At 67.6% G+C, this 57,671-nt stretch carries 47 protein-coding genes (2 of these 47 cut by a window edge); 9 read left to right on the top strand and 38 right to left on the bottom strand.

Going from position 1 to position 57,671, the window contains the following annotated elements; genetic code table 11:
* From WC815_13630 to WC815_13655, 6 genes are all read right to left on the bottom strand, one after another.
* On the bottom strand, nucleotides 1–21 hold the 5' portion of the coding sequence (locus tag WC815_13630; protein MFA5909814.1) for an SDR family oxidoreductase. It extends 768 nt beyond the left edge of the window; only the first 21 of its 789 coding nucleotides appear in the window; it begins with the start codon at nucleotides 19–21; its stop codon lies off the left edge, out of view.
* A 27-nt stretch (nucleotides 22–48) separates the two neighbouring features.
* Entirely contained in the window at nucleotides 49–954 is a 906-nt protein-coding gene (locus tag WC815_13635; protein ID MFA5909815.1) for a dihydrodipicolinate synthase family protein, read from the bottom strand.
* Nucleotides 955–966: 12 nt separating this feature from the next.
* Entirely contained in the window at nucleotides 967–1,944 is a 978-nt protein-coding gene (locus WC815_13640; protein MFA5909816.1) for a hypothetical protein, read from the bottom strand.
* Between the two features lie 3 nt (nucleotides 1,945–1,947).
* Complete coding sequence (locus WC815_13645; protein MFA5909817.1) at nucleotides 1,948–3,552, bottom strand: hypothetical protein; 1,605 nt, start codon at nucleotides 3,550–3,552, stop codon at nucleotides 1,948–1,950.
* A gap of 135 nt (nucleotides 3,553–3,687) precedes the next feature.
* Nucleotides 3,688–6,174, bottom strand: coding sequence for an ABC transporter permease (locus tag WC815_13650; protein ID MFA5909818.1), 2,487 nt, complete (start codon nucleotides 6,172–6,174; stop codon nucleotides 3,688–3,690).
* Nucleotides 6,175–6,247: 73 nt separating this feature from the next.
* The gene (locus WC815_13655; protein ID MFA5909819.1) at nucleotides 6,248–7,057 is read right to left on the bottom strand and encodes an SDR family oxidoreductase; all 810 of its coding nucleotides are present in this window, start codon (nucleotides 7,055–7,057) and stop codon (nucleotides 6,248–6,250) included.
* 88 nt (nucleotides 7,058–7,145) lie between these two features.
* Here WC815_13655 and WC815_13660 point away from each other — a divergent pair, with 88 nt between their 5' ends.
* The gene (locus WC815_13660) at nucleotides 7,146–7,949 is read left to right on the top strand and encodes a hypothetical protein (GenBank protein MFA5909820.1); all 804 of its coding nucleotides are present in this window, start codon (nucleotides 7,146–7,148) and stop codon (nucleotides 7,947–7,949) included.
* A gap of 2 nt (nucleotides 7,950–7,951) precedes the next feature.
* Here the strand turns inward: WC815_13660 and WC815_13665 are convergent, their stop codons facing one another.
* The 8 genes from WC815_13665 to WC815_13700 all read right to left on the bottom strand — a co-directional run bounded on the left by WC815_13665 (nucleotide 7,952) and on the right by WC815_13700 (nucleotide 21,036).
* Nucleotides 7,952–11,248 (bottom strand): hypothetical protein, encoded by a 3,297-nt coding sequence (locus tag WC815_13665; GenBank protein ID MFA5909821.1) that lies wholly within the window; start codon nucleotides 11,246–11,248, stop codon nucleotides 7,952–7,954.
* Nucleotides 11,249–11,316: 68 nt separating this feature from the next.
* A complete protein-coding gene (locus WC815_13670; protein ID MFA5909822.1) occupies nucleotides 11,317–11,805 on the bottom strand; it encodes a hypothetical protein in 489 nt (162 codons plus the stop codon).
* Between the two features lie 45 nt (nucleotides 11,806–11,850).
* Nucleotides 11,851–13,578 carry a GspE/PulE family protein gene (locus WC815_13675; GenBank protein ID MFA5909823.1) on the bottom strand — a complete coding sequence of 576 codons (1,728 nt, stop codon included), beginning with the start codon at nucleotides 13,576–13,578 and terminating at the stop codon, nucleotides 11,851–11,853.
* On the bottom strand, nucleotides 13,578–13,979 hold the full coding sequence (locus WC815_13680) for a response regulator (GenBank protein MFA5909824.1): 402 nt from the start codon (nucleotides 13,977–13,979) through the stop codon (nucleotides 13,578–13,580). The genes WC815_13675 and WC815_13680 overlap by 1 nt, the downstream gene beginning before the upstream one ends.
* Nucleotides 13,972–16,125, bottom strand: a complete 2,154-nt coding sequence (locus WC815_13685; protein ID MFA5909825.1) for an ATP-binding protein — start codon at nucleotides 16,123–16,125, stop codon at nucleotides 13,972–13,974. Before WC815_13685 ends, WC815_13680 begins: the two co-directional genes overlap by 8 nt.
* Before the next feature lie 101 nt (nucleotides 16,126–16,226).
* Nucleotides 16,227–17,351 (bottom strand): PQQ-binding-like beta-propeller repeat protein, encoded by a 1,125-nt coding sequence (locus WC815_13690; GenBank protein MFA5909826.1) that lies wholly within the window; start codon nucleotides 17,349–17,351, stop codon nucleotides 16,227–16,229.
* A gap of 68 nt (nucleotides 17,352–17,419) precedes the next feature.
* The gene (locus WC815_13695) at nucleotides 17,420–18,841 is read right to left on the bottom strand and encodes a PQQ-binding-like beta-propeller repeat protein (protein ID MFA5909827.1); all 1,422 of its coding nucleotides are present in this window, start codon (nucleotides 18,839–18,841) and stop codon (nucleotides 17,420–17,422) included.
* The gene (locus tag WC815_13700; GenBank protein MFA5909828.1) at nucleotides 18,838–21,036 is read right to left on the bottom strand and encodes a PQQ-binding-like beta-propeller repeat protein; all 2,199 of its coding nucleotides are present in this window, start codon (nucleotides 21,034–21,036) and stop codon (nucleotides 18,838–18,840) included. Before WC815_13700 ends, WC815_13695 begins: the two co-directional genes overlap by 4 nt.
* A gap of 277 nt (nucleotides 21,037–21,313) precedes the next feature.
* Between WC815_13700 and WC815_13705 the strand changes: the two genes are divergently transcribed.
* From WC815_13705 to WC815_13740, 8 genes are all read left to right on the top strand, one after another.
* Nucleotides 21,314–21,904: an SdrD B-like domain-containing protein gene (locus WC815_13705; protein MFA5909829.1), complete on the top strand. Its 591-nt coding sequence runs from the start codon at nucleotides 21,314–21,316 to the stop codon at nucleotides 21,902–21,904.
* Nucleotides 21,905–21,909: 5 nt separating this feature from the next.
* On the top strand, nucleotides 21,910–24,168 hold the full coding sequence (locus tag WC815_13710) for a polysaccharide biosynthesis tyrosine autokinase (GenBank protein ID MFA5909830.1): 2,259 nt from the start codon (nucleotides 21,910–21,912) through the stop codon (nucleotides 24,166–24,168).
* A gap of 3 nt (nucleotides 24,169–24,171) precedes the next feature.
* The gene (locus tag WC815_13715) at nucleotides 24,172–25,614 is read left to right on the top strand and encodes an O-antigen ligase family protein (GenBank protein ID MFA5909831.1); all 1,443 of its coding nucleotides are present in this window, start codon (nucleotides 24,172–24,174) and stop codon (nucleotides 25,612–25,614) included.
* Complete coding sequence (locus tag WC815_13720; protein ID MFA5909832.1) at nucleotides 25,615–27,369, top strand: carbamoyltransferase C-terminal domain-containing protein; 1,755 nt, start codon at nucleotides 25,615–25,617, stop codon at nucleotides 27,367–27,369.
* Entirely contained in the window at nucleotides 27,366–28,589 is a 1,224-nt protein-coding gene (locus WC815_13725) for a glycosyltransferase family 4 protein (GenBank protein ID MFA5909833.1), read from the top strand. Before WC815_13720 ends, WC815_13725 begins: the two co-directional genes overlap by 4 nt.
* On the top strand, nucleotides 28,586–29,188 hold the full coding sequence (locus tag WC815_13730) for a sugar transferase (GenBank protein ID MFA5909834.1): 603 nt from the start codon (nucleotides 28,586–28,588) through the stop codon (nucleotides 29,186–29,188). Before WC815_13725 ends, WC815_13730 begins: the two co-directional genes overlap by 4 nt.
* A gap of 35 nt (nucleotides 29,189–29,223) precedes the next feature.
* Entirely contained in the window at nucleotides 29,224–30,384 is a 1,161-nt protein-coding gene (locus tag WC815_13735) for an NAD(P)/FAD-dependent oxidoreductase (protein MFA5909835.1), read from the top strand.
* Nucleotides 30,385–30,455: 71 nt separating this feature from the next.
* Entirely contained in the window at nucleotides 30,456–30,608 is a 153-nt protein-coding gene (locus tag WC815_13740; GenBank protein ID MFA5909836.1) for a hypothetical protein, read from the top strand.
* A 71-nt stretch (nucleotides 30,609–30,679) separates the two neighbouring features.
* On the opposite strand, the gene WC815_13745 is transcribed toward WC815_13740, so the two are convergent.
* The 24 genes from WC815_13745 to WC815_13860 form a co-directional block, all read right to left on the bottom strand.
* Complete coding sequence (locus WC815_13745) at nucleotides 30,680–33,112, bottom strand: hypothetical protein (protein MFA5909837.1); 2,433 nt, start codon at nucleotides 33,110–33,112, stop codon at nucleotides 30,680–30,682.
* Nucleotides 33,113–33,121: 9 nt separating this feature from the next.
* A complete protein-coding gene (locus tag WC815_13750) occupies nucleotides 33,122–33,937 on the bottom strand; it encodes a glycosyltransferase family 2 protein (GenBank protein ID MFA5909838.1) in 816 nt (271 codons plus the stop codon).
* Nucleotides 33,938–34,306, bottom strand: coding sequence for a hypothetical protein (locus WC815_13755; GenBank protein ID MFA5909839.1), 369 nt, complete (start codon nucleotides 34,304–34,306; stop codon nucleotides 33,938–33,940).
* A complete protein-coding gene (locus WC815_13760) occupies nucleotides 34,303–35,478 on the bottom strand; it encodes a glycosyltransferase (protein ID MFA5909840.1) in 1,176 nt (391 codons plus the stop codon). The genes WC815_13755 and WC815_13760 overlap by 4 nt, the downstream gene beginning before the upstream one ends.
* Nucleotides 35,475–36,854 (bottom strand): O-antigen polymerase, encoded by a 1,380-nt coding sequence (locus WC815_13765; protein ID MFA5909841.1) that lies wholly within the window; start codon nucleotides 36,852–36,854, stop codon nucleotides 35,475–35,477. Before WC815_13765 ends, WC815_13760 begins: the two co-directional genes overlap by 4 nt.
* Nucleotides 36,847–38,673 carry an asparagine synthase (glutamine-hydrolyzing) gene (gene asnB, locus WC815_13770; GenBank protein MFA5909842.1) on the bottom strand — a complete coding sequence of 609 codons (1,827 nt, stop codon included), beginning with the start codon at nucleotides 38,671–38,673 and terminating at the stop codon, nucleotides 36,847–36,849. Before asnB ends, WC815_13765 begins: the two co-directional genes overlap by 8 nt.
* On the bottom strand, nucleotides 38,619–39,959 hold the full coding sequence (locus WC815_13775) for a hypothetical protein (GenBank protein ID MFA5909843.1): 1,341 nt from the start codon (nucleotides 39,957–39,959) through the stop codon (nucleotides 38,619–38,621). The genes asnB and WC815_13775 overlap by 55 nt, the downstream gene beginning before the upstream one ends.
* Nucleotides 39,956–41,032: a glycosyltransferase family 4 protein gene (locus WC815_13780; protein MFA5909844.1), complete on the bottom strand. Its 1,077-nt coding sequence runs from the start codon at nucleotides 41,030–41,032 to the stop codon at nucleotides 39,956–39,958. The genes WC815_13775 and WC815_13780 overlap by 4 nt, the downstream gene beginning before the upstream one ends.
* Nucleotides 41,029–42,297, bottom strand: a complete 1,269-nt coding sequence (locus WC815_13785; protein ID MFA5909845.1) for a DUF362 domain-containing protein — start codon at nucleotides 42,295–42,297, stop codon at nucleotides 41,029–41,031. Before WC815_13785 ends, WC815_13780 begins: the two co-directional genes overlap by 4 nt.
* A gap of 77 nt (nucleotides 42,298–42,374) precedes the next feature.
* Nucleotides 42,375–43,484 (bottom strand): sugar-transfer associated ATP-grasp domain-containing protein, encoded by a 1,110-nt coding sequence (locus tag WC815_13790; GenBank protein MFA5909846.1) that lies wholly within the window; start codon nucleotides 43,482–43,484, stop codon nucleotides 42,375–42,377.
* 38 nt (nucleotides 43,485–43,522) lie between these two features.
* Nucleotides 43,523–44,566 (bottom strand): methyltransferase domain-containing protein, encoded by a 1,044-nt coding sequence (locus tag WC815_13795; protein ID MFA5909847.1) that lies wholly within the window; start codon nucleotides 44,564–44,566, stop codon nucleotides 43,523–43,525.
* A complete protein-coding gene (locus tag WC815_13800; protein ID MFA5909848.1) occupies nucleotides 44,563–45,789 on the bottom strand; it encodes a glycosyltransferase family 4 protein in 1,227 nt (408 codons plus the stop codon). Before WC815_13800 ends, WC815_13795 begins: the two co-directional genes overlap by 4 nt.
* Entirely contained in the window at nucleotides 45,786–46,958 is a 1,173-nt protein-coding gene (locus WC815_13805; GenBank protein MFA5909849.1) for an acyltransferase, read from the bottom strand. Before WC815_13805 ends, WC815_13800 begins: the two co-directional genes overlap by 4 nt.
* Nucleotides 46,949–47,854 carry a glycosyltransferase gene (locus WC815_13810; GenBank protein MFA5909850.1) on the bottom strand — a complete coding sequence of 302 codons (906 nt, stop codon included), beginning with the start codon at nucleotides 47,852–47,854 and terminating at the stop codon, nucleotides 46,949–46,951. The genes WC815_13805 and WC815_13810 overlap by 10 nt, the downstream gene beginning before the upstream one ends.
* Nucleotides 47,839–48,672 carry an FkbM family methyltransferase gene (locus tag WC815_13815; GenBank protein ID MFA5909851.1) on the bottom strand — a complete coding sequence of 278 codons (834 nt, stop codon included), beginning with the start codon at nucleotides 48,670–48,672 and terminating at the stop codon, nucleotides 47,839–47,841. Before WC815_13815 ends, WC815_13810 begins: the two co-directional genes overlap by 16 nt.
* Nucleotides 48,673–48,690: 18 nt before the next feature.
* The gene (wecB, locus tag WC815_13820) at nucleotides 48,691–49,812 is read right to left on the bottom strand and encodes a UDP-N-acetylglucosamine 2-epimerase (non-hydrolyzing) (protein ID MFA5909852.1); all 1,122 of its coding nucleotides are present in this window, start codon (nucleotides 49,810–49,812) and stop codon (nucleotides 48,691–48,693) included.
* Entirely contained in the window at nucleotides 49,809–50,882 is a 1,074-nt protein-coding gene (locus WC815_13825) for a polysaccharide biosynthesis protein (protein MFA5909853.1), read from the bottom strand. The genes wecB and WC815_13825 overlap by 4 nt, the downstream gene beginning before the upstream one ends.
* The gene (locus WC815_13830) at nucleotides 50,875–51,777 is read right to left on the bottom strand and encodes an SDR family oxidoreductase (GenBank protein MFA5909854.1); all 903 of its coding nucleotides are present in this window, start codon (nucleotides 51,775–51,777) and stop codon (nucleotides 50,875–50,877) included. Before WC815_13830 ends, WC815_13825 begins: the two co-directional genes overlap by 8 nt.
* A 4-nt stretch (nucleotides 51,778–51,781) precedes the next feature.
* Nucleotides 51,782–52,942 (bottom strand): hypothetical protein, encoded by a 1,161-nt coding sequence (locus WC815_13835; protein ID MFA5909855.1) that lies wholly within the window; start codon nucleotides 52,940–52,942, stop codon nucleotides 51,782–51,784.
* Nucleotides 52,923–54,119 (bottom strand): glycosyltransferase, encoded by a 1,197-nt coding sequence (locus WC815_13840; GenBank protein ID MFA5909856.1) that lies wholly within the window; start codon nucleotides 54,117–54,119, stop codon nucleotides 52,923–52,925. The genes WC815_13835 and WC815_13840 overlap by 20 nt, the downstream gene beginning before the upstream one ends.
* On the bottom strand, nucleotides 54,116–55,105 hold the full coding sequence (locus WC815_13845; GenBank protein MFA5909857.1) for a glycosyltransferase: 990 nt from the start codon (nucleotides 55,103–55,105) through the stop codon (nucleotides 54,116–54,118). The genes WC815_13840 and WC815_13845 overlap by 4 nt, the downstream gene beginning before the upstream one ends.
* On the bottom strand, nucleotides 55,102–56,055 hold the full coding sequence (locus WC815_13850; GenBank protein ID MFA5909858.1) for a glycosyltransferase: 954 nt from the start codon (nucleotides 56,053–56,055) through the stop codon (nucleotides 55,102–55,104). Before WC815_13850 ends, WC815_13845 begins: the two co-directional genes overlap by 4 nt.
* Nucleotides 56,056–56,057: 2 nt before the next feature.
* Nucleotides 56,058–57,242 carry a Gfo/Idh/MocA family oxidoreductase gene (locus WC815_13855; GenBank protein ID MFA5909859.1) on the bottom strand — a complete coding sequence of 395 codons (1,185 nt, stop codon included), beginning with the start codon at nucleotides 57,240–57,242 and terminating at the stop codon, nucleotides 56,058–56,060.
* On the bottom strand, nucleotides 57,239–57,671 hold the 3' end of the coding sequence (locus WC815_13860; protein MFA5909860.1) for a DegT/DnrJ/EryC1/StrS family aminotransferase. It continues 881 nt past the right edge of the window; the window shows 433 of its 1,314 coding nt (coding positions 882–1,314); the start codon falls outside the window, past its right edge; the stop codon is at nucleotides 57,239–57,241. Before WC815_13860 ends, WC815_13855 begins: the two co-directional genes overlap by 4 nt.

Genomic DNA, 57,671 nt, shown 5'->3' on the forward strand with positions numbered 1-57,671 from the left:
ACCCTTCAGTCCGAAGTCCATGTGTGTCCTTGAGTCAAAAGTCCAAAATTACGACGGCTTGCCGGTCAGCAGGTCCAGGCGCGCCAGGATGTCGTCGAGGTCCTTCAGCGTGTCGGCGTCGACCGGGGTAAACGGCGCGCGCACGCGCGAGTGCGTGATCACGCCGCGCAACTGGTAGATGTGCTTGCGCAGCGCGAGATTGATGCGCGGCTGGTTCTCGAAGCGGATGATCGGCAGGAAGTGGTAGAACACCTCGGTGGCGCCATCGACATCACCGGCGGTGAACCGCCTGTGGATGTCCACCAGGATCTCCGGGAACGCAAAGCCGGTCATGGTGCCGATGGCCCCGTGCCGGAGCTCTTCGAGGAACATCATGCCGCCGAGGCCGCCGAAGATCTTCACGTCCTTCGAGGCGGCACGGATCTGCGTGATCTTCATCGGCGCCGGCTCGTCTTCGAGCTTGAGGAACGCCAGGCGGGGCGAGGCGCCCAGCCTGGCGATCAGCTCAACGCTCATGGTGATGCCGCCCACCGACGGCGGGAAGTCCTGGACGACCACGGGGATGTCCACGGCGTCAGCCACGGCAAGGTAGTGGCGCTCGAGCGCGGCGTCGTTGGTGCGGGCCAGCTTCGGCGGCGCCACCATCACCGCCTTGGCGCCCAGTTCCTGCGCGCGGCGGCTGTAGGCGATGCAGCCGTCGGTGCCGGCGTGGGTCGTGCCGACGCAGATCGGGAAGCCGGCGCCGGCCGTCTCGATCACGATCGCGGTGACGCGGTCGCGTTCGGCCTCGGTGAGCTTGTCGGCCTCGCCGAGCACGCCGAGGATGGTCATGCCGTTGACGCCGGTGCCGCGCGTGAACTCGGTCAGCCGGCGCAGGCTCGGCTCGTCAAGCGAGCCATCAGGCTGAAACGGCGTGGGCGTGATGTTGTAAATGCCAGTCAGGTAGTCGAACATTCGCCTCGTACTCTACTTCGCGTCGGGGAAACGGGTGACGCGGTTGACGACGGGCGGCTGCGTCCGCAGGTAGGCGTAAATGGCCGCCAGGTCCTCGCGCGTCATCCCGGCGTAGGCGGTGAGCGGCATCACCGTGTTCTGGCGCCGTTCCGTCTCACTCAGCACCGCGTCCGACGGCGTTTCAAACGCCTTGAACTTGTCGATGAACTGCTGCTCGGTCCACGAGCCGATGCCGGTGTCGGCGTCGGGGGTGATGTTGGCCGCCCGCACGCGGTAGCCGGTCTCCAGGAATTCCATGCCGCCGGCGAAGTCCCTGCCCGGCAAGGGCTGCCCGCGATCGTCGATCGGCGTGTGGCAGTCAGCGCACAGCGCCGAGCGTGTCATGTAACGGCCGTACGCCACCTTGTCATCCGGCGAGGGCCGCGGTTGCGGAGCCCCGGGCGAGGGAATGGTCCGGACGATCAGGTTCATCGGGAAGTTCAAACTGCGCGCGGGCACCTGGTTCTCGAGCGCACGCCACGAGCGGATGTAGGCCAACACCGCGTGCATGTCGTCGGCGGCCATCGCCCCGAAGTGCGGGTACGGCATCAGCGGAAAGAGCGCCGTCCCGTCCTTCGAGACGCCGGCCGTCACGGCCCGCTGCAATTCCCCGTCAGTCCACGTTCCGATCGCCGCCGGGGTGATGTTCTTGCCGTACACGGTCCCGGCGCCGCCCAGCGGGAACTCCTGGCCACCGACGCCGATGCGGTCCGGCTTGACCGGGCCCGAGAACTTCGTCCAGTCACGCTCGCTGTGACAGGAGGTACACCCCGTGACATGGTCGCTCAAGTACTTGCCGCGCGCCAGCCGTTCCGGAGTCGGCTCCAGCGTCACCACCGCGGGTGGCGGCACCTTCGGGAACGCGAACATCAGGTAGCCGATCCCCGCCGCCGCCAGCACCACAACCAGAACGACGAGTCCGCCAACGATCTTGAAAATCAGTTTCATCATGATTTAGCGCTGCCCCGCGGTCGTGGCCGGTCGGCGCCTGGCGCGCTCGACCATGGCCGCGACGTCGGCCGCCAGCTTCTTCGCGTCGTAGACGATGCCGTCCTTGATGGTGTACTTGATGCCGCCGACGCGCTCGACCTTCCCGGTCTGGTCGTTCAGCTTCACCGCGCCCGTGGCGTAGAGGACCTTGAAGTTCTCGAGCGGGTTCTGATCCACCAGCACCATGTCGGCCAGCAGGCCCGGCCGGATGATGCCGAAGTCAATCGGCTTCCCCTTCGGTTCCGACAACGTCAGCGCGCCGTTCAGCGTCGCCGACCGGATTACCTCCAGCGGGTGAAACCCGGCCTCCTGCAGCATCTCGAACTCCAGGATGTAGCCGAAGCCGTAGGTCTGATAGATAAAGCCCGAATCCGATCCGGTCGTGACGCGGCCGCCGGCGTTCTTGAAGTCGTTGATGAACGACATCCACACCTGGTAGAAGCGCTTCCACTGGATCTCGTCCTCGGTGGTCCAGTTGAACCAGTAGGCACCGTGCGCGTTGCGGTTGGGCTGATAGAAATCCCACAGCGACGGCATGGTGTACTTCTCCTGCCAGTCGGCGTTGCGCATCCGCATCACGTCGCGGCCGGCCGAGTAGATGGTCATGGTCGGGTCGAGCACGAACTTGCCATCCACCCATTCCTTGATCAGCGCGTTCCACTGTTCGCTGCCGCGCGGGTGAATCTTGTCGTAGAGGCGCGCGACCTGGCCGAAGCGGTGCTGCTCGTCGTTGTAGTTCTGGTTCACCGGGAACGGCTGCACCGTGTAGTCCTTGAGCAGCGCCTCGAACAGGCCGTAGTAGTGGGTCAGCGTGCCAAGGCCGAGGCGCGAGGCATCGCGCGCGTTCATGCGGCTGACGCCCATCTGGTCGAGGTGCGCGGTCGAGCCGAGGTTGAACTTTTTGGCCTCGTCCAGCAGGGCCGCCATGATCTCGGGGTCCTGCGCGCCGAGCTTGAGGCCGTCGACGCCCTTCTTGGCGGCAAAGCGGACCCACTCGCGCGCGGTTTCCGGTGTTTGCGGACGCGTGCGATCCCAGCCTTCGCCGCTGAACGGGCGGTGGTACGAGAAGATGCGCGGCGCCACGATCTGGTTCTTCGCCGACAGCTCGCGCTGGTTGAGGTCCCAGTCCATCGACCCGCACGGCACGCCGCGCACGGTGGTCACGCCGTGCATCATCCACAGCTTGTAGACGTATTCCGGGTCGCGGGCCTGGCCGCCGCCGCAGTGCACGTGGGCGTCCACGAAGCCCGGCATCAGGAACATCCCGGTGCCGTCAATTTCCTTGGTGCCCTTGGCCGGGCGGTTCCGACCTGTGATCGGCACGCCGGGGAACCCGATGCTGGTCACTTCGGTGATGCGGTTGTCCTGCACCACGATGTCCATGGGCCCGCGCGGGGGCGCGCCGGTGCCGTCGATCACCGTGACCCCGCGGATCACCATGCGATCGAACGGACCCTCGCCGTCGCCCGGCTGGCGGGTCGGCGTCGGGCTCATCTGCTGGGCTGACAGCGATGCCGCGGCCACCACAAGGACCGCGCCAGTAAGAATTGAGCGCCACGTTCGCGACATTTCAGGCTCCTCCGGAAAGGCAAATTCTAACAGGAGAAGAGGAGGTCAGGAGAGTTCAATCTCGGCATGCCATGACACAATCGGCGCGCGTGCCCGGCTACATGATTGGGCAGAACAGGAAACGACGACGTGAGATCAGTCGGTGCGCAGCGCCGTCATCGGATCGATCCGCATGGCCCGTCGTGCGGGCACGAAGTTCGCCAGGCCGGCGGCAATGGCCATGGCCGTGAAGGCCAGGCCCCACGCGACCGGATCGAGCGGCTGCACCCCGTAGAGCAGGCCGCGGAGCGCGAACGCCACCACCGCGGCCAGGGCGCCGCCCACGATCAGCCCAATCGCCACAATCGAGAAGCCCTGGCGCATGACCATGCCCATGACCCGCTCCGGCCGGGCGCCAAGCGCCATGCGGACGCCGATCTCGCGGGTGCGCCGCGCCACCGAAAACGCGATCACACCGTAGAGCCCGATCGCCGCCAGCAGCGTGCCGAGGCCACCGAACGCCGTGGCCAGCATGGCGCCGACCCGCGCCGGCATCAGGCTGAGCCCCAGGTTCTGCTCCATGGTGTTCGCCGACGCGAACACCAGGCCCGGCTCCATCGACAGCAGCTCGCGCCGCAGGTCGTTGACCAGCGCCGTCGCGTCGCCATTGGTCCGCGCCAGCAGGAAGTTGTAGCGGCTCGCCCGCTGCGCCTCGGCGAAGTAGACGAACGGCGACGCCTGCTCGAGCACGCCGTGGCGCTTGTGATCGCGGCTGACGCCGACAATGCGGTAGGTGCGCTGGTTGGTCGGGTTCTGAAAGGTGTGCCCCACGGCCGACTCGTTCGGCCAGTACTTCCGCGCCATGGTCTCGTTGACCACGGCCACCTCCGGGCCGCCGGCGATGTCGGACGCCGCGACGTTGCGCCCCTCGATGACCGGCACGCCCAGCGTGGGCAGGTAGCCCGGAGACACCGCCACGTTCTCGATGATCTCGCCGCGCTGGCCTTCGGTGTAGGTGCGGTTGTCGATGCGCATTTCCTGCTGGTTGAAGTTGAACGTGAACGGCAGCGTCGGCGACACCAGCCCGGCCGACGTCACGCCCGGCATGGCGCCGACGCGCGCCAGCGCCTGGCGCCAGAACTCGAGGCCGCGCTCCGGCTCGTAGCGCACCATGTCGGTATCGACCGCAACGGCGGCCAGCCCTTTGGTCTCGAAGCCGACATCGGCGCGTTGTGAAGCGCCCAGGCTGCGCAGCAGCAGGCCGGCCACGACCAGCAGGACGGCGGTGAGCGCCACCTGCGTGACGACCAGCGCGTCGCGCAGCGCCCAGCGGCGGCCACCGACCTTGGTGGACGGGGCATCGCCCCGCAGGTCCGACACCAGGCTGGGCGACGACGCCTTGAGCGCCGGCAACAAGCCGGCCAGCAGGCCCGTGCCGACGGCGATGAGCAGCGAGAACGACAGCACGCGCGCGTCGATGCGGAGGTCGAAGGCGACGTTGACCGGCAGCGGCAACGGCATGGTCTGCATGCCCTGCACGAGCGCCCACGCGAGGCCGGTCGCGGCGACCGCGCCGAGGAGGCCCAGCAGCAAGCCCTCGACCAGCAGTTGCTGGATCAGCCGCGCGCGGCTGGCGCCAATCGCCAGCCGCACGCTGATCTCACGACGTCGCGCCGAGGCCCGGGCGAGCAGCATGCCGGCCACGTTCGCGCAGGCGATCAAGAGGACGAGCCCAACAATGCCCATCAGGCCCGCCGCGCCTGCCGAGAGCACGCCGCCGGCCTGCGGCACGAGCAGCCGCACGTCCTCGGTCGGCACCGCGGCCATCTTGCGGTCCTTGTTGGTCACCGGGTTGGCGGTCTCGAGCTGGGATCCGATCAACGCCACGTTGGCGTGTGCCTGCGCGACCGAAGTGCCGGGCTTCAGACGGCCCTTGATGAACATCCAGCGCATGCCGCGGCGCTCGAGGCGCCTCGTGCCGATCGGTGACGGCACCGAATCGGTGATGCCGGCGGGCTCCACTTCTTCCACGTGCTGCACGGGCAGCCACAGTTCAGGCGTCAGTAGCGGCACCACGCCCGTGAACGACGGCGGCGCCACGCCCGCAATGGTGTACGGCAGGCCGCGCAGCGTGAGGGACTTGCCGGCGATCGCCGGGTCGCCGCCGAACTCGCGCTGCCACATGTGATGGGAAATCACCACCACGCGCGCGGCCGACGGTGCATCGTCGGATGGCACGAGCAGCCGGCCGAGGAACGGCTGCACGCCGAGCAGCATGAAGTGATTGGAGGTGACCACCTGCCCGAGGGTGATGCGCGACCGGTCGCCCAGGCTGAGCGGCGCCATCATCGGGCTGTAGCCCATCATGTCGGTGAAGACCGTGTTCCGCGCCTTCAGGTCCTGGAAGTCGGCATACGACGAGGTCGCATACTCGTCACCGTCGCCGCCGGTGGTGAACACGTCCACCAGCGACCCCGGGTCGGTGACGGGCAAGGGACGAAACAGCAGGGAGTCCACCAGCGAGAACATCGCGGTGTTGACGCCCACGCCCAGGCCGAGCGACAGGATGGCGACCGCTGAGAAGCCGGGGCTCCTGGCCATCCACCGGAGCGCGTATCGAAGGTCCTTGAGGAGGGTTTCCACGTCTCCTTAGACGACGCCGGTGTACTGAAGTTCAGGTTTTGGTGCCAGAAGGCCGGCGCTTCAGTGCCGGCCCTCACGCCTTGCGATACCGCCGTCCCGCGCTGCCCGACATGCGCTTGACGATGCCCTTGGGGACGACGCCCATCAGCCAGAGCAAGAGCCTGTAAATGCGTCCGTTGACGAACACCGGGTCCCCGCGCATCACGGCCTCGTAACCCTCGCGGGCGACGTCGGCTGCGTTCAGCCACGCCATCTTCGGCACGCTGTGCATCTGCTGCCGGGTGCCGGTCACGTCATGGAATTCGCTGTAAGTGAAGCCGGGGCACACGGCCGTGACGTTCACGCCCTTCGACGCGTTCTCGGCGGCCAGCGCTTCCGAGAATCGGATCAGGAACGCCTTCGACGCGCCGTAGAGCGTATGCCCGGCCGGCGCCGGCACCAGGCCGGCCACCGAGGCGATGTTGATGACGCGGCCCCAGCCCCGCTCGATCATCGGCGGCAACAGGCGATACGTGAGGTCGCACACCGCGGTCATCATGATCTGCATGAATCGCTGGTGGTCTGCCCACGGCACGTTCACGTAGCTGCCCGGCACGCCGTAGCCGGCGTTGTTGATCAGGAAGTCGATCCGCAGTCCCTGGGCGCGCACGGCCTCGGCGATGCGCGCCGGGGCGTCCGGCTCCGCCAGGTCGGCGACGACAACGCAGGTGGGGATGCCGTGCCGTTGGGTCAGCTCTCGAGCGAGGTCGTCGAGCCTCTCCCGGCGCCGGGCAGTCAGCACCAGCCCGTAGCCCTTCGCCGCCAGCAACTCGGCGAACGCCTTGCCGATGCCCGCCGACGCGCCGGTCACCAGCGCGGTCTTGCCATCCCCTTCTCGTGCCATGCCCGAGTATAGAGGGGGTCCGGCTAAAGCCGGACGCAACATCGCCGCCGAAGGTTATGATGAGTGACCCCTGCCGGAGGAACCCAATATGCGCCTGACCCGTGTCCTGCTCGCCGTCGTCACTTCCGTCGCGTTGACGGGATGCATCAACAGCACCACCCTCATCAAGCTGAACGCCGACGGCAGTGGCACCGTGGAACAGACCACGCTGATGAACATGGGCGCGCTCAAGGCCATGGTGCCCGGCGCCGACAAGCAAATGGGCGGCGCCGTCGTCAACAGGGCCGACCTCGAACGCACCGCGGCCCGCATGGGCAAGGGCGTGCGGCTGGTATCGGCCGAACCGGCGAAGGGCGCGACCGGCTTCGAGGGCTCCAAGGCCATCTTCGCCTTCGACGACATCAACCAGGTCCAGGTGGCCCAGGGGCCCAGCATGAGCGGCGGCGTCGGCGGCAGCGTCCCGGCGGAGCCAAGCGCCAACGACCCGGTCAAGTTCAAGCTGACGCGATCGGGCGGCACCTCGACCCTGACGATTGCGTTCGTGGACAAGCCGGGCAACGTCAACGTGAACCAGGGCACCGACAGCGACATGCCCGACCTCACCAACCCGATGATGATGAACATGATCAAGAGCATGTTCGCGGGCTTCAAGATCAACATCGACCTCGAAGTGGCCGGCAAGATCGTGAAGACCAACGCCGAATACGTCACCGGGTCGCGCCTCACGCTCCTCGAAATGGACATGGAGGCGCTGCTCGCCGACGAAGCCAAGCTCAAGGCCCTGCAGGGCAAGCTGGGCGCCAACGCGTCGCTGTCGGCGGTGAAGCCCTACTTGAAGGACATCAAGGGCATCAAGATCGACGGTCCAACGATTAGCGTGGAATTCAAGTAGCGTTACTGTCCGGGCCAGCGGCCGGGCGTGTAAGCCACGCCCGCCGCTTCCATCTGCTGCTCGAACTTCTTCAACTCCGCTTCGAGCGCCCGGAGCTTCGTAATCTCGGCGGACAGCTCATCGAACGCAATGCCGTAGTTCAGCTGCTGCGTGCCGGTCGGCCCGCCCGACAGGCCGCGGGCGCCGGCCGCGGCGGAATTCACCCGTTGTTGAATGGATGACGGCGATCCGGATTCAAGGCCGCGCAGGGTCTCGTCACCGCGCAGCTTGCGCAGCACGGCCAGCACGCGCTGATCGAACCGCGCCGCTTCGTCCAGCATCTTCAGGTCGGCCGGCGAGTCCACCAGCGCGCGCCGAATCGCCGTGGTCCGCGTCCGCAGGTTGTTGGCCTGCTCGAGCGCGCCGGTGAACGACCGCTGGAGCTTCGCGACCTTGTCCTGGTAGTCGGTCGCGGCGGCACGGGCCGCGGGGGGGACCGCCGATGCGGGGTCGGCGGCCACCGTCAGCGTCTGCTCCGCGCCAAGCGAGGTCAACGCGCCACCCACGCGCCGCGAGAGCGACACTTTGTAGGTGCCCGGCGGCACAAACGCACCACCGCCGGTTCCGCCCTGAAACACCGGCGGGGCCTCGTCATCGTCGTTGCCACCACCACCACCACCACCGCCGCCACCGAAACCGCCACCGCCACCCGTGGTGGCCGGGACGCCGCGCAGGTTCCAGACGTACCGGTGAATGCCGCGCGTGCCGGGCACGGTGAGCCGGCGGACGACCTTGCCGGACGAGTCGGCGACGGTGAGGAAGGTCTGCGGCGCTTCTTCATCCGCTTCCGCGGTGAGGTCGGCCTGTGACGGATAGGGCGGCGTCTCCTTCTTCTGCTCCGCGGCGCGGGCCGCGTCCTGGCGGCGCTGGCGCAGCGTCTTCGGCGCGTCCTTCAGCCAGTAGGTCATCACGGCGCCTTCGGGCAGGTTCTCGCCCATCCACAACTGCTCGCCTTGCGAGCCACGGGCGCGGCCGCTCTCGGGAACCGCCAGCATCGCCGTCCTGGTCGTGAACAGGTGCGCGTCCTTCTGGAAGACCGCCGCATTGACCTGCCGCAGCGCCGAATAGTCGTCCAGCACGTAGAAGCCGCGGCCGAACGTGGCGAGCACGAGGTCGTTCTCGCGCTCCTGGATCGCCAGGTCGCGCACCGCGATGGTCGGCAGGTTGGTCTTCAGCCGGATCCATTTCTTGCCGCCGTCGGTCGTGACGAACAACCCGAACTCGGTGCCGCAGAACAGGAGGTCCGGGTTGACGTGGTCCTCGGCAAAGGCGAGGGCCGGACCGTTGGCGGGCAGGTCGCCGGCGATGTTGGTCCACGTCGCGCCCTTGTTCGCGCTCTTGTAGACGTAGGGCTTGAAGTCGCCGTTCTTGCTGTTCTCGTAGATCGCGTAGACGACGTTCTCGTCGATCTTCGAGGCGAAGATGCGCTGCACGTAGACGCCGTGCGTCTTGTAGTCGGGCAGGCCGGGCGGGTTCTCGCTCTTGCGCCAGGTGGCGCCGCCGTCGTAACTAAACTGGATCAGGCCGTCGTCGGTGCCGACATAGAGGAGGCCTTCCCGCTTCCGCGACTCGGCCAGCGTCGAGATGTTGCCCCACGTCGCGGTCGATTGATGCTGCGCGATCGCCTCCGGCGGCCACACCCGGCCCATCACCGGCAACAGGTTGCGGTCGGTCTGCCGCGTCACGTCGGGGCTGATCGCCTTCCAGTTGTTGCCGCGATCGTCGCTGCGGAACAACTTGTTGGCGCCGAAGTACAGGCGCGACGGGTTGTGCGGGCTGATGATGAAGGGCGATTCCCAGTTGAAGCGCAGCGGCGGCTCGCCCTTCCCTTCCACCGGCTTGATGTTGACGCGCTCGCTGGTGCGGCGATCGAGACGGACGATGCCGCCGTACTGCGACTCGGCATAGACGATGTTCGGGTCGGTGGGATCGACGCGGGCGACGAAGCCGTCGCCGCCGGTGACGATGAACCAGTCGTTGTTGGTCGGGCCCTGCGGACCGCGCGACCGCGAGGGGCCGCCCAGCGTGCTGTTGTCCTGGGTGCCGCCGTAGATGTTGTAGATGGGTGACGCGTTATCCACGTCGACGTTGTAGAACTGGGTCACCGACAGGTTGGTGAAGTGTCGCCACAGGCGGCCGCGGTCCCACGTCTCATACAACCCGCCGTCGCACCCTTCGAGCAGGTGATCGGTATTGTCGGGATCGATCCACACGTAATGGTTGTCAACGTGCTTGGCGCGCTCGCCCAACCCGCGGAAGGTCCGTCCGCCATCGTCCGACACCTGCGTCTGCACGGTCGGGACGTACAGGCGCTCGGGGTTCTTCGGGTCGGCGTGAATGTTCTTGTAGTACATCGGCTGCGCCGGCACGTCGCCGCGGCGCACCCAACTGTCGCCGGAGTCGAGCGAGGCGAAGATGGCGACCGACCCGGTGGCGGGCTCGACCTTGGCGTAGACGAGGCCTGGCTTCGCCGGCGAGAACGACAGCACGATGCGGCCGAGGTCGCCCCCGGGCAGGCCTTCGCGCACGCGACGCCACGTCTTGCCGCCGTCGGTGGACTTGTGCAGCCCGCTCTCGGGGCCGCCGTGGATCAGCGTCCAGGTGTGCCGGCGGCGTTGGTGGGCCACGGCCAGCAGCACGTCGGGATCGTTCGGATCCATGGCGACGTCGCTGATGCCGGTGTTCTCGCTGATTTCCAGGACCTTCGTCCAGTTCTTGCCGCCGTCGCTGGTCTTGTAGAGGCCGCGGTCGCCGCCCGCGGTCCACAGCGGGCCGTAGGCGGCCGCGAACACCACGTTCGAGTCGCGCGGGTCGATCACGATGCGGCCAATGTGCTCGGAGGCCTTGAGGCCGAGGTTGCGCCACGTGCGCCCGGCATCGTCACTGCGGTAGATGCCGTCGCCGTAGCCGACGCTGCGCTGGTTGTTGGCTTCGCCGCTGCCGACCCAGATGGTGCCGGGGTTCTTCTGGTCGATGACGACCGTGCCGACCGAGTAGGAGCCCTCGTTCTGGAACACCGGCGTCCAGGTGGTACCGGCGTTGGTGGTCTTCCACACGCCGCCGGAGGCCACGCCGACGTACCACGTCTGCTTGTCGCCGGGATGAACGGCGATGGCGCTGACGCGGCCCGACATCAGCGCGGGACCAACCGCGCGCAGGCGGAACCCGGCGAACGTCGCGGCTGAGAACGGATCCTGATCCTGGGCCAACAGGCCGAATGACGTGAACAGGAACACGACGACGAACAGGACTCTCTTCATCAGGGTGCCAATTCCAATCACCTCGAAGGTCGAGGGGCGCGACGTGGGGCGCGGTGCCGATGGCGCCGCTAGGCGATCGCGCCCCGCAAGTATCGGGCGACATCGCCGATGAAACGATGGACCGACGCCTCGGTGATCCGGTGCCCCACCAGCGCATCCACCGCGCTGCCGACCACGCCCAGCGGCGTATCGTAGCGGCCCATGAAGTCCAGCTGCGTTTCGGTTGCGGTGAGCGGGTAGATCGCGAGCACCGCGGTCATCAACGGAAACCAACGCGGATGCTTCGCGGCTTCCCACGACACCGGGATGCGAGTGACCGGCCCGCCGTGCGGCCCGGTGGTGTCAGTCTCGATGGCGCCGATACTGAAGACGATTTCGGCGGCGACGTCGAGGCCGCCGACCGTGACCCGCAGTTCTGCCGCCAGTTCCTGCGCCCGGCCGGCAGCGGCCCGCGTCGCGGCGGCGAAGATCGCGTTGGGATCGGCGACGAGCGCCTCCCGCACCCTGGCGTAGGGATGATTGACGTAGTCGTAGCTCCGAATTTCCTGGCGGGCCATAGCACCTCTTGGGTGGAATCCGGGCCATCATACTGCGCCGCCGCCTCAGGTGGTGACGCGCACCAGTTCCTCGATCGTCGTTTCCCCGAGCAGGACCTTCTCCAGCCCGTCCTCGAACATCGTGCGCATGCCATGGCCGATGGCAGTGGTGCGGAACAGCGAAGCGTCAGAGCGTGTGGAGATGAGCTGGCGAATCGCCGCGTCGATCTCGAACAGTTCGCAAATGACAATGCGTCCGCTGTACCCGGTTCCGCCGCACCGGCCGCACCCGCCGCCGCGGAAGAGCCTCAGGTTCTCCGTATTCTTGCCGGCTGCGGTGACGAGGCCCCGTTGTTGGAGCGCCGGCAGAGAGGCGGCGAACTCCGGCCGGCGCAGAACCGCCGCGGACAACGCCTCGTCGGGCGCGACGCTCTGGCGGCAGCTCGTGCAGATGCGGCGCACCAGGCGCTGCGCGACGACCAGCGTCAACGTGGAGGCGAGCAGGTAGGGCTCCACGCCGATGTCAATCAGGCGCGGAATCGCCGTCGTCGAATCGTTGGTGTGGAGCGTCGAAATCAGCAGACGGCCGACGAGCGCGGCCCGCACCGCGATTTCGGCCGTCTCGCGGTCTCGAATCTCGCCAACCATGATGATGTCGGGATCCTGACGCAGGAGCGCGCGGAGGCCGCCGGCGAAGTCGATGCCGGCCAGCGGGTTGACCGACACCTGGGTCACCCGCGACATCGAATGCTCCACGGGGTCTTCGATCGTCGAGATGTTGACCATGCTCATGCGCTCGGCGGCCAGGCGCGCCAGAACCGCGTACAGCGTGGTGCTCTTGCCGCATCCGGTGGGGCCGGTCACCAGCACCATGCCGAACGGCCGCAGGATGTTGCGGGAGACGATGGCCAGGTCGCGCTCGCTGAAGCCGAGCCCTTCGAGGTCGAGCGTCGCGCTGCTCTTGGGGAGCACGCGCATCACAATCTTCTCGCCCCACTGCGTCGGCAGCGACGACACTCTCAGGTCGAACCGCATCGAGCCAGCCGTCCCTTCGAAGCGGCCGTCCTGTGGCGACCGCCGGTCGTCGATGCGCATCCCGGACAGGGCCTTGATGCGGGCCGCCAGCGGTCCGATCGTGGCGGGCGGCGCGCTGATGACCTCCCGGAGGACGCCGTCGACACGGAAGCGGATGAGGGTTTCGTGCTCGTAGGGCTCGATGTGGACATCTGATGCCGCGGTGACCGCGGCGTATTCGAGGATGTGCGTCAAGAGCTCGATCGGCGTCGACTCGGCGCTCGTGGTCGCCGACGCATTCTCCGCCGTGGCGCGCTTGAGGAGGTCGAGCAGGTCGCCTCGATAGAGCAGCAGTGCCCGATCGATGCTGTCGGGCGACGCGAGATACGGCACCACGGCCCGGTGGCTCAGCTGTTCCAGCTCGGCGATCTGCCGCTTGTTGCGCGGATCGGCCATCGCCACCGCCAGCTTGTCGCCGACGACGTCGAAGGGGATCAGGTGATGGGATCGCGCGTACTCGCCGTTCACGAGGTGGAGGGCGTCGGGTTTGACGTCGGACACCCGCAGCTCGGTAAACTCCACGCCCCAGGTGTCGGCCAGCTGCTCGAGGATGAACCGGAGCGGTACGCGGCCCCGCTCGGCGAGTGCCTCTTCCAGGGGCACCCGCATCCGGGTGGCAATGCCCTGAGCGGCCGCGAACGCCTCGGCGCTGATCACCCCGAGCTGGTCGACCAGCAGCGCTCGGAATTCGTCCTCGGTGGCGCGCAGGCCGGCCGCCATCACGCCTTCGCGGCCAGGGCGCGATCGACCTCGGCCACGAGCTCCACCAGGGAAATGTTAGCCTTGACGAGGTGGGCGATCGCGCCCGCCGCCAGCGTCGCCTCGCGGTCGTGGTCCTGGCCGAGGTTGCTGAGGACAATCACCGGGATGGCCGCCGTGTCGGCGTCGGCCTTCAGCGTCCTCAGCACTTCGAAGCCCTGGATCTTGGGCATGATGAGATCGAGCAGGATGAGCTCCGGCTTTTCGGTGCGGACCAGCCGCAGCGCCTCCTCGCCGTCGGCGGCCGTCACGACATGATAGCCGCGGCGCGTCAGCGAGGTCTGGGCCGCTTTCCGAAGAAAGTGGTCGTCTTCCACGAGCAAGATTCGGCGTGCGGGCGTGGACGTCACGTTCTCACTCACGGGTAGCCTCCGGGGCAGTGGCGGGCGCCGGCGCGGCCGGCAGCACAAAGGTGAAGGTGGAGCCCCGGCCTTCCACCGACTCGCACCAGACGCGGCCGCCCGATCGTTCGAGGATAAGCCGCGCGAGGTAGAGCCCGAGACCGGTTCCTTCGGTGTTCATGACCGAGGCGTTTTCGGCGCGATAGAACTTCTCGAACAGGTGAGCCTGCGATGCGAGCGGGATGCCGATGCCGGTGTCGTGCACCGCCCACTGCACCAGGTCGCCGCTCGGTTGCATCGACACGGTGATCGTCCCATCGGGCGGCGTGTACTTGATGGCGTTCGACAACAGGTTCATGATCACCTCGCGCACCAGCTTCCGGTCGCCGTAGGCGAGGGGCGCCGCGGCGGCGCCGGGCACGGTGATCTGCTGGTTCTTCGCGCGGATGAGGGGGGTCACCTCGTCGACCACCTCCGTCGTCAGGCCGGCCAGATCCAGGGGTTCGGGGCGCACCACGAGCCGTCCGCCCTCGAGGCGTGAGACGGCCAGCAGGTCGTTGACGAGCGTGATGAGGCGTTCGGCCGCCGCGCGCGCGTCGGCGATGAACGAGGCCGTGTCATCCGACAACGTCTGGTCCTGTCCCGTCAACTCGAGCAGCCACCGGATGCCGGAAAGCGGCGTGCGGAGCTGGTGGGTCACGAAGGAGACAAAGTCGGCCTTCATCTGCTCCGCCCGCTTGCGCTCGGTGATGTCCTGGCCCTGAGCGATGGTGGCGATGACGGCGGTTCGGTCCCCGCTGCGGATCTCGGCCGAGTTCCAGAGCGCAATCCGGATCGTCCCGTCCTTTCGCAGAATCGGAATCTCCGGGGATTCAATGTCCTCGCTGCCCGCCGAGTGCACGATCTTGGCGATCGATTCTTCCCGGCCGCTGGCGGGAAAGAACAGTCCCAGCTCCTGGCCGATGGCCTCGGCGGCCGGGTAGCCCGTCAGCCGCTGGCAGGCGCGGTTGAACCTGGTGATCCGGCGTTCCGAATTCCACACGATGATCGGCGCGTTGGCGGACTCGAACAGGTTATCGAGGTAGTCTCCCGCCTCCCGCAACTGGTCGACCAGCCTCTCCTTTTCCCGGAGGTGTTTCGCCTTCTCCGCGATGACGACTTCCTGCCGCGAGTTCCGGTAGATCGAGAGAATCACGAAGCCGACCACCGTGCCGACGACACCAAATAGCGCCAGGGTCTTGATCGTGGTGGTCCGCATGAACCCCGTGATGTCGTCCCGTGGGACGTTCACCACGACAATCCACGAAGCGTTCTGAAAGTTCATCGGCGCAAAGGCCGCGACCCGGCTGTCTTGCGCTTCGATCTGATATTCCGAGGTGCCCATCTTCGTCGCCAGCATGTTCTGCGCATAGTCGAAGGAGACATGGCACTGGCGGCAGTCCTCGCTCGTGTCGCGGATGTTTTGCGCCACCATCTGCGGATGCTCGGATTGCAGGAGCAGCGTTCCGCCGTCATCCATTACCCAGATGCGCGACGGTTGATGGCCGATCGCAGGTGAGCCCCCGAGTGAGCCCTCGACGAGTCCCTGCAAGTCGACCGTCAGCACCAGTAACCCGGCGAAGGTCGCGCCGGATCCCGACCCACCGGCGGCGTCAGCTTCCCGATAGAAGGGAGCCGCGAGGAATAGCCCCATCGCTCCCGGCTCCGTTGCCGGCACGCCGCGGTTGCCTGGCGTCTCGACAACGACCCGGACCGCTCCCTTGTTGACCGGCTCCCTGGCCCAGGCCTGAACGTCGGCGCCAATCCGGGGCGACCCCGTGGCGCCGCCGGTTGTGGAATAGGCGACCCTCCCCAGTTCATCGAGGATGGAGATGTCCTGGACATACGCCGCCTTCAAGAGGCCAAAGGTTGCCTGGACGTCGGCGGGCATCGCCTTGACGTCGAGGTCGCGCATTGACGAGAGCGAGAAAAGGCGGCGAATGTCGAAGGTGCGGGCATCGAGATACGACTCGATTTGCCGGGCGGCCTGCCGGGCGATCAGGAGTTGAGACGCGTTGAACTGCGCGATGACCTGTGACTTGACGTCCTGTTGCAGGTAAAAGGCGAGGAGCGCACCGGCCAGCAGCATGCCGGCTACCAGGACCAGCGCGGAGAGGTGTCTCTTCATAAAGTCAACCGTCTCAGGCCGACCGCGTACGGGCCCACCCGCATGTTAGTCCCAAACCGCCGGCGGCGAGCACGGGGGCCCGGTTCGGGCCCGTGCTCTGCCTACGCGAAACAGAGCAGGCGGCCTTCGGTAGACCCGATTACGATGCGGCCGGCAGCAAGGGCGGGTGACGCACTGAGGGCAGCGCCTTCATCGTGTTCCCATGCGACCTTGCCGCTGGCCAGATCGAGCGCGTACAACCGGCCGTCGTTCGAGCCGACGTAGACGCGGCCGGCGGCGATCGCCGGCGACGAGTCGATGCGGGCGCGGGTCATGTGGGTCCAGCGGGCCTTCCCCGTTTTCGCGTCCAGCGCGTGCACCATGCGGTCCCGGCCGCCGAGGACCACCGTGCCATCCACGACCGCGGCGGATGAATAAAAGGGAAACTTGCGATCGGGATGCTCGTACCGCCACAGCACCTTGCGAGACGCGAGGTCGAGCGCGAGCACCTGGTTGTCGAACGTGCCGAAGTAGGCCACGCCATTGACCATGGCCACCGACGCGCCGGTGTACGCCGTGGCGGAGGTCGACACTCGTTCCTTGCCGGTCTTCACGTCGACCGCATGGAAGATCTCGTCACAGCCGGCAAAATGCGCCACGCCGTTGACGATGCACGGCGTGCCGTGGACGTAGTTCTCCGTGCCATACACCCAGACCTGCTTGCCGGTGGCGGCGTCGAGGCCGTACAGCTTGCCGTCGTACGATCCCATCAACAACAGCTCGCCGGCGACGACCGGCGACGACTTGATCTCGGATTGGGTCTTGAACGTCCACAGGGGCTTGCCGTCGGCGATGTTCACCGCGTGGACCACGCCAATCAGGTCACCGATGAAGACGCGGCCGCCCGCCACCGTCGGCGACGATTCGCCGATGGCCTCGCCGGCCTTGTACCGCCAGCGCAGCTTGCCGTCGGCCAGCCCCACCGCAATCAGCTCGCCGGTCGCCGTCCCGACGTAGACCACGCCGTCGACGATGGCCGCCGACGAATCGAACGCTTCCCCGCCCTCCCACGCCCACGCCAGTTTCGGGGCCGGGGCGATGGTCGTGGACGAGACGCCGGTGAGTGAGGGGGAACCGCGGAACTGGACCCAGCGATCCGCAGGAGAGATAGCGGGCGCCTGGGCCCGCAGTACACGGGGCGCTATGGTCAGCGCCCCGCAGGTGAGCAAGAAATCGCGGCGATTCACGGTGGTCTATGGACGCATGGTCCGGCTGACCACCTTCGCCAAGGCTACGGTGGTCAAGAAGCCGGACCCTACTTCTTGAGCTGCGCGCCTTCAGCCAGCGCGTAGAGCTGGTTGCGGTTCATGACGAACAGCGTGCCGTTGGCGGGCACCGGGGTGGCGTAGACCGAGCTCCCCATGTTCTGCTCCGACACCAGCTTGAACGTCTTGCCGTGCTCGACGACCGCGACGTCGCCGTCTTCGTCGCCGAGGTAGATCTTGTCGCCGATCAGCATCGGCGAACCCCAGATCGCCGCGAACATGTCGTGCGTCCAATACGGCTTGCCGGTCTTCAGGTCGAGGCAGTGCAGGAAGCCGCTGAAGTCGGCGAGGTAGATCAGTCCGTCCTTAATCGCCGCGGTCGAGATCGAACGGCGGATCTTGTCGAAGTGCCACAGCCGGCCCGACGTCGTAATGTCGCCGCGCTTGGTGCCGTCGATGGCATAGGCGTGGCCGACGCCTTCGCCGTGTTCCGGATCCTGGCCGTTCGAGATGTAGACGACGTTGTCGTAGATGACCGGCGTGCTGATCACTTCGTTGCGGGTCTTCGGCCACACCGAATCCTTCGGATTGGTGTCGAACTCCCAGAGCTTCTTGCCGGTTTGCGCCTCGTAGCCGCGCACCCAGCCGTCGCCCTGCGCGTGCACCACCTGGCGGACGCCACCGATGTCGCCGACCGAGGGGGTGGACCACTGGCCGTGCAGGATGCGATCGCCGACCGAGTTGTCTTCCCACGCCAGCTTGCCGGTGGTGCGATCAACGGCAATCAGCGACGGCGCCTTCGGCGACGGGATGTTGACGTGGCTTTCGTCCTGCCCGTTCGAGGTGCCGCAGAACAGGAGGTCGCCGTCGGGCACCGGCGAGCAGTTGGACAGGTTGTGCGGGAAGGCGCCGACCTCCTCCATCATGTCGAAGATCCAGATGATGTCGGGGTCGTTCTTGCCGGTGAGCTTCTCGTCCGTGAAGGGACCGTCGTTGTCGTTGTCGTGGAAGCCCTGCAGATCAACGGCCACGATCTGGCCCCGGTTCGAGGTGAAATAGCCGATGCCGCCGACGATCAGCGCGGAGCTGGCAATGCCCTGGAAGGGCCAGTCGTTGGCGCGGCCCGACGACAGCTTCTCGAAGGTCGCCTGCCACATGAACTCGCCGGTGGCTTCGCGGAACGCCATCAGCACGCCGCGGTCACCGGGCTGCTTCGGGTCCTTCATCGCCTCGTTGTTGGTGCCGATCATGACGACGCCGCCGCCGACGGTGGGGTTGCCGTACGACTGCGAGCCGAGCTCGGCGACCCACTTCACGTTCTTGCCGGTCTTGATGTCCCAGGTCGTGGGCAGGCCGGTCATCGGCGACACCATGTTACGGCTGGGCGTGCCGCCCCACATCGGCCAGTCCGCGGACAGGCCGGCGCCGGTGGCAACGAGGAACACGAGGACGAGCGACGCGCGTTTCATCATTGGCTCTTATAGACCTTGAGATTGTCGAAATAGACATCGGAAATGCCGTCGGCGTAGATGCCGGGGCTGCCCATGTGGTGCGGAATCCTGTCGATCTTCTCGACCGTCCAAGCCGCCGGCTCGGCATCCGCCGCCGGCCACACCTTGCCGCGGACGCGGGCCGTGCCGTCGGCCAGGTGATCGACGCGCAGCTTCATGCGGTACCACTTGTCGGCGTCCCACGCGAACGGCACTCGCACCGTCATTTCGTCCGCCGCCTGCCACGGGTGCAACTCGATCTTCTGGCCGTTCCCGAACAGCACCAGGCCATAGCGTTCGTTGATCAGGCCCACGTCCCCGCGCTGCCGCCGCTGCTCGCGGCCGCGCACGTCGGCTTCCACAGTGTAGCCCGCCAGCGTGGGCGCGCCGAAGAACACCTTGGCGCGGCGCCCGACGGTTTCATCACGGGGACGGACCAGCACCTTGCCGGCGCCCTCGACCGTGCGCTGAAAGACCTTGCCGGGCGCGCCGGTCCACCATGACGGCGGCGCTTCCGCCGTGGCCGTCTCGAAATCCCAGGCCCAAGGCAGCGGTTGGATCACGCGGACGCGGGCCGTGCCGCTCAGCGTCCCCACCGTCGCCTTGACGACCCCGGCCGTCGAGCCGGACGCCGCGGCGGTGTAGGTGCCCTTCGCGTCCACCGCGCCGCTTAACTGCTCGACGGTCCACTGCGCCGCCGGCTCCTCGCGAATGAAGTTGCCTTTGGCGTCGAACAGCCGGGCCTTGAGGTTCACGGTCTGCCCGGGTGACAGCAGTGATTCGTACGGGAACACCTGAACCACGGCCGGTGCCGCACCTGATGCACCTGACGCACCTGCCGCCCGCGATGCACCCGATGCGCGTCTCGGGACCCGCTTGCCGATGGCATACAGCGCGTCCATGCTCGTCACGTAGATGCGGCCATCCGCCACGATCGGCGAGGCCACGATCGGTTCCGGGGCCTGCGCCGTACCGAGCAGGTCCTCGTCCAGCACCTCGACCCCGGTGGCGCCGGGACGCAGGATGTAGAACTTGCCATTCTCAGTGCCGACATAGAGCTTGCCGTCGGCCAGGAGCGGTGAGCCCTTCTGCAGCGTGCCCAGCGTCTTCTCCCACAACCGCGCGCCGGTCTTGAGGTCGAACGCGCCGACAATGGCGCTGTTGTCCATGGTGTAGAGGCGCTCGGCGTCGGCCACCGGCGAGGCATAGCTCGGGAGGAAGCCGCGGGTCCGCCACTTGAACGCCTCGGGCGTGAGCACGCCGGTCTTCGTCGCATCGACCGCCGCAATCATCCCCATCTCGGTCGTGTCCATGTTCTCTTCGCCGTGGGTGACGTAGGCCACGTTGTCGCGGAAGAGTGGGCTGTTGAGGATGGCGCGCTTGCTAACCTCGATCGACCACAGGCGCTCGCCGGTATTGAGCTTCAACGCATGGTAGCCGCCGTCGGTGCCGCCGACGATGATCGCGCGCGTGCCGTCGATGGTGGCGACGGTCGGCGTCGAGTAGTTGGTGTCGTAGTGGCGCGTCTGCGGCGACGCGATCCACACCGTCTGGCCCGTCTTCTTGTCGAACGCGAAGTAGCGGTTGCCGGTGCGATTGAGATCGCCCCAGGCCAGGATCAGCGCGTTCAGGATGACTTTGTCGCCCTCGACGATGGGCGAGGTGGTGCGGCCACCGTGCGTGGTGACGGCGCCGTATTCATCCGGCAGCGACCGATCCCACAGGACCTTCCCGTCCGGCGCCACGCACACCAGCTGCGCGGCGACCGTGAACACGTAGATGTTGCCGGTTTCCGGATCCACGGCCGGCGACGCCCACGACGTGCGATGCTGCGGCACGTCGCTCAAGTACAGGCTGAACCGGCGCTCCCACACGATCTTCCCGGTTTCCGCATCGAGCGCGACCAGCCGCTCCTGCGTGTTGGCGGGGTCGCCGGTCGGGGTATTGAGGTAGATCCGATTGCCGAAGACGACCGGTGACGAGCGGCTGCCAATCGGGATGCGCCACGCCAGGTTGTCGCCGGCCGGGGACCACTTCGCCGGCAGGTTCGTCTCGACCGAGTGGCCATCGCGCGAGGGCCCGCGCCATTCCGGCCAGTCGGCGGCGCCGGTCACCGCAATCGTGCCGGCCACGAGCGCGGCCACCATCGCGACCCGCCGCAGAACTGACTGAATCAATGCGACATACATGATTTGCTTACGCATTCCTTTCACCGGCCGCTTACGCCAGCGGCATCCCGAAATGGTATCCGCGACTGGCGCCGAAAGCGTTGGCGGGACTCAAAATACCCGTGACGGCAGAAAAACCGGCATGGGCGCGCAGGTTTTGACAACGTGAGCGTTAATGTCATATACTGTCATATGGGCTGTGGCGACCGGCCGCACGTCCGATAAGTGAAGGTAGCTATAGTTGCACTGTGGGTTTCCCCCCCGCGCCATGGCTGAAGGAGTGTTCGTGCGAAACCACAAATTGATCAGTGGCTCCGGCCTGATCCTGGCGTTCTGCGTCAGTGTGGCTGCTGAACAGGGGGGCGTGGTGCGCCGGGAAGAACCGCCGCCATCGAGTCGTGAAATCGAGCGGTCCGCGGTGAACTTCGCGGCGCAATGGCGCCCGGACGGCCTCAACGGCAACACCCGGGTCATCGGCACGGTGATCGACATCCGGCAGGTTCCGGTGGCCAGTGTGCGTGTCCAGTTGCGCAACCTGAACACCGGCGCCGTCGAACAGGAAGTCGAATCGAATGCCGAGGGCGAATACCAGTTCGCCATCGAGGAGTCCGGGACCTACGTCGTCGAAATGGTCATGGTGGACGGCTATATCGTGGCCTTGAGCAACGCCGGTTCGCTGGCCCGCTTCGAAACGCTCCAGACCGTGGTGCAGTTGCCCGGCCGCTGGGATTTCGCGACCCGCGCCATGGTCATGGAACAGAACATGGCGAACTTCTTCGGCATGAGCGCCGAGACGACGATGACGGCGACGACGATCCAGATTGCGGTCGCCCAAGACATCAGGCCAGCCGACCCCGGCACGCCCGTTTCTCCATAGCGCGCATGTCATACGAAACCCCGCAGACGCCCCCACCCACTCCGGCACCTTCACAAGGGCCGGCACCAGCGGCGTCGGCCATGCCGATGGGGGCCGACACGCACCTCTTCGACCGCATTTCGGTACTCTACAAGTATCGATGGGCCAGCATCACCGTGTTCGTCCTGGTGGTCGGCTGGATGATGGTCGACAGCTACTCCCAGATTCCGGCCTACCGGTCCACGGCGCAGATTCTCATCGAGGATCCGAATGCCGACGTCGCCACTCCGACCGAGATCGCCCGCAACGTCGTGGTGGGCGACCCCGAGGTCTACATGCAGACGCAGTTGCGCATCATGCGGGGCCGCGATCTGGCGGGCCGGGTGGCGCAAGAGCTGAACCTGGAGCGCGTGCCGGAATTCAACGGCCAGGGGCCGAAGCCCACGCCGATGGCGCGGGGCATCGCCACCATCAAGCGCTACGCCTCGATTCCCTATCGCATGATCACGTCGGCGTCGAGCCCGGCGGCGGTGCTGACGGAACCGTCCCCGGCCGATGACTCGAGCCACGCCGACGCGTTGCTCAGCCGGCTGCAGGTCGAACAGGTTCGTGGCAGCCAGTTGGTTGACATGAGCTTCGACTCGTCGGACCCCGAGTTCGCCGCCCGCGCCGCGAACGCGATTGCCGAGAAATACGTCGAGGAGAACCTGTCGCTGAAGGTGACCAACCTCGAGAAGAGCGCGGAGTGGCTGACCGGCGAAGTCCAGAAGCAGGCGGACCTGGTCAAGCAGAGTGAGCTGGCGCTGGCGAAGTACAAGGAAACCCAGGATGCCGGGGCGCTCGACAGCGGCCAGAACATCGTCGTCTCACGGCTGAACCAGTTGAGCGACGCCGTCACCAAGGCGCGCACCGAGCGGATCACGAAAGAGGGCCAGTGGCGGCAGATCCAGGCCGCCGGCCAGGATGTCGATTCGATTTCGTCGGTCCTCAACAGCGGCGCCGTGCAGCAGTTGCGGGTCCAGGTCAACGCCCTGCAGCAGGACCGCTCCCGGGTGTCGGAACGCTACGGCGAAAAGCATCCTGAATACCAGAAGGTCTTGACCTCGCTCGCCAACGCCGAGCGGCAACTCGATACCGAAGTGCGCAAGGCGATCCAGAACGCCAAGAACGAGTTCGAGGCGGCGCAGACCCAGGAGCGCGTCCTCCAGGAGTCGGTCAACGAGGCGAAGGCCGCGGCCACCGCGCTCGGCCGCAAGGGCGTGGACTACGCCGTGCTGGCCCGCGAGGCGGAGTCGAACCGCACGATTTACAACCAGCTCCTGACCCGCGAGAAGGAACTGCGGGTGGTCGCCAACAGCCGCACGAACAACGTGCGCGTCGTCAACCGCGCCGAGACGCCGGGCGCCCCGTACAAGCCGAACCACCGGGCCGACTGGATGTATGCCCTGTTCATCGGCCTGGGCCTGGCGGCGGCGACCGCGTTCGGCATTGATTACCTGGATGACACCGTCAAGACGCCTGAGGATGTCACGCGCCGGCTGAAGCTCAAGTTCCTCGGGCTGGTGCCGATCGTCTCGGGCGATCGCCATCCGCTGATTTCGGGACCGGTTCCGCACGACTTTGGCGAGGCCTACCGCGCCATCCGCACGTCGCTGGCCGGGCAGCTGCCGGGACCCGGCCCGCGCGTGGTCGCCGTCGCCAGCTCGCAGCCGCTGGAGGGCAAGACGACCACGGCGGTGAACATCGCCATGGCGCTCGCCGTCGGCGGCGCGCGCGTGCTGCTGATCGACGCCGACATGCGCCGGCCGAGCGTGCACAAGGCGCTGCGCATGAGCAACGACCGCGGCCTCTCGCAACTGCTGGCGGGCCAGGCGCGGATGCGCGAAGTCGTGCAGCGGACGCACGATCCCAACCTGCTGACCATCACCGCCGGCCGCACGCCGGCCAACCCGTCGGAACTGCTGGCGTCGGATCGCATGCGGGCGCTGCTCACCGGCCTCGAGTCCGGGCCCTTCGACTGGATCATCATCGACACGCCGCCGGTGCTCGCGGTCACCGACGCGGTAATCCTCGCGCCGCTGGTGAGCGCGGTGACGTTCGTGATCGGCGCCGAGATGACCCGCTGGCGGCTGGCGGAGCGCGCCGTCGAGACCCTGCTCAGCGCCAATCCGCGCCACGTCTTCGCGGTGCTCAACAAGGTCAACTTCGGGCGCAACAAGTACTACTACTCGCGGTACTACGGCCACCAGTACAAGAACTACTACGCCGAGTCCCCGGCGGCTTAAGCTGTGCAGCGCGCGCTGCTCCTCTCCCTGGTGTCGGCTTCATACCTCCTGCTGGCAGGCGGTCCGCGGTGGACTCTCGCGCCGCTGTTGGGCGTGGCGTTGCTGTGCGTGGCCTGGGCGCCGCGGCGCACGCTGGCGTTTCCGGCCTCGACCCGCTCGCTCGACACCGCGCTGCTGGCCCTCGCCGCCGGCATTGCCATCCAAGTGGTGCCCCTGCCGGCCAGGGTCGTCGCCCTCGTGTCGCCGCATGCGCAGCCGCTGCGGGCCGCGCTGCGGTTCACCGTCGGCCGTCCATCCGGCGAGGCGTGGCTGCCCCTCTCGATCGACGCCGAGGCCACGGCCTACGCGCTCGCCGCCACGTTCCTGGGTATCCTCTCCTTCTGGATCGCGCGGGCGACCTTTTCCGCCGGCGGGCACACCCGGCAGTTCTGCCGCGCGCTGGGATTGCTGGCGGCCATTGCCGCGATGGTGGCCATCGTCCAGAAGGCCGTGATGCCCGGGCTGGTGATGGGCGTGATCACGCCGGAAGCGCGGAACGCGAGTCCGATGGGGCCGTTCCTCAACCGCAATCACTTCGGCGCCTGGCTGCTGATGGTGTCAACCGCCTCGCTCGGCTACATCACCGCGCACCTGCACATTCATCCCGCCTATCGGCAGCGCATGGGGGCCGCCGTCAAGCGCTTCGTTACCTCGGGCGCGCTGCTGTCCGGGATTGCGGCGATCGTCACGATCGGCGCGTTGCTGATGACCCTGTCGCGCTCGGCCGTCGCCGGGCTGGGCGCCGCCGCCCTGTTCGCGGGATGGCTCGCGCGTCCGCGGCTGCGGGTCGAGCGGACGGCCCTGCCGGCGCTGTATGTGACGACGGGACTGGTGCTCCTCCTGCTGGTGTTGTTCATCGACATCGAGGGTTGGCTCACGCGCGTGCAGCACAGCCTGGGCCTGGTCACCGGGTTCGACCGTCTTACGATTTGGCGCGAGAGCCTGCCGATGGTCCGTGACTTCATCGTGACCGGCACCGGGGCCGGCACCTACGGCCAGGCGATGGGCGAGTACCAGCAATCGCGCTTCTGGGTCGGATCGATGCAGCGGTGGGCGCACTTCAACAACGCGCATTCCCATTACGTGCAGCTCGCCGCCGAGGGCGGCCTCCTGCTCGTGGTGCCGGCGGTGGCCGCACTGACGGCGCTGGCGAGGCTTGGAGTCGCCGCCGTTCGCGCCGATAAGGGGGAAGTGTTCTGGGTGCGCGCCGGCGCGGCAGCCGGGCTCGTCGGCATTGCCGTCCAGAGCATCTGGGAGGTACCACTGGTGATGCCCGCCAACGCCGTGCTCGTGGGAGTGCTGGCGGGACTGCTCCTGCATCGGCGCGACGCGGTCAGAAGCCAGACGCCGCCGGAACTCGGGTGGGCACCCGACCACACTCCCACCACCGCCGGGCGAAACCAGTAAATGTTGATCGTCGGGCTGAACGCCTACCACGGCGACGTGGCCGCGGCCGTGCTTCGAGATGGCCACCTGGTGGCGGCGCTGGAAGAGGAGCGCTTCTGCCGGATCAAGCACGTCGCCGGTTTCCCGGAGCGCGCCATCGCGCGCGGCCTGGCCATGGCCGGCGCCCGGCCCGCCGACGTGGACATCTGGGCCATCGCCCGCGGACGCCGCGTGCACCTGCTGCAGAAGGCCAAGTTCGCGCTCACCCATCGGCCGGGAGCCGCCCTGCTGGGCCAGTACCGGAACACCGCCGGGCACTACGCGAGCATTCCGCAGGTGATCGCCAAGACCTTCGGCCTGTCGTCCGACGGCGTGGAATCGCGAGCGCGATACATCGAGCACCATCCGGCGCACCTCGCCAGTGCCTTCCATACCAGCGGTCTCGAGGAAGCGGCCTGCTGCGCGATCGACGGCTTCGGCGACTTCGTCAGCGTCTCGACGGGTCACGGCCGCCACGGGCGAATCGAGGTGATGGATCGCGTCTACTTTCCGCACTCCCTCGGCTTGCTCTATCTCGCCATCACCCAGTACCTGGGCTTCAAGAAGTACGGCGACGAATACAAGGTGATGGGTCTGGCGCCGTACGGCAAGCCGGTCCACGCCGACGCCATGCGGCCGCTGGTCCACCTCGATCCTGGTGGGGGCTTCAGGCTGGCATTGGAGTACTTCCGTCACTGGACCGGCGAAGTGTCGATGAACTGGGCGTCGGGCGAGCCGACCGTCCCCGACGTTTACACCGGGCGCCTGCTGGACCTGCTGGGCCCCGAGCGCCAGCCCGACGAACCGGTGACGGGCCGTCACGAAGACCTCGCCGCCTCGGTACAGCGCGTGTTCGAGGAATCGGCCTTTCACGTCCTCCGCGGCGCCCACGATCGGGTTGGACTCGACACGCTCTGCCTGGCCGGCGGCTGCGCGATGAACAGCGTCGCCAACGGGAAGATCCGCCAGCACACGCCGTTTCGTTCCGTGTTCATTCAGCCGGCCGCCGGCGACAACGGCACGGCGCTCGGCGCCGCGCTCGCGGCCTGGCACGGCTCGGGATCGCGGCCGACCGGGCCGCGCATGGAGCATTCATATTGGGGCACCGAGTACGACGCCGACGAGATTGAGCAGGTGATTACCGACAGCGGGGTGGTGGCCCAGGGCCGCTGCGAGTGGACGCGCCTCACCGACGAGCCGTCGCTGTGCCGCGAGACGGCGACACTGCTCGCCGCCGGCGCCATTGTCGGCTGGTTCCAGGGCCGCATGGAATGGGGCGCCCGCGCCCTCGGCAACCGCAGCATTCTCGCCGACCCGCGGCGCAGCGACATGCGCGAGGTGATCAACCAGAAGATCAAGTTCCGCGAGCGGTTCCGCCCGTTTGCGCCGTCGGTGCTGGCGGAGGCGATCGACGAGTACTTCGTCGATGCCGTGCACGATCCGTTCATGATCCAGGTATATCCGGTCCGGCCCGAGAAGCGCGGCGTGATTCCGGCGGTGACGCACGTGGACGGCTCGGGCCGCCTGCAGTCGGTCAGCGAGCGGAGCAATCCCCGCTACTGGGCGCTGATCCGCGCGTTCGAGGCGCAGACCGGGGTGCCCGTCCTGCTCAACACGTCCTTCAACGAGAACGAACCGATCGTGGAGCTGCCCGCGCAGGCCCTCGACTGCTTCCTGCGAACGGACATGGACGTCCTCGTCATGGGACCCCACATGCTGCGAAAGCGACACGGATGACGGGCGCGGCCGGGCCGTTACGCGTGTGCTTCTTCAATCGTTCGTACTGGCCGGACACCGGCGCCACCGGGCAGCTGCTGACGGAACTGGCGGAAGACCTGGTGTCGGTCCACGGGTTCGCCGTCACGGTGGTCACCGGCTATCCGCTGGTGAGCGACCGCCGCGTCGCCGCGGACGAGGTGCGGAACGGTGTCCGCATTGTCCGGGCGCGCGGCACCACCCTGCCGCCGGGGCGATTCGTCGGCCGCGCCACCAACTACCTCACCTATTTCCTGTCGGCGGTGTGGGCCGCGCTTCGCCTGCCGCGGCAGGATGTGACGGTGGCGCTGACCGATCCGCCGATCATCGGCTTGGCCGCCCTCGCCGCCCGGCCGCGCCACGGCATGGTGTTCTACTGCCAGGACATCTTTCCGGAAGTCGCCGGCCTGCTCGAGGACTTTCACAGCCCGATCGTCAACTCGATCCTCGAGCAGCTCAATCGCTTCCTGGTGCGCCACGCCACCCGCATCGTCGCGCTCGGAGATACGATGGCGAGGCGGCTGGTCGAAGGCAAGGGCGCCGACCGGGCGAAGATCACCGTGATCCACAATTGGGCCGACACCACGGCCATTGTCCCGTCCGGCAAGCAGAACGAATTCGCGCGGGCGCACGGCCTCGACCGCCGCTTCGTGGTGCTGCACGCCGGCAACATCGGCCTCTCGCAAAACCTCGATGCGGTCATCGATGCCGCCGGCATCCTGAAGGCCCGGCCCGACATCCTCGTGCTGTTCATTGGTGACGGCAACCGGAAAGGCGCGCTGCAGGAAGCCGTTCGCGCACGCGGCCTCGACAACGTCCGCTTTCTCCCCTTCCAGCCACGCGACCAGTTGCGCTGGACCTATGCCTCGAGTGATGTGTGCCTGGTTTCGCTGAAGCCCGGCCTGGCCGGCTACATCGTGCCGAGCAAGCTCTACCCCATTCTCGCCGCCGGCCGGCCCTACGTCGCCGCGGTTGAAGCATCCAGCGAGGTGGCCGCGCTGACCACGACGCATGGCTGCGGCGTGCTGGTCACGCCGGGCGACGCGGCGGGACTGGCCTCGCGAATCGCGGAACTCGCCGACGACCCGGCGCGACGCGACGCCATGGGCGTCCGCGCCCGCGACGCGGCGCTGCTGTTCGCCCGCGATCGACAGGTGGCCTCCCACGCGCGGGTCATCCGCGAGGTCGGGGGCCGGGCATGAAGCGGCTGTTCGATCTCGTGGTCTCCGGCGCCGGCCTGTTGATCCTGTCTCCGGTCGCGATGCTCATCGCCCTGGCGATCAAGCTCGATGATGGCGGGCCCGTGTTCTTCAAGCAGGATCGGGTCGGGCTGGGCGGGCGGGTGTTTTCCGCGTTCAAGTTCCGGTCGATGGTGGTCGATGCCGAGCGGCACACCGGCGCGGTGCAGGCCGTGGCCAACGACCCGCGCGCCACGCGAGTCGGCGGCGTGCTGCGGGCGACGGCCTTCGACGAACTGCCCCAGCTCTGGAACATCTTCCGCGGCGACATGAGCGTGGTCGGCCCCCGCCCGCTGCGTCCGGGCGAGGCCGACACGACGGCCGATGGCCGGCTGTTGCCGCTCAATGCCATTCCCGGCTACGAGGCGCGCCATCGCGTGCGGCCGGGGTTGACGGGCCTCGCCCAGGTCTATGCGCCGCGCGACCTGCCCAGGACCGGCAAGTTCCGCTACGACCTGCTCTACCAGCGGCGCGCCGGCCTCGGACTCGATGTGCGCCTGATCCTGATGTCCTTCTGGATCACCCTGCGCGGCCGCTGGGAAGATCGCGGTCCCAAAGTATGATGCCGGCGCAGTTCGGCCTGTATAATCGTGCCTCGATGCTGGATGTAGCGATCGTCGGCGGCGGACCGGGCGGAATGTCGGCGGCGCGCCACCTGGCCGCGGGCGGCTGGTCGGTTGCGGTGTTCGAGGAGCACGACAACATCGGCGCCCCCGTGCATTGCACCGGCGTGCTCGCCGAGAACGTCGTCCGCGACCTCGGCGTCGCCGGCGACGTGGTGCTCAACGCCTTGACGACGGTGCGTTTCGTGGCCCCGGCCGGGCACACGTTTGACTACACCACGGCCAGCACCGAAGCGGTGGTCATCGATCGGGCCGCCTTCGATGGCGCGTTGGCCGGCAAGGCGGTAGCGGCCGGCGCCTGTGTACATCGCGGACGGCGCGTGATTGGCGTCGAACCGGTCGCCAACGGCGTCGAGGTCGCGTTCGCCACCGGGGATCCGGTGTCGGCGCGCGCGGTGATCCTGGCGTGCGGCGCCAACTACACCATCCAGAAACGACTCGGCCTGGGCATGCCCTCGGCGTTCCTGCAGTCGGCCCAACTCGAACTGCCGGTCGAACGGCTCGGCGACGTCGAGCTCCATTTCGGATCCGAGATTGCGCCGAAAGGGTTCGCCTGGGCGGTGCCCGTCAGGCGTCCGGCCGGCACCTTCGCGCGCATCGGCCTGATGGCCGACGGCGATGCCGGCGTGTATTTTTCGAGAATGCTCGAGCGGGTGCGCGAGCGGTGGGGGGTGGCGGTCGACGACCTGCCGGCGCCGCGCCGGCGCATGTTGCCGCTCGGCAGCGTGGGCCGGAGCTTTGCGGATCGGGTGGTCGCGGTCGGGGATGCGGCGGGCCTGGTGAAGCCGACCACCGGAGGCGGGATTTACTACAGCGTGATCAGCGGCGAGATTGCGGCGGAGGTGCTTGGCTCACAGCTGGCCGACGGCGACCTCTCGGCCCACGCCCTGAAGGACTACGAACGGCGCTGGCGCGGGCGTTTCCAGTCGGAGTTCAGCGCGCAGCTGGCGCTGCGCTTCGTCGCGCAGAAGATGCGCGATGCCGACATCGACGCGCTGTTCACGCTCGCCACCACCGACGGGATCCTGCCGCTGGTGCGGCAGACCGCCCGGTTCAACAAGCATCGCGACTTCATTCTCGCGCTGTTGAAGCATCCACCAGCGCGGCGCGCGCTGTTCGCCCGGCTCGCCAGCTAGTCTGGCAGGCTGCTGAAAAACGCAGCCTGAAGTGAAAAGTGTGAAGTGACAGGTCAGAACGGGATGGTGGTGTGCGTCGGTTGTCGACCCGCGCCGAGATGATTCGCGACGCAGCGGGGACGCCGATCCGGATGATCGGCCTGACCAACGATGTCACCGAGCGAGTGGAGTTGCTGGCGGCCGAGCGGCGGTCTCGCGCGGCCGCTGAAGAAGCTGGGGCCTAGAACGGGCCCTACGTTAGGCAGGGGAGGCCTCTAATACGGCCTATCGTCCGTGATCGGCAGGGCGTCGCTGATCACGCGGGCCGGGTCTGCCGCAGGAGGGCAATCGCCGCGGGAATCAACAACAGGTAGCAGCAGCCAGCGAGAATCATCGTCACGTTGATCCCAAACGCGATGCCGATCATCACCGCCAGCACCGACGCCAGGACGCCGGTGGCGCCGTTGATTCCCCAGAACCATGGCGCCGGTTCCCGGCTGATGGCTTCGACCAGCCGCATGCCGGTCGGGAATGCGAATCCCATCAGGAAGCCGGCCGGCATCAACACCGCCAGGGAGACGGCGATGCGGATTGGCAAGGCGCGCGAGGTCATCGCCTCGAATACCAGAGGCAGCACCAACTGCGCGCTGATGAGATAGGCGGCGACGATCACGCCCCAGGTCACGATGCGCGCGCTCGTGCTGAGCGGCAATCGTTCCGAGACGAGGCTGCCAACTCCAGTCGAGAGAATCAGGCTGAACAGGCAGACACCCATGGCGTAGATGGGGTGACCGAGAAAGACGCCAAAGTACTGCAACAGCGAGATCTCCGCCAACATGAAACCGGCGCCGATCAGCGCGAAGTACGCCGTGCCGGCGCGAATCAACCCGCGCGGCGCCGATCTCGCCGCCCGCCGCAGCGGCAGGACGATGGTACAGATGACGGCGACGGTAGCGATCAGCAGGATCAATACCAGCGACACCGAGGCGACCAGGTTGCCGCGCATCACGCCGCCGCCAATCTCGCTTCGCCACAACCGCGGTAATACCTCCGGGATGTGCTGGAACCGCAGCTGGTTGAAGAAGAACGGCTTGTTGTCGGTCGACACCGTGAGGTCGAGCCACCCCGTTGACGCCACCTGGTCAAGTTGTCGTCGATCGGGCGCTGCCATGATGCCGCCGATGATGCCGGTTGGAAGCTCCGCATCGGGATCGATTAGCACCTTGAAATTGAGTCGCGTGGCGGCCTCCCGCAGCGCAGCCAGTTGCCCAGGCGCCAACGGATTCCTGGAGAGCACCAGCGTGGCCACCCGGTAGCCGGTGGCAACGAACACGTGGCGGCGCGGGTGGCTGGCGCCAGCATCCATCAATGTCGCCATCGCCAGTGCGATCATGCGTCCGGATTCGTTGACATCGTCGGGGTTGTACCAGCGGCTCACGGTGAACACGCCGCGGTCGGTGAGGCGGCTGGTGAAGGCCCGCCAGCCCTCCAGGGTGTACAGGCCGTTTTCGGACAGGGTGAACGCGCCGGCTCCGGTGGCCGCCCAGGTGTCGATCATGCTCATCTGGATCAAGTCGAACGATTGATTCGTTGCCGCAAACCACGATCGCGCATCGTCGACTTCCAGCTTCAGGCCCGGCACCGTCCGCAAGCCCGAGAACGGCGCATAGAACGGATCGCGGAGATGCAGGTCGACGAAGATGCGGTTCAGCTCGACGCCGGTGATGTCTTCGACACCGAACAGGTGGGCCGAGAGGACGTCTCGTCCGCCGCCGACACCGATGACCGCTGACTTCCTGACCGCAGGCAAGTGATAGGCGAGATTGACTAGGTCGTACTTCAGGAAGTCGATCGAGGCCTTCGTGCCGTCGAAGTGGTGCATCGCGGTGCCGGCGGCGCCGTCAATATTGAGATGAGCCTGTTCGACGCGGACGTCCATCGGCATCGTCGACGATTGGCTCCACAACGTCGGGAACTCGTTGTAGGGACGGTAGGCGACGATGCGCGAGTACGAGTTCCAGCGTTCAGTGCGCGATTGCCAACCGGACTCGATGTTGTCCTTGACCATCACCGGCTTGAAGCCCAATCGCGCGCCGCTGTTCAGGGGAATCAAGACTGCAAGCACCGCCACTGTGAACGCCGGCCTCCGCCACCGCGGACGCGCATCCAGTGCCGCGCGCTCAGTGGCCGTGGCGGCGCGCACAAATGCCAGCGCGGCGGCGCCGGCAACGAAACCGGCCACGAGAATCGCGGTGGGCCCGTCGAGGACGTCGAGGATCACGACCACGGCGGCGCAGCCGAGCGCCGCGCCCAGCAGGTCGACGCCGTAGACCAGTGACACCGGAAACGGGCTTCGCGTCAGGGCCAGGCTGACCGCGATGCCGGCGAACACGTATGGCGCCGTCATCGCCGCCATCAGCAGGACGACGCTGAACACCGAACTCATGGTCGGCACGAGCCTCGTGATCAGCGAGAACTGCACCATGACCGATGCCGGCATGGCTACCGCGGTCAGCAGCGACATGTCGGAGAGCCAGGTCGACAACGCCTCGGGTGAGACGCGGGACCCCTTGAGATACAGCCAGACCGCGCCAGCGGTCATGCCAAGCATGGCGACGCTGATGGCAAAGAACGCCAGGTAGTACCAGGCGATGACGGACAGGATGCGCGTCTGGACAATCTGGAAGACGAGCACCGCAAACGTGATGAGGAAGACTCCCGCGAGGAATTCGAAGCGCCGAGGTCGCATGATTAGGGTCTAGTCTAGACTAGACTGGCCGGGAGGCGGCGGACCCGGCGGCGGATCACCGGCGATCCGCCGCTCGACGAGGTAGAGGGCCAGGATCAACTCCGCGGCGCTGCGCTGCAGCGCGTAGTAGAGGCCGGCGGTGCCGTCGAGAATCCCGCCGCGAACCAGGTAGCAGTACACGAACATCGCCGGCGGCATCACCACGATCAGGCGGCGGACCCGGTCGATCGCTGTCAGCGCCTCGGGTGGCGTCCCGGTCAGCTTCTCCACTTCCAGCCGCATGTAACGCGACTGCGCCGCCAGCCACTGCGACAGCGGCTTGCGATCATCGTGGCGAATGCGGCCGGCGAGCCAGCCGAGCCGGCCATCGACGCGGACCCGCTGCGTGTGCCCGTCCTGGAGATACACGGCCCCGGCGCGGCGATACAACACGACGACCGGCGGATATGCGGCGCCCCTGAGCGGCCGGCCGTTGATGCAGTAGTCAAACGAGGCCCAGTAGCCGTCAATCCCCTCGCCGGGTTCGAACGCCGCGAGTTCCGCCACGGCGGCGTCGGCGAGCACGAAATCCGCATCGAGCGCCAGCACCCACTCGGTGGCGATTCCGGTCTCGTGCAGGGCGAAGTTCCACTGCTCGGCGTGCGTCGTGAACGCCCGCGAGAACACCCTGACCTTGGGGTGCGCCGCCGCGATCGCGGTGGTCGCGTCGCTGCTGCCGCTGTCCACCACGACGATGTCGGTAGCAAACGACAGCCGTGCCAGCGTGCGCCCGAGATTGGGCGCTTCGTTGAACGTCAGCAGGACCGCGGTAATGGGTCGCGGCACTCAGCCTCGTTTCGTCGCGACCAGGATCATGTTCTTCCACAGCCATGGAACGCGGCCATGAAAGCGCATGCCCTCCACCGAGAAGTAACTCGAGGCAATGTCGGTCAGGGTTCTGACGCTGAAGAACTTCACGTGGCCGCCGTCCCAATCGACGCCGAGGACGTGATAACCGGCCGCGCCGAGCAGGCCCGCCAGGTAGCCGTTGCCACAGCCCAGGTCGCAAATGGTGCGCACGCCAGGTTGTTCGACGATGCACTGGAGCACGGCGGCCGCCACGGCCTCGCCGACGGCGCCGCTCATCGCCGCGGTGCCCTCTTCTCCCCACGAGTGAAGCACGCGTTCGATCTCGGGCGGGTCGCGGTGACTCATGGGTGCCCTCCGGTCGCGGACGCGATGGCCTCCTGGTAGACGCCCTCCATCTGTTGCGCGACGCGATCCCAGGTAAAAGACCGGACCACGGCCGCGCGCCCGCGCGCGCCGGCCTCGGCCCGCAGCGCGGGGCTGCTGACGATCTCATCCAGCTTCGCGCCCAGCACGGCGGGCTTGCCGTCAACCACCCAGCCGGCGTTGGTGTCGGCGACTACCTCGGCGATGCCTACCTCTGGCGTCACCACGACGGGACAGCCGACGGCCATCGCCTCGAGCACGACGTTGCCGAAGTTCTCCGAGTACGACGGCAACACCAGCACCGCCGCCATCCGCAGGATCGCGGCCTTGTCGGCACCGTGCACCGGCCCGACGAACGTCACGCGGCCGGCCACGCCCAGCGCGACGGCGCGCCGCTCCAGGATCGGCCACTCGCCATCCTCGTCGTTGCCGGCGAGAACCAGCCGGAGCGCGGGCGCGAATGCCAGCGCCGCGATCAGCCGGTCGATGCCCTTCTTCCAGTTGATGCGGCCGAGGAACAACACGAACGGCGCCGCGGATCCGAGGGCGCGGATGACCGGGGACGGCTCGGCGCCGGCGCCGGACCCGAGTTCGACACCGTTGGGGATCTTGCGAAGCGGCGGCAGGTTGAATCCGAACTTCAGCGCCCCGTCGGCTTCGCGCTGGCTGGTCACGTGGATGGCCGCGGCGGCCTCGAGATTGCGATGCTCGATGAAGCCGATGACCGCCGCCTTCCAGAAGGCGTTCTTGCTCTCGATCAATTCTTTCTCCAGCATGCCTCTGGGCGAGACGACGTACGGCACGCCGGCCGCGCGCGCGTGCCGCGCCGCCGCCCACAGCGGCCACAGGTAAATCGCATGCGTGTGCAGGACATCGAAGTCGCGGATGCGGCGCCGGAGCGCCTCGCCAAGCGCCGGCGCCCAATACAGCCGCCGGAGGTGGCGCGACTGGAAGTACCACACCGTCACGCCGTCAAGCATGACCGGCGTCGCGATTGGCACCGGCGAATCCACGGGGCCGTCAACGCTGGTGGTGAACACGTGCACGTCGTGCCCGCGCGCCGCCAGCGCCTTGCACAAGCCATGCACCGAGACGATGGTGCCGCCGTACCGTACCGCGGGCAGGTACGACGCGACGACGTGGAGAATCCTCACCGCCCGTAGACCGGCGTCGTGGCCGGAGCGGTGTAGCGGCTGACCGCCCACCACGCCACCAGGGCATAGCTCATGAGCACCAGGTCCTGCATCGATCGCATGCCGGCCATCAGCACCATCACCGACAGGGAATACACGATGGGATTGCCGGCCTGGTTGCCGATGTCCCGCAAGACGCACGCCATCGCCGCCAATCGGCCGTGGAGCCAGCCGCCGAAGACCACGGCAAACCAACCGTAGCTGATATACCACTCGCCGATGATGGAGGTCGACAGGCTGACGCCCTTCATGCCGATCTCGGTCGGCAGATCGAAGCCCGGAGAAATCGGCTTGCCCGGCCACAAGATGCGCGGGATCGGGCGGACGAGCGTGAATACGAGTTGTCGATGCCGGACGAACGGAACGCGGGACGGCAGAAACTCGATGACCTGTGCCAGCCGCAGGAAATTGTCGTCCACGTGCAGGTAGTCGTATTCACTCCCTCGCTCCAGGTATTGTTCGTAGCCGCCGGACCGGATGTTCAGGATGAACTGCGCCGTCCAGGCCAGCGCGATGACGCCGAACCCCACGACCAGGAAATTCTTGACACGCAGGCCGGGGTTGGCCTGGATCCACACCATCAGCGCCGCGCCGACGGTCACGGCGATGACGCGGCGGCCGCCGCCGGTAGACAGGAAGAGCAACATGACCGCGGAGCAGGCGACGGAAAAGAGGCTCTGGAACGACAACAGGCCCCGCCGCGCGATCAGCAAGGCGGTGAGGCTGGGCAGCACGTAGCCGAAGTACTGGGCCTGGTCGCGGAACGACTCCCACCCGCCCAGCTGGCCACGGCCCCATGGCACCGACCATCGCTGCTGCCCGACGTATGAGAACATCCGCGCGATGTCGAAGTCCACGGAGTAGAGAAAGTTGAACATGCCGAGCGCAAAACAGATCGGCACCGCCTTCACGATCGTGTCGGCGTGCAGCGGCACCTTGACGCCCTCCACGATCCAGGTGGGAATTCGCCACGGCCGTCCGGAGGCGCCAAGCCACATCGCCGCTGCCGAGACACCAATCGCCTCCAGCGCGAGCCGCAGGCTCTCGTCCTTCGCTTCGTCGAGTGCGTAAGCGCCCTGGATCAGGTCGAGCAGCAGCCAGGCGACGAACCCCAACGCCACAAAGTTCTCGGCATTGGTTGCCGACGGCCCACCGCCGATGGCACGCAGCACTGGCACGATCATGATGGCGACGGTCAGGATCCACGCTGAGACGACCAGCGCGCCGCGGGGCGTGGGGTTCGCCGGAAACCACACCACCGCCGCGAGGTAGGTGCCGAACAGCGACAACACACACGCCAGCAGCGCGCCGGACTTGCCTTCGACGAGGTTAAGCATGAGCCGCCCGATTCACTGCCATCCAGCTTTCCAACGCAGACACGCACCACTGGCGATACCACGTGCCGGTCGCCACCGGGCAGCCCCGGTCACCGCTCGCCAGGACCTCTCGCCATTCTCCATCGATCCAGCGCTCGAAGGGCAAATGAAAGCCGCGCTTGGTCCGGGGGTCCACCCAGGCCGGCCATTCGGGCACGGCCGCGCGCAGCAGCGCCTTGCCGGGCGCGAGCCGAACGGGCGCGGGCACCCGCGACAACCGATCGACCAGCGGAGCGTCCAGAAACGGCGTCCGCACCTCGACGCCCCACGCCATCGCCATGACGTCGGCGTCCCGCAGCAACTGGTTTCGCGCGTAGCGCGTCAGCTCCAGCCGGCTGACCGCGTCGGCCGGCACGACGTCATCCGGTTCATCGGTGGGCGGCAATGCGAACGGCTCCGCGGGCACGCCCGCGTAGTGCGCCGCCAGCGTCACGGATTCCGCGTGGGTGAAGATGCCGCGATAGGCCTGGTAGGCGTTCTCCAGGCTGGGCGCGCGGCTCAACATGTCGGCCACCCGCCGCGATCGCGACCCCCGCGCCGCGGCCGCCGCCAGCCGCCCCGCCTGGGACGCGAGTGCGCCGGTCCAGTGGAACCGTTGGTGCCAGGCCGCAAGGCGGGGCACGCCGCGGAAGGAAGGATAGCCGCCGAACAGTTCGTCAGCGCCGACGCCGCTGAGCAACACCTTGATGCCGTGCTCGCGCGCAAACCGCGCCATCACGAACGCATTGAGGCCGTCGGTCGTTGGTTGGTCCACGGCCGCTTTGTACGCCAGGAAGGCCGCGCGCGCCGACGCCGCATCCATGACGCACTCGTGATGGATGGCGCCGAAGTGCCCGGCGGTCCGGCGCGCCAACGGGCCCTCATCGTCCGGCTCGCCGGGCAGGGTCAGCGAGAATGTCTCGACGCCGGTGCGCCCGCCCGCATGCGCGAGGGCGAGAATCGCGGTCGAGTCCACGCCGCCGCTGAGCAGCAACCCCACTGACGCATCACCGGCGAAGTGGTGCTCGACGCTGTCGGCCAGCGCGTGGCGCACATCGGCGGCCGCCGCCCCCGCGCCGTCGGCGGGGAACTGCAGCTGCCAGTATCGCCGCGCCGACATGCGGCCATCGCACCAATGCACGGAGTGCGCCGCCGGGACGCAGCGGATGTTCCTGGCAATGGTCAAGGGTTCAGGGACGCTGCCGGTGCGGAACAGGCCGTAGACGCCGGCCGGGTCGAGGTCGACCGGCACGAGGGCTGACGCCAGCAGCGCCCTGACTTCAGAGGCGAAGATCAAGCGGCCGTGGTCGAGTGAATAGTAGAGCGGCTTGATCCCGAAACGGTCGCGCGCCAGCACGCACGTGCGCGCCTCGGCGTCCCAGAGCGCAAAGGCGAACATCCCGCGCAGCCGGCTGATGCCGACGGGCCCGTCCCGCTCGTACAGGCGGAGGATGACCTCGGTGTCAGTGCTGGTCGTGAATTGGACGCCGGCACGCTCGAGCGCGCGCCGGATCTCCGCGAAGTTGTAGATCGCGCCGCTGTAAGTGATGACGAAGCGTCCGCCCTCGATCGACATCGGCTGATGCCCCGCCGGGCTCGGGTCGAACACCGCCAGCCGGGTATGGGCGAACAGTGCGCCGCCACCTGGAGCAGCCCACTCGCCTTCCCCGTCGGGGCCACGATGCCGGAGCGAGGCCTGCATGGATCGCAGCGCCGGCCGGAGGTCGGTCGGCGGCGGACCCGGGCTCAGGATGCCGGCGATGCCGCACATGCAGGCGACGTCCGTTCGTCGATGAACCACCGGCGCTTGCCGGCCCGGGTGGCGCCGACATCGTCCACGTAGGTGAACCTCGCCTGCGCGAGCGCCGGGTGCACCCTGGCCAGCCGAGGACGAATGCGCGACTCGAGCGCGGCATGGTCGACGCCAGGCGACACCAACCGCAACTCGATGCCCTCGTCGCGAAGGACCATCTGGATGTTGAAGACCGATGCCTCGTCGTGCACGCAGTGGAAGATCGACAGGCTGTGGATGGCGTCGCCGCCAGGGAGCTGGATGACGTCGTTCAGCCGCCCGGCGACCGCCGCGAAACGATCGACGTGGCCGTTGGGCAGCTGGTGCGGCTCGCTCAGGCCATCACCCAGCCGGTAGCGAATCAACGGCACGTAGCGCCGATAGAGCGCGGTGATCAGCACCGGGTGGGACTCCGGATCGTCGGCCGCCGGCGCCTCTGTCTCGACGTAGTCGAGATCGCCGTAGACCTCGAATGGCCCGCTGCCCTTCTTGAAGGCGACCTGGCCAAATTCGCCGCCACCGTACTCCTGGACGACCGGGCAGCCGAACAGGTCTTCGAGCATGCTCACGGTGTCGGGCCGCGGCGGCGGCTCGGTGGTGGCCAGCACGAACCGCAGGCCGAGGCCGCGGAAACGCTCGCGGTAGCTCGCCGTGTATCGTCCGAAGAGATCGAGCGCCGAGGCGTAGCTGATGAAGCCGATCGGCCGATGCGCGATGAGCTGCTCCGCGAACTGCGCGCAGATCTCCGGGTTGAGGCGGTAGGCGTTGACGCGGCGGTAGCCCAGCATGCGATCGGCCACCGATCGCTTCGCCGTGTTGACGGCGCGCGTCACGCCCGAGCCCAGCAAATGGACGTGCCCCCACATGATGAACAGGCGCGAATCCGGCTGGTACCCCATCTCCTGCCAGGCGGCGAGCTTGACGATGCGCATGAGATCGCGCTCGGCCTGGTTCATGCCGATCTGGATCGGGGTGCCGGTCGAGCCGGCCGTCTTCATGATCGAGCCGGGCGGACCGGAGCGGCGCACGAATGCCGACGGCTGGTCCTGGAGCGCCTGCCGAGTCAGCACGGGAATGGCGCGCACGTCATCCCAGGTGTGGATCACCGGCGGCGCCTGCTGACGTTCCACCAGCGCCGCAAAGTACGGCACGTCGGCGACGGCATCGGCCCAGGTCTCCTGCAGCGCCAGGAGTTGGCGTTGCTGGCGCTCGCCGTCCGATACCGCGGCCAAGGCACTCCGGCGCGCCCGAGCCGCCTCGAACTGGTGCCGTAACCTGGGAATCCACAAACTCATCTGGGTGCGGCACCTGATTCGCGAGCCGCCAATACCGACGCAAAGTACGCGTGCATGCGTTGCGCCCAGGTTTCCGCGGAGAAGGGATGCGCGAGTTGCCGACTGCGCTCACCAAACTCGCGCATCCGGCCGTGATTCTGGTGCATCCACACCATGGCATCAGCAAGTGCGGCCGCGTCGCCAGGAGGTATGGCGATCCCGTTGTAGTACGAACGCAGAATATCGATGGTCGCACCGCATACGTCAGTGCATATCAGCGGCAGCCCGGTCGCAGCCGCCTCCCCGATAGCGACGCCCCAAGGCTCCTCGCGACTCGGCATGAGGAACGTGCCATGGTCGGCGAACACGCCGGGCAGCTCACTGGGCAGGACGTAACCGAGATCGTGAATCCCCTCCCCGGTGATCAAGCTCGACTCCGGGCCCGTGCCGCAACAGTCGAGGGGCCAGGGGGCGGCCACCCGGGCACGGTAGCGCCGATACGCGTCGACCAGGATGTCGATCCCCTTCACGTGCGCATAACGTCCGGCAAACAAGAACCGCTTGGGCCAGTCGGGGGCGGCGTCGAGGCGGCGGCCGCGCTCGCGGAATGCCGTGTAGTCGAAGCCATACAGGCCGTTAGCGATGCGTCCGCGAGGCACTCCGAGCCGTCGGGCACACTCCGCGCTGCGGGGACCCGCAACAACCACCTTGTCCATGCGGCGCATGAATCCCCTGAGGCGGATCTGGTTGACGCGTTGCGGCCACGCTCCCGTCCAAGGCGTATCCATGCCCAACACAAACTTCGCGCCCCGCAGGGCCGGCGTATGGACGAGGCGGCGGTACTGTGGATAGAACCAACCACAGATCAAGACCACGTCTGGATTGCGGTGGCTGACCAGATCAGGAATCTCCAGGTTGGACGCCGCAGCCATCAATCTGCGATTCGACACCTCGTGCAACAGTTCTTCCTGCACCGGCACATCTTGAAAGTCGAGGTGAAGGACGTGAAGATCGACCGACGGAACCTGATTCAGCGCGCGGAGACAGGCGGCGACGTATCCTTGCAGGCCCGCCCAGCAGACCACGACTTTCATCGCTCGACCCATCCGAGCCACCCGGGAGGCGGGGCGAAGGGGCGAGGAGTCGGAAAGGATGCGAGCGGCCCGATGCGGCCGTCGACCGACACCGGCAGGGTTGCGGTGTCAAAGCGGCCCCAACCCGGGCCCAGGTAACGGCTGCGCTGCGACAGGATCGGCATCCGCGACTCGTCAAAGCCCATGAACCAGGCAAGGGTCGCGTCGATCGCGAATGGGTCAACGCCGAAGACTATCCACTCCATCTCGCGCGGGTCGGGAAAGAGCGGGCCGTCACCCTCGCCGCAGATGAGCCCGTCGACAATGCAGAAGTAGTGACGCTGCGGCTCGGCGTGCAGGATGCCCTCCGCATCGACGCATTGGATGACCATGTTCAGGTCGTAGATCATTCGCCAAATGGTCTGATTGCCATGCCAGCTGCCACCGCCCACGTAGAAGTCCGGCGGTGGTCCGTCGCCGAGACGCAGCACCGCGCTTCTGACCTTCTTGAATGCCAACCAGAACGGCCGCATCAGCCGGTAGAGCCACCACCATCGGGTCCGGAAGAACTCGCGCAGGGTGTTCTGCGTCCAGTAAACCCATCTCCCGCTGTCCCAGTACTCATCCCCGCCCCAACTCGGCGCGCCGCGGCTAAAGTGCGGCAAGTACGCCTTGTCGCCATTGATACCGACCAGATTCTTCAAGGCCGCGGTCAGTCCCGACTTGGAGTGCGTCTTCCATTTCGGAAGGTTAATCACCAGGTCGGCGTCGAGAAACGTCTGAGCCACGAAGTACCGGTGGTCGCCGTGCTGGTGGTATGCGCGGGTCTTGGCCCAGTCATGATCGTGGATTGCGAATCGATCGGCCTGATCGGAGATCTCTTCGAGGTGGCTGACGGCACCGAGGCTTACTTCCTTGTAGCCAAGCGGGTCGCCGTGGGCGCCCCCGGATTTCAGCACCAACCGCCCATCTTCGTAGACATAAACGTCCCTGCGGAGATCGCGGAATGTGAGACGGCTGCCGAAGGTCTGTTCCAGATCGGCCATCGCGGCCGATAGCCCGGATTGCTGGCACAGCAACGGCCAATCGGCACGCTGGAGTGGACAATCACCGATCGTGATGCGGGCCTCGGAAAACAGTTCCGCCGCCGCCCTGGCCGTGGCGACGATCACTCGAGCGTCGGTCACGAGCGCGCGAATTGGGTGACGCGGATCGGTTTCGTGAAGCACCCAGTTGGGCTTGATCACCACGTGCCGCGGGCACAGGTGACCGATCGCGGACTGCATTTCAGACCGGATGAGTGTCTCGAGCCGAGAGCCGACCCTCGTGTAGCACACCACCTGCGCGCCGGCAGACGGGCGCGTCATGAATTCCAGCCCGCGTCTCGCCGACGCGCGACCAGCGACAGGACCGTGTCGGTATCATCGCCGAACAGTGGCGCACCCTTCAGGAACTGATGCGGCTCAACCCCCTGGCCAAAGGTATTGACCTCGACGAGGCAGGGTGTGCCGTCATCGGTGACTGCGACGTCGCACGACAGCACATCGAAGTATGCCAGCTGGCGGTGAGCCGCGACTGCAAGTTTCAGGACTGCCTCGAACGATACGACGGTGTGGCCAGCAAAGGCCTCGCCGGAGCGCGGGTGCCGCTCGAAGCGGCGAAACGACACGTCGCAGCCAAAGGACGTTGTCGTGCCATCGGCGATGCGGACGCCACACAACAAGCCCCCGGCGTGGCCGTTGTCCACATGGGACCCGTTGCCGAAACGCAGCGTCGCGGCAATCGGCCGGACGGCACCGTCCAGGCGCATGGTTATGACACGCAAGGTGTTCAACGACTGGGGGTGGAACCGTGCCAACGATTCATGCTGCCGCACCTCCTCTTGCACCACGAAATCCTGTACGTAGGCTCGCTCGACGTCTGCCAGCGACCATACCGACGCACCGATCTGGAACCCGGCCGGCGTAAACTCCACGCGGGCCACATTGTGGCCGCTGCCGGTGCCTGAGATCGCCGGCTTCAAGAAATGCTCCCCCTTGCGCTCCGCCAGGAAGCCGATGACGTGTCGGCGCTCCACGGGCTGGTAGAGGTCATCGAAATATTCGCCATAGATATTGCGCAAGATGGTGTGCGGTCGCGGCAGGTCTGGCAGCAATCGATCGAGCTGGTTCTTGTCGTGGTATGCGGCCGAGACATCGCGCCGGCACAGGAACGGCTCGAGCCGGGTCCGGAAGATCTCCTCCGGAACGAACCGGGGATCCACTGTGCCCAACAGCACCTTGAACAGTCGATACCAATCGGAATTCACATAGGACACGCCGAATCCCATCCAGTAGTCGCGAACGACTCGACGTTCGGCAGCGCTCAGGCGGACGGCGCCGTCCGGATCCACCACTTGCAGCATCGTGCGCAGGCGGCCTCGGTACTCCCACCAATACCGGACCAGCTCAGCGCGCTTGAGAGTTGCGCGCACGGCGGAGTCTCGATGCGGCTGGGGGACATCAGGCATCTTCATGCGCGGACGACCGTTTCCACGAACACACTGTCGGCTACCCACACTAGCGGGCGCACCACGTGACTGGACGCCTTCAATGCTTCCGACACCCGCAGGATCGCGGCCAGCATTGGCGTCATCAACGGCGCATCCGCCTTCTGCAGGCCGATCCCGAAGTAGCCGTCCACCTCGAACCGCACGTCGTCATCAATCACCGAGAACAACCGCCGCAACTCCGGCAGCGTCCAGTAGCGCACTTCGAAGTTCACCGGTTCGCGAAACCGCCGCCGCGCCTGATGATAGAGGCACCGCAGGCCGAATCGGGTGGGCATCTGGACCTTCGCCGCGCCGCCGCGCCGCAACACGCGTCCCATTTCGGTCACCGAACGGCGCGCGTCCGGCGGAGAGAGGTGTTGAATCACGCTGTAGGAGTAGACCACGTCGAAGGTGGCGTCCCTGAAGGGCAAGTGCCGGGCGTCGCCGACCAGGTAGCGGGTGGGCCGGCCGAGCTGCGCCGCCGCCCGGCGCGCGGCCATGACGGCGCCCAGGGAGGGGTCAATGCCCACGGCCTCGTAGCCCTGCTGGCTGGCAGCGATGGTCCAGCGCCCCCAGCTGCAGCCAACGTCCAATAACCGGCGACCGTTGCCCGCCGGCAACGGCAGATGGGGAATCGGATAGCGATCGAGGCGGCCGATGAGGTGCTTGTACATCAGGCCATTGGTGGCGGCGATGAGGTAGGTGACCGCCGGGTCGATGGGACTCCCCTGCCGCGCCAGCGCCGCAATCCCCTGGCGCTCGTCGTCGCTCAGGCTGAGCGACGACAGGTACAGGTTGGTCGGGTCAATCGCGTCAGTGGCCGCGGTCAGCGACGCCGGCAGCACGTCGATCGTGGCAGCCGCGTCATCCAGCAGCATCACCGGCACGCCCTCGACGATCGGATAGCGGTGCCCGCCATCGCAGACCAGCTGCAAGCCATCGAGCCGCACGGCGTGGTGATCGCGCGGACAGGCCAGGTGATCCAGGAACCAGCGATCGATGACCGGGCGGTCGTTGACGCTCATGCCTCGACCAGGCCGACCAGCTCCGCGCCGAGTTGCGTCAGCGCCGATGGCTGCGACGTGATGGCGTGGCTGGCGTAGTGCGCCAGTACGGCCGGACGGGCGACCAGTGATCGGATGGCCGTGGCGATCGCATCGGCGGTCACCTCCGGCAACAGGACGCCGTTCACGCCGTTTTCGACGACGCGGCCGCACGAACGCGAGGCGATGATCGGCAGGCCGACGGCCTGCGCCTCGATCTGCGCCATGCCGAAGCCATCCGAGTGCGAGGGGAAGACCAGCGCGTCGCTCGAGGCGTAGTAGGCGCCAATCTCGCCGCGAGGCACGGCGCCGACGAATTCAATGGCCGGCTGCTGCGGGAACCGCGGCGGGATGACCATGCCGGGCTCCCCGACCAGGCGGAGGGTGACCGGAAGACCGGCGACCAGCGTCATTGCTTCGAGCAGCGCCGCCGCGCCCTTCACCACCGAGACGCTGCCGACAAAAAGCAGCCGCAAGGGACGCTCGGAAGTGAAGGATTCGGGGAACACGTGCGGCGGTGCGGGCTGGTCCGAACGGCCTTCGTAGGCCAGCGGCAGGACGCGCAGCCTGGCGGCGGCCACCCCCGCCCGCGTCACCGCCTCGCGCGACCACTCGGAATTGACCACGATGTGATCGGCCAGCGCGCACTCCTCGCGCCAGCGCGCGAAATACTCGATCGGCGGTCCCAGCGGGGCCGCGCCGTACTGGGGCGCCGCGTCTGCCAGCCGGCGCACCATGGCGAAGTGCTCTTCTCCGGGATCGATCTGGCCCAAGACCGTGAGCCACCCCCGCTGTTTGGCCAGCCGGAAAATCGCGCCCGCCGAGTAGCTGTGCGCGAAGACCGCGATCCGCTCCGACGAACGGGTCTCGCATTCCGCCAGCAGGTTGGCCGCGGCGTTCTGGAACCACTCGTTGCGCGCGATCAGCGCGTCCCATCCGGCGCGCCGCTGCAGGCGCCACTCGACCTCGTGCCTGACCAGTGACAGCGTGAGATCCCTGACCTCAGCCGACTCGAGATCCGGGTGATAGCGCTCGGCCAGCCGCCGCGACAACTGCCCCGGGATGTGGGCGACCGGGTTGCCGGGCCGGACCCAGGCGTCGGTCACCATCATGCGGAGGCGCGCCCGGCGATGGAGCGCCCGCGGTACTGCATAGTGCTCGCGCGCCCCGAGGTGGCAGCAAATCCATTGCGTGATCGGCGTCATGACGCCGCCGCGAGATGCGGCCCCGCGACCCGCCGATGCAGAAAGTGCCGCTCGCACACGGCGAAGCACAGGCAGCCGAAGGCGACCGCGGACGCGGCGCCGCCCACCGCGAGCCAGCCCGCCAGCGGCCGGGTGCCCGTGAGCTGGATCACGGCGGCGCCGAGCAGCGCGAGAAACGGAAAATGCACGATGTAAATGGTGAACGATCGCAAGCCGAGATATTCGAACAGGACGAGACCCGGGTGCCGGCGGTCAACCTGGGCTACCGCGAACGTGTAGACGGCAGCGGCGGCGAACACCGTCGCCGACAGGATCTTCACGTAGATGGAGGGCACGGCGATGTAGGCAAGCAGCGCGATCCAGAACACGACGACGGCCACGGCCGGAGACACGCGGTATGGCCGCGGCGAGGTCACATGTTCCGCGAGCGCGGCGCCCACGAGCCACGCCGGGTACCACACCAGCACGCTCGCCACGAACGGCACGGCCACCACCATCGACACGATAGTGAACGCCGCCGGCACGACGACGTAGGCCGCGAGCGCGCTGCGTTGCCTGGCCCACAACCAGAGCGGGTACCACGCGTAGTACACCACCTCATAGGCGAGCGACCAGAGCGGGCCGTTGGACCCGAAGTTCTGCCCCAGGCTCGACGGCAGCAACAGCAGCGCCGGCCCGATCGAGGCCGCCGTGTATCCGCTGTGCGCGAACGTGACGTCCAGGAGCGGATCGCCGGTCGCCGCCGCGTAGAGCCGCGGAAACCACGTCATGCCGATGGCATCGCAGGCGACCGTGGCCAGCAGCGCGAAGAGGTACGGGGCGACCAGCCGGTGCGCGCGCCGCTGGTAGAAGTGTGACGTGGCGAACGCCAGGGTGGCGCCCTGCGAGAGCCGGCGGGCAGCGCCAGCGTGGATGAAGAAGCCGCTGAGCGCAAAGAAGATCAGCACGGCCTCGCGGCCGAACCGGAACATCCCCGACGCGTAGACCAGCGGCACCTGCCAGCCGTCGTGAGGCTGGCGCATCCATTCCGCATGGCCGGCCCACAGCAGCCACCGCGCGTGCCCCGTAAGGACGTAGACGGCGAGCAGGCCCCGCAACGCATCGAGCTGATCGAGGCGAATCTCCGCTCGCGGCACCAGCGTCCAGCGCCACGGCGCCCCTAGCGCCATGCCGCCGCCACATGTTGCCGGCGAAGGCGCAGGTACGAGCGGACCGCCCGGGCCGGCAGCACCTGCCGCTGCCGGCGCCGTGCCAACGCCGCCGCCGGCGCCGTGACGAGGCCGCTCCACACACCGCGGCGCCGGCCATGGCGCAACAACCACTGAATCCGGTTGGCGCACTGCAGCAGCCCGATCCCCCACAGGCTCAAGGGGTAGCGGAGGAACGTCAGCAGCAGGATGTTGGACACGCTCGCGGCGGTCACCGCCGGATCGGCGTGGCGGGCGCGGTCGGTGTCGTGAAACACCCGCAGCCAGGGCGTGCGCAAAACGCGGCGGCCGCGCGCATGCAGCCGAAGCGCGAGGTCCACTTCTTCCATGCCATAGGCGGTGGTGAGCGGAACGTAGCCGCCGGCCTCGAGGTAGTGCTCCCGGCGATAGGCGCAGCCGCCGCCGGAAAAATCCGCGAGCCACTCGGCCGTGCGGGCGTCGGCGCCAACCACTTCGTCGGTGTGGTAGACGTGGCCGGTCACGATCGAGGCATCTGGAAAGTCGTTGAACACTGTCTGCACGCGCGCGAAGTAGTCGGGATCCACGGGGTAGGAGTCGTCGTCAAAGCTGGCGACGATGTCGTGCGAGGCCGCGACCACCAGGCGATTGCGCCCGCCGCCGGGCCCGACGTTGCCGGTGCTGACAATGACCTCGGCGGACGGGTCGGCCTGGCGGATGGCCGCCGCGCACTGCTGCCGGTTGCCGTCCACGTGCACGATCACCTGCGCGGGAGCCGGCCGGCAGGCGCGCAGGCGGTCAAGGGTGGCGAGCGTCTGGGGCACGCGCTCGAACGCCGTCACGATGGCCGTGATTGGCACGGTGAGATCGCCGGCGGACGGGCTCAGCGGATCCGCCATCCGGTGCGCGCCACGAAGTCGTCCACGTCGCGCACGGCGATCAGTTCGTAGCCGCCGTCCTCCGCAAACGAGGCGTCAACCGGCCGCAGCACCCGCGCCGGCGCCGCCACGAAGGTCTCGAATCCGCGCGCGCGCAGGTAGGCGATCACGTCCGACATGCCGTAGCCGTAGCGCCGATAGTGCGCCTCGCCCATCTCGCAGTTGATGCACGCGGCCCGCGCGATGGTGCCGGGCCCGCCCTTCAGGACGAGCAGCTCGCTGCCCTCGACGTCGATCTTCAGCAAGGCGATGGCGCCGGTGGCCGGGATCTCGAGGTCGAGCGTCGAACACCGCACCGGCAGCGTGCCCGCCTCATCGACCCGGTTCATGTCGTCGAGCTTGCCGTCCGACATCCGCGCCGTTCCCGCGGCGGCGCCGATGGCGAGGTTGCGCGCGTCGACGTTGGCGCGGCCGTTCAGCGCCAGGTTGCCGCGCAGGTACCCGTAGATGCGCGGGTGCGGCTCGAACGCGTAGACCCGGCCCGACGGCCCGACGCCGCGGCTGAGCAGCAGGCTGACCTCGCCGATGTTGGCGCCGACGTCCACCGCCGTCTCGCCGGGCCGGCAGTAGTCCCGGAACAGGTCCAGCCCGTGCACGCGCTCGCCGGCGTTGATCCACAGGTTGGCGGAGGTGTTGGTCGGGTAGAAGCGAAGGCGGTAGCCCTCCAGGGGAATGGTCAGGAAGCGCGACAGCCCTGACCAGGCGAGCACGCGCGCCGCCGCCAACCGCGCCGGACGCGGGTGGGCGCGCAGAACCGCAAGTGCGTGGGACACGTTCATGGGGCGGGCGTGGCCGGCCTACAGCCGCGCGCCATTGCGCCACTCGATTTCGGCAAGATCGGGAACGCGGTCGCCCAGCACGATGCGGCACACCGTGTCGGCGACGTTGGCCTGCAGGTACTCGCGCGGCGGCGTCCACGACGGCGCCACGGCGGTGGCCGCGGCGACCGCCGACAGGATGGCCGCCGGCGCGACGCCGGCCAGGATGTTCGATCCGCACTCCACCGTCTCAGGACGCTCGGTGACGTCGCGAATGGTGACGTTCGGCACGCCCAGGATGCAGGCCTCTTCCTGCACGGTGCCGCTGTCAGACAGCACGCAGAAGGCCGCCGTCTCCAACTTCACGAAATCGCAGAAGCCGAACGGCGGCGCGAAGCGCAGGCCCGCGGCGGCAGTGATGCCAAAGGCCTCGAGGCGCGCCCTGGTGCGCGGGTGCGTCGAACACACCACCGGCATCCGGTGGCGGGCGTGCAACTCGGTGAGCGCCGTCACCAGGCTGCGCAGGCGCGATTCGTTGTCCACGTTCTCGGCGCGATGCGCCGTCACCAGGAAGTAGCGGCCGGTCTCGAGGCCCAGGGTCTCGAGCACCGCGCTCGCGGCAATGCGGCCGGCATGGCGATCCATCACTTCCTTGATCGGGTTGCCGGTGACGACGATGCGCGAGGCCAGGATGCCCTCGGCGAGCAGGTTCCGGCGGCTGCCTTCGGTGTACGGCATCAGCACCGAGCTGCTGTGATCGATCACGCGCCGGTTGACTTCCTCCGGGACGCGGTCGTCGAAGCAGCGGTTGCCCGCCTCCATGTGATAGACGGGAATGCCGAGCCGCCGCGCGATCAGGGCCGACAAGCCGCTGTTGGTGTCACCGAGGATCAGCAGCCGGTCCGGGCGATGGCGGCGGAACAACGCTTCCGAGTGCTCCAGGATGCGGCCGATCTGCGCGCCGATGCCGGCTTCGCGGATGCCCATGTGCTCGTCTGGCGCCCGCACCTCGAGCTCGGCAAAGAACTGATCGCTCAAGCTGGCGTCGTAGTTCTGCCCGGTGTGCACGAGCACGTGCTCGGCGCGGCGATCCAGCAGGCGGATGACCTCGCTCAGCCGGATGATCTCGGGCCGGGTGCCGAGAATGGTCAGGATCTTCATCGCAGCAGCTCGCCGTCGTCGGTGGCGTCGTCCACCATCAGCCGGTACTTGATCAGCATGGCGGCAAGGTCGCGTTCGCTCAGCACGTGGTCCTGCGAGCTGAACTCCTTGTCGAGGGCGGCCTGCGTCGACGCGCTGGCGCCGACCTCCGGCAACAACGAGCCGATCGCGTACCACTTGCCGCGGTCCTTCACGCGAAACGCCTCTTCCTCGCTGATCAGGATCTCGTGCGTCTTCTCACCCGGGCGAATGCCGGTGACCCGCGTTTCGATTTGGCGATCGCCGATCAGGACCTTGGCAAGGTCCGTCATCTTGGCCGACGGGGCGCGGGGAATATAGGTGTCGCCGGCCTCGCCTTCGCGGATGGCCGCAAAGACAGTGTCCACGGCATCGTCGAGGCTCAGCAGGAAGCGGGTCATGTGCGGTGTGGTGATGGTGACCGGCCCGCCGCGCCGGATCTGGTCGTGAAACAGCGGGATCACCGACCCCCGCGACGCCAGCACGTTGCCGTAGCGGACGCAGACAATCCGCGTGCCCGGGCACCGCATGTTGCCCTGGATGAACACCCGTTCCTGGATCGCCTTGGTCATCCCCATCACGTTGACGGGCTTGCACGCCTTGTCGGTGGAGACGCCGACCACGGTCTGGACCGGCAGCTTCTGGGTCTCGATGATCGAGATGATGTTCTCGGGGCCCAGCACGTTGGTGCGGACGGCCTCGGTCGGGAAGTACTCGCAGGTCGGCACCTGCTTCAACGCCGCCGCGTTGATGACCACCGTCGCGTCGCGCAGCACCGAGGCCAGGCTCCAGCGATCGCGAACATCGCCAATCTGGAACTGCAGCAGGTCCTGCGAGTTGCGATAGATCACCTCGTCGGTCGCCGACCGGAGGTTCTGGTGCGCCAGCCGCATGAAGTGCTGCTTGGCTTCATCGCGGGAAAAGATCACCACGCGGGAGGGCCGTCCCATTTCGCCGCCAAGGACGCGCCGCGTCAGCACCTGGCCGAGGGAGCCGGTGCCGCCGGTGATCAGGACGTGCTGGCCTTCGAGGGGTTTCTGGTTGTCAGTCATGTTCAAGCAGCCGCAGCCATTCTGCATAGGGGGTGGGATCGGCGGCAAGGTCGGCGACCAACCGCGGCCAGGCCGGGCTGACGTAACCGGTGGCCGCCCGGAACGCGTCGCCATTCAACGAACGGTCGCTCACCGGATCGGCCGACGGCCTAATGCGGACGTCCATCCGGTAGGCCGCCGCGATCAGGTGGAGGAGGTCGTGCTTGCTGATCGCCGGACTGGCCACGTGATAGAGCCCGTGCAGCCCGGGGTGCGTGGCGATCAGGTTGGCAATCACCCCGGCGAGTTCGACGGTCGTCGAGCCCGCGTAGATCACCCGCTGGTAGCCGGTGACCTCGCCGTGATTCTGCGCCAGGAACCAGTCGAGCAGGGACTGGTGGGTGGTCAGCTCGCGGCCAATCATCGACGTCCGCAGCGTCACGGCCCAGGGATGCTCGGTTACCTCGCCCAGCATCTTCGATCGCCCGTAGAGATCGTCGGCATCGGCGGGATCGGTCTCGCGATAGTAGCTGCCGTTTCCGCTGAACACGCAGTCGGAGCTGATGTGGATCAGCCGGCCGCCCCACTCGTGCACCAGCGCCGCCAGCTGGTGCGGCAGCAACGCGTTGACCTGGATCGAGGTGATCGGGTCCTTGCCGGCGGCGCGCTGCTTGATGACCCCCAGCGCATTGACCACGACATCGGGCCGCCGCGCCCGCAGCAACGCGGCGAGCGCCGGCCAGTCGCGCGCGTCCACGCCCCAGCTGACGTCACGGCCGGCAAACAGCGGCAGCCGCGCCAGCCGCGACTCGCGCGGCGCGCGGATCGTGCACGAGACGCGGTCGAACCGGCCGTGCAGCAATTGGAACACCTTGTGTCCCAACATGCCGGCGCCGCCGAGGATGATTACGTCCATGCAATCAACGCGTGAGCCAGGCCACGGGAACGGCGGGCGCGAACATCACACGTCCGTAGTAGAGCACATCCCAGCAGGCGAGATTGCCGATGGCGACGAGCAGGAAGATCGATCGCCGGTCGTCGCGAGGCCGCTGCCGCGCCAGCTCGGCGCAACAAAGCACGAAGGCCGGCAGCGCGAACGACATGCTGCGTGACAGGTCATGCGCCGCCATCGACAACAGCATCGGTAGCGCAACCGCGCTCACCAACGCCGCATTGACCAACCGGGACGGCTCGGGGCGACCGGCGGCGACCAGGGCGACGACCCACCACCCGGCCTCGAGGCTGCTGGCCAGCAGCAAGGGCCAGGCGTAGAAGGTATGGGATAGCGCCAGCAGGCCGACTGAATCGCCCGCCACCGGCGCCCGCAACCCGACCGACGCCACCAGCCACCACCGCGCCCCGAGCCAAACTGCAACGACCGCCGCGACCAGCAGCAGCCACGTGGCGGCGTCCCGCCTCGCCCGCGATCCCGATCGCTGCCCGTGTAACCACTGAGACAGCAGGATCGCCGGAAACATCGCGATGGCCCGTTCATCGACGAACAGCGCGGCGAGGCACGCCGCGGCCAGGGCGGCGCGGTTGAAACGCTGAAGACAGACCACACCCAGCAGCGTGGCCACGGGATCGTAGAACGGGCTACCGATGAAGCCTTGGGCCCCGACGGATGTCGCCGCAATGCCCAGCGTCGCGAGCGACGCCGACACGCGATCGGCGGACGCCTGTTCGATGAGGCGGAATGCGAACAGAAGTACCAGGGCGCCGGCAACAAAATAGAGGGCGCTCAGTCCTTGCCGGCGCAGGTCCAAGGCGAAGCCAATGGCCGGCACCGTCAGCCGCAGATCCATGTTCCCGATGTGCTCGGCGTATTCCGGCGGCGAGGCTGGCGTCGACAGCGGGTGCGCGAGCTTCGCCTCATACGCCGGCCACACGGGGTGCTGCGACCACCCTCGCTTGTAGCTGGCGCCAACGGACAGCACGCAGCACACCAGCACCCAGGCGATTGGCCAGGCGCGCAGCCGGAGCGCCGCGGCCATGTGGCTGCGCAGCGACGGCCATCGGCCTTCGAGCTGGCGATCCACCTGCGACCACGTCGCAAACGCGCTACCGGGCAAAGCAGCCATCCAGCAAGCGCGCCTGCAGCACGCGTTCGTCAAACTCGCTCGCCAACAACGCCTGGGCGCGCGCCTGGTAAGTGGCGAGGTCCAGGCCGTCCCGGTGCAGGCGCGTCAATAAGTCGCAGACATCCTGCGGCGAACCGCTGTTGATGGTGAGCGGCAACGCCGCCTCCGCCGCCAGCCGCTGCACCTCGGAGGTCGCCGGCACATGGAAAATGACGGGACGATTGGCCGCCAAGTACTCGCTGATCTTCGTCGGCATGGCGAGGTTCGCAATCCGATCGAGTCGTGGGAGCAGGGAGAGCGGCAGGTAGAGCAAGTCGGCGTCTTCCAGCCGCTGCTGACAGGCCGCGTTGTCGACCCACGGCTCCACGTGGACGAAGTCGTACGGCTGCAACTCGGGCAGTGCGTGCTTGTCGTTGGCGGCCCCCAGCAGGGTGAGCGTGGCATCCATCGCAGTCCGCTGGCGGAACAGGCGCAGTCCCTCGACAAACGCCAGCACCGCATCCGCGCGAAACACGTTCATGCCACCGGCATAGAGAATGCGCCAGGCGTTGCCGAGCGGCCGCATGGGCGTCGCCGCCGGCCGGGGGGGCACGCCCTTGTGTAGTACCTGCCAAGCATTGCCAAACCGCTGCTCGTAGTCGTGCCGCATGAGATGCGAACACGCGAAGCGCGCGTTGGCGCCGACGACGATGTCGTGCAAGGCGCGCCGGCGCGCCGCGGTAAAGGGCAGCCCGAAACAGGTGTGGTGCCCTTCCCAGTCGTCCATCACGTAGAACACGAAGCGCACGCGCGGGAATCGCCGTCGCAGCCGCACCGCCGCAAACAGCACCCAGGGCGTCACCGGATAGGTCAGCACGGCCTCAATCTGGTGCTGTTCGATCGCCGCCGCCGCGCGAGACACCAGCGCCTGTTCCGCGAGCGACTGGCGAAGTTTCAGCAGCGGGTAGTAAGCCGCGTTGGCCCAACCAGGCACCCACGCCGGGCGCCGCGGCATGTCGAATGGGACCGAATGTCCGCGGACTGTGCCGGCCGAAGGCGGCAGGTGCGACGGGTAGGCCTGGAAGAGCCGATCCTCGGGGAAGGTGGCGAGTAGGTTGCCGAGCGTCTCCCCAATTCCATTCCCATACCTGACGGGATAGTCGCCGAGCACAAGGAGCCGGCCGGTCCGCGTGCTCACGCGCCCGACCCGGGAAAAAGCGCCGGCTCGTTGCGGTTGGCCGGCGGCACCCAGGTAAGGCACGACCCGACGCCGCGCAGGCGGCCCCACCACGCCGAGGGAAGCGACGGGCTCCAACCCTTGCGCAGCGAGGCCACCTCACTGATCGCCTGGAAAATCATCCACAGCATCACGTGAGCCAGCGCGCCGACACGGGAGGCACCGAACGCGCGCATGACGATGGCATAGCGCGCACGCATGGACTGGAACTGGTAATCGCGCGAGTGGCTGCGGCCTCGCGGATCCTCATGATGCACGCACCGCGCTGCGGGCACGAACAAGACCCGCCAGTGCCGGCTCAGGCGATAGCCCAGATCGAGATCCTCGCCCGGCGAGCTGCCGCTGAAGTACGGCGCGAAGCCGCCCACCGACACGAACGCCGCGCGCCGGATCGCCGAGACGCCGCCGCCGAGCCATTCGGACGGCATCGGCCGCTCGACCGTGATCGGAAACCCATTGGGCAAGGCCGCTCCAACCAGGCGCCCCGGCTCGAAGGCCACGCGTCCGCTGGCCACCAGGCGCCGGTAGACGCGCCACAAGGCCGTGGGCGGCGCCAGCGGTTGATTGACGAGCCGGCCCATCGTGGCGCCGACGGTCCGGTCGCCCCAGATCGGCGCGAACAACGATTCCGCCCACGCCGGCGCCAGTTCCACGTCGTCGTCGAGCAGCAACAGGTTGTCGTGCCTCGCTTGCTGGATGGCGAAGTTGCGCTGCGCCGCGGCATTCTTCTCCGCAAAGGGAAAATACCGGACCTCGACGCCGGCGGCGCCCCAGCGCGGATCGCCGGTGACGGCTCGTGTCTCGGCGTCGGCACCGCAGTGCACGACGATGACCTCGGCGACCGGCACGGTTTGCCGCGTTACGCTTTCGAGGCACAAGCGCAGCATGTCGGCCCGGCCGACGGTCGGGATGATGCCCGAGATCTCGCGTGCCGGCGGTGACGTCATCGCGCTTCACCGGGCCTCGAGACCAGGGTGCGCCGCCAGCCGGCCATCGTTTCCGTCACGGAGAATCCGACACACTTCCACATCAGGCGATACAGCAGCGGCTCCGAGGTGGGCTGGAATCCCGGCGCCGAGCGGCGCAGCGCCGCCAGTGCCTGGTGCGCGCCCTCGCGATCATCTTCGCGCCAGGCCACGCGGGCCATGCCGAAACGGGCTTGGTTGATCGCGGCGTGTCGCGCCGTCGTGAGCCGTCCACGAGCGCACAGGAACTCTTCGGCCGCCTGCTCGATCTCCAGGCGCCGTTTGCGCACTTCGGGCCGGTTGCCGGTGCTGACGCTGGACGCGCCCCACACGCGCCACACCGCCCCGTTTGCCTCGCAGTACGCGAACCGCTTGCCGGCGATCAACAGCCGCAGGTAGAGATCGTGCTCCTGGCACACGCGCTGCCGCTCGTCCCACCCTCCAACGTCGACAATCGCCTGCTTGCGCCAGAGCGGCGCGCCCGTCTGCGGCAAATACCAGAGCGCGAGCAGCACCCAGAGGTCGCGCGGCTCTGGAATGCGCAACACTTCGAGGCCTTCCGCGCGGCCGTCAGCATATTCGACCGCAACCGGGCCGTAGACGACGTCCGCGTCCTGGTGCGATGCCAGGAACCCAACTTGGTTCCCAATCTTGTCTGGCAGCAGGTAGTCGTCCGCGTCGAGGTATTGCAGCCACTGTCCCCGAGCCCGTGACAGCAGGCGGTTGCGCGCATGATTGCCGCCGAGATGCGGAGCCGCCTCGAACACCACCGCATCACCGAATCCCCGGACGATGTCGGCGCTGCCATCAGTGGAACCATCGTCGACGACAATGACTTCCTTGTCGGCCCACGTTTGCGCCAGCGCGCTCTCGACGGCCTGGGCGATCCAGCGCTCGGCGTTGTAGCAAGGAATGAGGATCGAGACGAGCATGGTCAGCAAGCCCAGGGCATCGGCGCGATTGGGGCGAAGGTCGTGGTCAGGCGCTCGCTGCCGGCGAACCGCTCGGGGTATTGCAGCCGCTCCACGATCTCGACGATGTGGGCGCCGAGCGCTCCGTCGAGACGCGAGGCGCGCTGCTCGCCCGCGGCGTCGGCGAGTTCCGCGGGACCGCGACAGAAGTCCACCGGCTTGCCAGGCGCCGACATCCGGCCGGCGACCGGCCGCACCAGCGGCAGCCGGCGCGAAAACAGCACGTCCGCGCCGGGCACCGGCACGCGGGCCTCGAGCCAGCGGTGCAGCGAACGCGCGCGCCCTGCCAGCCTGGACTGCCAGGGCCCCATTGCTGACGGCCGCAACATGACCGGGCCGCCATCATCGCGAACATTGCCGACAAACAGCACGCCGGCATCGCCCACGACCGTGATCGACTTGTCGCGCGGGGCGACCAGGCCGCACGTCACGCGGGCCGCGACGCCATTCGCATACTCGATGCCGCCGACGGTGAAGTCGGGCGCCATGCCATCCACGGCAATGCCCTTGTCGGGGATCAGGCACGAGGCGAAGGCCTGCATGCGCAGCGCCGGACCGAGCATCGCGGCCAGCCAGGTCAGCACGTACCCGGCATGTTCGAACGTGCAGCCGACCTCGAACTCGTCTTTCGCCGGCCAGGGCACGCCGCTGTCGTTCTTCCACTGCCACGGCGCCATGCGAGGGGCAATCATCCCGTCATCGAAGTTGGCGTAGACCACCCGCACCTGGCCGATGGCGCCGTCGCGGACCGCCTTCCACAGCGTCTGCGCCGTCTCGCTGAGCACGCTGCACGGCGCCGAACCGAGGTAGCGCTGGCGCGCGGCGGCCAGATCGACCAGCGCGGTGGCGTCGGCGGTGGTCATCGCCAACGGCTTCTCCGAGTAAACGTGCTTGCCGGCCTCGAGGCAGGCCCGGTTGATCTCGAAGTGCGCCCGTGGGTTGGTCAGGTTGATGACCAGTTCGACGCTGGCGTCCTGCAGCACGTCGGCCAGGCTCGCGTAGGCCCGGCCCGGCCAGCGCGCCACGAAGGCGCGCAAGTGATTGGGGTTGTTATCGTAGGCGCCCACCAGCGTCAGGTGCGGATAGTTCGACAACGTCCGGCCGTAGAACTCCGCCACGTAGCCGCAGCCGACAATCGCGACGTTCATGCGCGGTGGTGCTCCACCTTGCGGATGGCCGCGGCGATGTCGGCCATGTCGGCCTCGGTGCCAAGGAACGTGCTGCCGGCGATGTAGACGATCTCGGTCGCCGCTTGATCGGCGACCGGCGTCGGCATGGCCCGGACATACTCGGGCCGACGCTGCATCAGCGCTTGCATCACCGGTTGCTGGGCGATGGTCGCCGCGTAGCCGCGGTGCATCGGCACGCCCTCGGCCTTGACCGCGTCCACGAACGCGTCGATCGGCAGTCCGCCGCAAGCCTCCGCCTGGTAGCGCATCACGAACATGTACATCCCGTGCTTGCGCACCGAGGGATGCGTGTCCAGGGGGCGCACGCTCTTGGCGCCAGCGAGCAGCGCCCGCAGGGCCTGGAAGTTGACGGCCCGCTCCGCCTGCTGCGCCGGGAAGCGCGCGAAG

The sequence above is a fragment of the Vicinamibacterales bacterium genome (genome assembly GCA_041659285.1).
In the GTDB taxonomy this organism is placed as follows: Bacteria; Acidobacteriota; Vicinamibacteria; order Vicinamibacterales; family UBA2999; genus 12-FULL-67-14b.

Excerpts from the sequence above, each read along its gene's own strand:
- WC815_13635 (MFA5909815.1), bottom strand. The coding sequence starts at position 954 with ATGTTCGACTACCTGACTGGCATTTACAACATCACGCCCACGCCGTTT.
- WC815_13640 (MFA5909816.1), bottom strand. The coding sequence starts at position 1,944 with ATGATGAAACTGATTTTCAAGATCGTTGGCGGACTCGTCGTTCTGGTT.
- WC815_13645 (MFA5909817.1), bottom strand. The coding sequence starts at position 3,552 with ATGTCGCGAACGTGGCGCTCAATTCTTACTGGCGCGGTCCTTGTGGTG.
- WC815_13655 (MFA5909819.1), bottom strand. The coding sequence starts at position 7,057 with ATGGCACGAGAAGGGGATGGCAAGACCGCGCTGGTGACCGGCGCGTCG.
- WC815_13660 (MFA5909820.1), top strand. The coding sequence starts at position 7,146 with ATGCGCCTGACCCGTGTCCTGCTCGCCGTCGTCACTTCCGTCGCGTTG.
- WC815_13665 (MFA5909821.1), bottom strand. The coding sequence starts at position 11,248 with ATGAAGAGAGTCCTGTTCGTCGTCGTGTTCCTGTTCACGTCATTCGGC.
- WC815_13670 (MFA5909822.1), bottom strand. The coding sequence starts at position 11,805 with ATGGCCCGCCAGGAAATTCGGAGCTACGACTACGTCAATCATCCCTAC.
- WC815_13675 (MFA5909823.1), bottom strand. The coding sequence starts at position 13,578 with ATGGCGGCCGGCCTGCGCGCCACCGAGGACGAATTCCGAGCGCTGCTG.
- WC815_13685 (MFA5909825.1), bottom strand. The coding sequence starts at position 16,125 with ATGAAGAGACACCTCTCCGCGCTGGTCCTGGTAGCCGGCATGCTGCTG.
- WC815_13695 (MFA5909827.1), bottom strand. The coding sequence starts at position 18,841 with ATGATGAAACGCGCGTCGCTCGTCCTCGTGTTCCTCGTTGCCACCGGC.
- WC815_13710 (MFA5909830.1), top strand. The coding sequence starts at position 21,910 with ATGTCATACGAAACCCCGCAGACGCCCCCACCCACTCCGGCACCTTCA.
- WC815_13720 (MFA5909832.1), top strand. The coding sequence starts at position 25,615 with ATGTTGATCGTCGGGCTGAACGCCTACCACGGCGACGTGGCCGCGGCC.
- WC815_13725 (MFA5909833.1), top strand. The coding sequence starts at position 27,366 with ATGACGGGCGCGGCCGGGCCGTTACGCGTGTGCTTCTTCAATCGTTCG.
- WC815_13730 (MFA5909834.1), top strand. The coding sequence starts at position 28,586 with ATGAAGCGGCTGTTCGATCTCGTGGTCTCCGGCGCCGGCCTGTTGATC.
- WC815_13735 (MFA5909835.1), top strand. The coding sequence starts at position 29,224 with ATGCTGGATGTAGCGATCGTCGGCGGCGGACCGGGCGGAATGTCGGCG.
- WC815_13745 (MFA5909837.1), bottom strand. The coding sequence starts at position 33,112 with ATGCGACCTCGGCGCTTCGAATTCCTCGCGGGAGTCTTCCTCATCACG.
- WC815_13755 (MFA5909839.1), bottom strand. The coding sequence starts at position 34,306 with ATGAGTCACCGCGACCCGCCCGAGATCGAACGCGTGCTTCACTCGTGG.
- WC815_13765 (MFA5909841.1), bottom strand. The coding sequence starts at position 36,854 with ATGCTTAACCTCGTCGAAGGCAAGTCCGGCGCGCTGCTGGCGTGTGTG.
- WC815_13775 (MFA5909843.1), bottom strand. The coding sequence starts at position 39,959 with ATGAGTTTGTGGATTCCCAGGTTACGGCACCAGTTCGAGGCGGCTCGG.
- WC815_13780 (MFA5909844.1), bottom strand. The coding sequence starts at position 41,032 with ATGAAAGTCGTGGTCTGCTGGGCGGGCCTGCAAGGATACGTCGCCGCC.
- WC815_13785 (MFA5909845.1), bottom strand. The coding sequence starts at position 42,297 with ATGCAGTCCGCGATCGGTCACCTGTGCCCGCGGCACGTGGTGATCAAG.
- WC815_13795 (MFA5909847.1), bottom strand. The coding sequence starts at position 44,566 with ATGAGCGTCAACGACCGCCCGGTCATCGATCGCTGGTTCCTGGATCAC.
- WC815_13800 (MFA5909848.1), bottom strand. The coding sequence starts at position 45,789 with ATGACGCCGATCACGCAATGGATTTGCTGCCACCTCGGGGCGCGCGAG.
- WC815_13805 (MFA5909849.1), bottom strand. The coding sequence starts at position 46,958 with ATGGCGCTAGGGGCGCCGTGGCGCTGGACGCTGGTGCCGCGAGCGGAG.
- WC815_13810 (MFA5909850.1), bottom strand. The coding sequence starts at position 47,854 with ATGGCGGATCCGCTGAGCCCGTCCGCCGGCGATCTCACCGTGCCAATC.
- WC815_13815 (MFA5909851.1), bottom strand. The coding sequence starts at position 48,672 with ATGAACGTGTCCCACGCACTTGCGGTTCTGCGCGCCCACCCGCGTCCG.
- wecB (MFA5909852.1), bottom strand. The coding sequence starts at position 49,812 with ATGAAGATCCTGACCATTCTCGGCACCCGGCCCGAGATCATCCGGCTG.
- WC815_13825 (MFA5909853.1), bottom strand. The coding sequence starts at position 50,882 with ATGACTGACAACCAGAAACCCCTCGAAGGCCAGCACGTCCTGATCACC.
- WC815_13830 (MFA5909854.1), bottom strand. The coding sequence starts at position 51,777 with ATGGACGTAATCATCCTCGGCGGCGCCGGCATGTTGGGACACAAGGTG.
- WC815_13835 (MFA5909855.1), bottom strand. The coding sequence starts at position 52,942 with ATGGCTGCTTTGCCCGGTAGCGCGTTTGCGACGTGGTCGCAGGTGGAT.
- WC815_13845 (MFA5909857.1), bottom strand. The coding sequence starts at position 55,105 with ATGACGTCACCGCCGGCACGCGAGATCTCGGGCATCATCCCGACCGTC.
- WC815_13850 (MFA5909858.1), bottom strand. The coding sequence starts at position 56,055 with ATGCTCGTCTCGATCCTCATTCCTTGCTACAACGCCGAGCGCTGGATC.
- WC815_13855 (MFA5909859.1), bottom strand. The coding sequence starts at position 57,242 with ATGAACGTCGCGATTGTCGGCTGCGGCTACGTGGCGGAGTTCTACGGC.